This is a genomic window from Acidimicrobiales bacterium (genome assembly GCA_035547835.1).
Taxonomy (GTDB): Bacteria; Actinomycetota; Acidimicrobiia; order Acidimicrobiales; family Iamiaceae; genus DASZTW01.
Genome location: DASZTW010000008.1, coordinates 57,672 through 115,342, shown reverse-complemented (window position 1 = coordinate 115,342; position 57,671 = coordinate 57,672). Strand labels below are relative to the sequence as shown.

Below are 57,671 nucleotides of genomic sequence, written 5' to 3'. Positions count from 1 at the left end.
TCTCCACGATCTCTTCGGCGGTGGCGGCGTCGTTGGCCCGACCTTCGCCGAGGACGTAGGCGCGCAGTGCGCCGTGCGGCATGAGCGAGGCCACGTCGAGCACTCGGGCGGTGCGGTCGAGCTCGTCGAGGTACTCAGGGAACGACTCCCAGTTCCACGACATGCCCTCGGCCAGCGCGGCGCCCGGGATGTCCTCCACGCCTTCCATCAGCTGGATGAGCCACTCGCGGTCGGACGCACGGGCCGGCGCGAAACCAACTCCGCAGTTGCCCATGACCACGGTGGTCACGCCATGCCAACCCGAGGGCGACACTTCGGGGTCCCAGGTGGCCTGGCCGTCGTAGTGGGTGTGGATGTCGACCCAGCCGGGCGTGACGAGCAGCCCGTCGGCGTCGATCTCCCGGCGGCCCGGTTCGTCGACCTTGCCGACGGCCGCGATGCGGTCGCCGTCGATCGCGACGTCGGCGGTGCGGGCCGGTTGGCCGGAGCCGTCGACGACCTTGCCGCCTCGGATCACGAGATCGTGCATGGGACTCTCCAAGGTGTCGCGGGTCGAGGACCCTCGTGTGGTGCGAGAACGCGGTGGTGGCGGGTCACGCCACTGCCGCCAACAGCTCGGCCCGGTCCGGGCCGGTGGGGAACCCGGCGCCCAGCGCGGCCGGGTCGGCCATCAAGGCCTGGACACGGCTCATGAACTCCGGGTCGAGGAACAACTGGTCGGGGGTGGCCAGCATGTTCATCACCTTCCACACGCCTTGGCCGATCACCGGATCGGTGGCGCCCCCGAGGATCACGGCACGCATCGCGAGGGCGAGCTGCCCGCTGTCGTCACCGTCGCCGGCGATGTCGGCGTCGCCCTCGCCGCCTTGGCGTCGACGGGCCGCGGCCCGGCCGAACGAGTCGGTCGCGCCCGACACGTGGTACCAGGGCTCGACGTCGCGCCGGCTGGCCGCCTCATACGCCGCGACCCGCGCCGCTGCGTCGTCGGGGTGGGCGGCGAACGCGTCGGCGAGCAGGCAGGCCTGCACCAGCGCGAGCGAGCACCCGCGGCCGTAGAACGGGTTCGTGCACGTGTGTGCGTCGCCGACCGCGTGCAGACCCGTCACCAGCGGCGCACCGCCGGCGTCGACGAACGTGCGGATGCGGTTGACCAGACCGCCCATCGGGTTCACCGGTCCGATCGGTGCGTCGACGCCGTCGGCCATGACGTGGTCGGGACCCGGCAGCATCGCCACGGCGCGGTCGAAGCGATCACCGTCGAGCAGCGCGGCCCGCACCTCGCGGTCGTTCGACGGGATCGCCAGCGTGGCGGAGATCGTGCCGGCGTCACCGGGGATCACGAGGTACTTCACGAACCCGAGGTCGCCGGCCAGCTTGGCCTCACCATCGGGGACCCATCCCTCGCGGTGCCGGTACCAGCGGGTGAGGTAGATGATCCCCGTGTCCTCTTCGGCCTCGGTGATCGTGACCCCGAGCGGGGCGAGGAGCGCCGGCACGTTCTGACGGCGGCCACCCGCGGCGATCACGGTGTCGGCGTCGAGCACCTCGGCAGCGTCGGCACCCTCGCCCGACAGGCGCACGCCGCGCACCACCGCAGGCGCGCCGTCCGACGCAGGGTCGCCGGCGAGCGACTCGGCCGCCACGCCCGAACGGCACTCGATACGACCGTCGGTGGCGACGGCCCGGCGCAGCGCCCACTCGAGCGTCGTCCGGCGGGCGATCAGGATCCGGGGCTCTTCGGGGTTGGCGCGGGGGTCCTCGGCCGGGCCCTCGAGGCCCACCTCGTACGCCCCCGCGTCGTGGAGGTCGTCGAGCACGTCCGCGAAGTGCTCGCGCAGCACGCCGGTGAGGCGGGCCAGGAAGCCGTGCGTGTGGCGGACCTGCGGGGCGCCGCGCCGCTCACCTTCGAACGCGGCGTCGGGGTCGGGGCGGGCGGTGAGGTCGTCACGGTCGAGCACCGTCACCTGGTGGCCGGCGCGGCTGAGCAACAGGGCAGAGCCCAGCCCACCGATGCCGCCGCCGACGATCACGACCTGTTCCGTCACCCTGGCTCCCGGATCCCTGGCGCGAAGATCTGGCAACGCGCGTTACCAAGAATGTACGCGATGGATGACGAACGCGCCAGTCGAACGTGGGAAGCCGGCTGAACGACCCGGTGGCCCGGCGGAAACCGAGACGCTCAGGCCAGGCCGAGACGCTCGGCGGCCTCGCGACGGAAGCGGACGGCGCGTGCCTCGTCGGGGCTCGCGTCGAACTTGGGGATCACCTGGTTGCCGAACAGCTCCACGGACTCCTCGACCACCTCGATCGGCCAAGTGGTGCCGGTGGGGCCCATGATGAGCTGGTCGACGCCGATGCCGTCCCACTTGGCCAACGCCTCGGCGCAGTCGTCGGGGCTGCCGACGATCGAGGTGCCCTTCTCGAACCCGGCCTCGAGCTGCTCGAGCGTGGGGTCCGGGATCTCGATGGGCCAGTCGGGCACCATCGGCGGCTTCGGGAAGGTGTCGAGGTACTTGAACACGAGGCTCTGCTGGCGACCGTTGCGCGAGTGGGTCATCAGGTCGCGGGCGCGGTCGCCGTCGTTCAGGCACAAGAAGTTGGTCGTGACCGCCACGTTGTCGTTGACGTAGTCGCCCACCGGCTTGGCGTCGGCCACCGCCTCCTTGTACGTCTCGACCAGCCCGCGCATCTTGTCGGGCGACCCGCCCGTGAAGCAGATGACACCGAGGCCGAGCTCACCGGCCTTCTGGAACGTCTCGGGGTTCCCCGCTGCGACCCACATCGGCGGATGCGGCTTGACGTACGGCTTGGGCAGCACGTTGCGCTCGGGCATCGCGAAGAAGCGGCCCTCGAACGAGTACGAGTCCTGCGCCCACATCTTGCGGAACTCGGGCATGACCTCGTCGAACATGTCGCGCGTCAGGTCGGGGTCCTGGATGCCGAAACCACCTTGTTCGGTGGTCGACGAGCCCCGGCCGGTGCCGAAGTCGAACCGCCCGCCCGACAGGTGATCGAGCATCGCCACCCGCTCGGCGATGCGAGCCGGGTGGTTGACCGGCGGCGTGACGTTGATGATCCCCGACGCGACACGGATGCGCTCGGTCTTGGCCAGGATGTGCGGCATCACGATCTCGTTGGCCGAGATGTGGCTGTACTCCGTGAGGAAGTGGTGCTCGGTGACCCACACGTACTTCCAGCCGGACCGGTCGCCCGCCACGGCGACTCGCACCTCGTTGAGCAACCGCTCGTGCTCGTGCGCGTCGTCGCGCCCGTCGAGGTAGTCGGGCACCCAGCCGCCGATGAACAGTCCGAACTCCATGGTCATACCCGGAGCATAGCAATTACGTAACGGACTGTCACCTATTAGCTGGGCGGGGGCTCAGGCCAACGGCACGAAACCGCCAACCAGGCTCTGCAGCACCACGTCCACGATCTCGGCCACCGACATGCGGGCGGTCTGGCCGAGGCTGGTCGTGATGCCGCTCACCACGCGGGTGAGCACGACGGGGTCGACGTCGCCCGCGACCTCACCCCGTTCCCGGCCTCGCTCGAGGATCGTCGCGAAGCCGTCCTCCGCGGGCTTGATGTAGCGGCGGTGCGTGTCGCGGAACAGCGCAGGATCGGCCAGCAACTCGATGGTGAGCCCGGGCACGCCCATCACGTACGCGGGCCGGCGCATGTTGTCGACGAGTTGGCCGACGAAGTCGCGCAAGTCGTCGAGCGTCGAACCCGTGTCGGGCACGACGAGGTCGTCGGCCGAGCCGAAGATCGCGTCGCGCACCAAGGCGGCCTTGGTGTCCCACACCCGGTAGATGAGCAGTCGGTTGGAGCCGGCCCGTTGCGCGACCGCGTCGATGGTGAGAGAGCTGTAGCCGACCTCAGCCACGACTTCGAGGGTGGCGTCGATGATGGCTCGCCGCTTGGCGAGATCGCGGGGCCGCCCGGGTCCCCGCTTGGCGGTGGCCTCCGACGCGGGCATGGCCGCACCCTACTGGTCGATGCGCGCCCGCCCGTCAGGGGTCGAGCGCCGCGGCGGACGCTTCACGTCCCCCCGACCCGTCGGTTGGCGAGGCCGCCGAGCCGCCGACGGACGCGTCGGCAGCGCGCTCGCCGGACCGCCCCGCGCGCTCGGCCTCGGCCATGGCGACTTGCTCCGCCGTACGGGCGCGCTGCAGCTCGAGGCTCTTGGCTTTGCCCGGTAGGAACAAGGCGATGACCAAGGTCGCGAGCAGCGCCCAGAAGCCAAAGCGGAACACGTCGTTGTAGGCGTCCTGTGCCTGCGCGGCGGTGTGTTGGCCGGTGTAGGCCAGGTGACCGCTGAGCTGGAACGTCACCACAGCCGTCAGCGCTGCCACCGCGACCGAGCCGGCGACCTGCCTCGAGAGTTGGCGGATCGCGGAGCCGGTCGCGAGCAGCGGCCCCGGCAGCGAGTTCAGGCCCGCAACCGTGTTCGGCATCATGGCGATCCCGAAGCCGACGCCGGAGACGAACAGCCACACCATCAGCCAGATCTCCGACGAGTTCGGCGTGAGCGTGCTGAGGTACCAGGTGGCGACGGTGACCGGGATCAGCCCGATCGTGACCGGCCACTTCGCACCGACGCGGTCTGCGAGGCGCCCGCCGATCGGCATGGTGATGCCCGCGCCGAGCGCGGTGGGCGTCAGCAGCAGACCCGTGTGCAGCGGCGTGAGGTGGCGGAGCGATTCGAGCTCGAGGGGGATGAAGACCAGGCGCCCGTATTGCGACAACGTCAGCAGGCAGATCACCGCGATCGTGAGGCTGAAGATCGAGATGCGGAACATGCGGAGGTCGACCAGCGGATGATCCGTCTGGGTCAGCGCCCACCACACGAACGCCGCGATCAGCACGATGCCGCCGAGCAACAGTCCGAGCGTCTGGGGCGTGTGCCAGCCCCACGACGACCCTTCCGACAGCGCCAGCAGCAACGGGACCAGGCCGCCCACGATCAGGACCGTTCCGGTCACGTCGAACGGCCGCCGTTCCTGGAACCCGGAGTTGCGCAGGATCCGCAAGGCGAGCAGGACGCCGATGGCGCCGATCGGGACGTTGACCAAGAAGAGCCAGCGCCAGCTGAACTGGGTGACGAGCCAGCCGCCGAGCGTCGGGCCGATCGCGGGTCCACCCATCGCGGCCACGCCCCAGACCCCCATCGCCATGCCGCGCCGTTCGGGCGGGAACAGCTCGTAGATGATCGCCATGCCCACCGGCACCATGGCGCCGCCGCCCAGGCCCTGCACCACGCGCGCACCGATCAACACACCGAGCGAAGGCGACAGCGCGGACGCCAGCGACGCCAGCGAGAACATGGCCATCGCCATGGCGAACACCGGTTTGCGACCGACCCGGTCCGCCAGCCATCCGGTGGCCGGCTGCACCACGCCGACCGCCACCAGATACGCGGTCACGATCCACTCGACGCCCGACTGGCTGTGGAGGCTCTTGCCGATGGGGTCGAGGGCCACCGTGACGATCGTGGTGTCGAGGATCACCATGAACGTACCGATCAGCACGGTGCCGAGCGCGATCCAGCGGTAGTGCTCCTCGTGCGCCTCGCGCGCCGCAGCTTCCGCCGCGCCCACGGCGTCAGCCGGGGTGTCCGCGGAGGAGCCGGTCTCCGCGGTAGATCGCATCACGACGTTGTAGGCCCGAGCGGAGTCGATCGCCAACTCGGCGACACCCAGCCGTGCAGAGAAGGGTCTGTGAGCGCTGCCTCTTCACCCGCAGTCCGCGTCGAGACCGACGGTGCCGTCCGGCGCCTCGTCCTGCGTCGCCACCCTGACCCCCGCGCTGGGCGGAGTCCCCACCGATTCTGTGGGATCGCCACCCAGCGGGACTCCTGACGGTGTGTCAGAGTTGGCCGATGGCCGACATGACAGCGCCTGACCCGTTCGCACCGGCCACGCTCGGGCCGGTCACGCTGCGGAACCGGATCATCAAGTCGGCGACGTTCGAAGGGCCGCTGCGCGACAACGTGGTGAGCGACCGGCTCATCCGGTTCCACACCCGCACAGCCGCGGGTGGGGTGGGCATGACCACCGTGGCGTACTGCACCGTGTCGCCCGAGGGCAGCACCGACGGACGCACACTCCTCTTGCGGCCCGAAGCCGCCGACGGCCTCCGCCGCATCGCGGATGCCGTGCACGCCGAGGGCGCCGCCATCTCCGCGCAGGTCGGCCACGGTGGCCCGGTGGCCAACTCGGCTGCCACCAAGCTCCCCAACCTCGGGCCCACCCGGTTGCTGAACCCGCTGTCGATGAGCCGCTGCCACGCGGCAACCGAAGCCGACATCGAGCGGATCACCGCGGCGTTCGCCGACGGCGCCGCGCTGCTTGCCGAGAGCGGCTTCGACGCGATCGAGGTGCACCTCGGCCACGGCTACCTGCTGAGCTCGTTCCTGTCGCCGAAGCTGAACACCCGCACCGACCAGTGGGGCGGGCCGGAGCTGCAGAACCGGGCACGGTTCGCCCGCCAGGTGATGCGCGCCATCCGTGATCGGCTCGGCGACCGCGTCGCGATCACCGCGAAGCTCAACATGGACGACGGCGTGCCCGGCGGCTTCTGGCTCGACGAGAGCGTGCAAGTGGCCCGCTGGCTGCAAGACGATGGCACCGTCGACGCGCTGGCGCTCACCGGCGGCAGCTCGTTCGCGAACCCGATGTACCTGTTCAAAGGCGACGCCCCCATCGAGGAGATGGCGGTGGCGATGCCCAAGTTCATGCGCCCGGTGTTCAAGCGCGTGGGCGGCCGCTTCCTGCACGCGTACCCCTACGAAGAGGCCTACTTCTTGCCCTCCGCGCGCCAGTTCCGCGCCGCGCTCGACCTGCCGCTCGTGCTGCTCGGGGGCATCAGCGAGCTGGCCACCGTGCACCGCGCCATGGCCGAAGGGTTCGAGTTCGTGGCCATGGGCAGGGCGCTCCTGCGCGAGCCCGAGCTGCTGGCTCGTTGGCAGGCCGGCGACGATCGCGGCTCGCTGTGCATCCACTGCAACAAGTGCATGCCCACGATCTACCGCGGCACCCACTGCGTGCTGGTGGAGCCCGGCGACCGCCTCGGCGCGGAGGCAGCTGTCAGCTCGTGATGCCGACGCGATCGGCGGCGAGGTCGACGGCGGCCTCGTAGGAAGTCACCCTCGTGGAGGTCGACGTGTCGCAGCGACCCTCGATCCTGCGCGAGTACCTGCGCCGTTGGAAGGCGGAGGTCGGCAAGTTCTTCGACGGCGTCGACGCGACGTCGACCGACGACGAGCTGGCGCGGATCGCGCCGGCGCACCCGGTGTTCCGCGTAGCTCGCTGGTTGCGCGGGAACGCCAGGGCGCTACGACGCGTGACGCAGCTCCCGGGCGTTGCGCAGGATCGCTTCGTTCGGCTTGTCGGGCAGCTCGGTGAGCGGCTCGGCCACCTCTGAGACCTTCGGCCCGAACTGCGCCGCGTGCGCCGCCAGCGCGCTGGGGTCGAAGCCGTAGAGGCGTGCCGGGTTGTCGGTGAGGACCTGGCGCACGTCGGCGGGGTCCCAGTCGTGGAACACCTGGCGCAGCGCGGGGAGCGTGTGCGGGAACGTGCCTTCGTCGTGGGGGTAGTCGCTGCCCCACATGAGGTGATCGAGCCCGATCGTGTCGCACACCGCCGCCACGTCCTTGCGGGTCGGGAAGCTGGCGCCGAACCACACGCTCTGCGCCACGTACTCGGTGGCGCTCCGGGGCAGCACCGCGTCTTCCGCGAACCGCAGCTCACCGATCGCGCCGTTGTCACGCACGCTCTTGATCACACCGTCGAGCTGGTCGAGCAAGCCCGGCAGGAACGCTGCGCCCTGTTCGGTGAGCACCACGTTGAGCTTCGGGAACCGCTCGAGCACGCCGCCGAGCAGAAGGAACAGCAGTGGCCGGCGCGAGAAGTGGCCGGCTTCGGCCAGCAGCATCAACAGCGCTGCCGGGGTGCGCCCATAGTTGGGCGTGCCGGTGCCGCCGTGGATGTTGACGGGCACGCCGAGGTCCTCGCAGACCTCCCACAGCCGGTCGTAGTCGGGGTGGTAGATCGGCTTGATCCACGTGACGTCGGGCGGCACGTTCGGCAACAAGATGCCGCCACGCAGACCGTGCTCGGCGATCCACTTCACGTCTTCGATGGCGTCGTCGATGTCGTTGATGAAGATCTGCCCGATGCCCGCGCGCCGCTCCGGGAAGCGGTTCTGGAAGTCGACCATCCAGCGGTTGTGCGCACGCACGCCGGCAAGGCGCAGCTCGTAGTCGTCGGGCTTGGCCGGGGGTGCGAACAGCACGAAGCTCGGGAAGAAGGGCGGCACGGTGTTGGGGAAGATCACCTCGCCCGACACGCCGTCTTCGTCTTGTTGGCGGTTGCGCATCTCGTCGTCCCAGTTGCGCAGGCGCCGGTCGTCGCCGAGGTCGCTGAACGGGTTGCGGTACTTCTCGCGCCAGGCGTCGAACTGCTCGAGGTACTTCTCCTCGAGGAACTCGCGGTACTGCGCGTGGCTCCCACCCGCGTGGGTGTCGGCAGAGATGACGGTGTACCGGTCGTCGGATCCGGTCATGGCAGCCTCCCGGGGCAGATGACTCGAGCGGATGAACGTGCGTCGCGCCTCGCGGCCGGTTCGCCACACGGCCCATCCGCCCAAGTCTTTAGAACGCGTTCTAAATCGTAGGAACTGCCTGACGCCAACGCAAGGCAGCGCCGGTTGATCCGCGCGAGCATGCCGCCAGCAGACTCCGCAGCGCCTGGGGACGGAGCGGTGCCCATGCACCTGGTGAAGCGATCACGGTGGGCCACAGTGGCCGTCGCGGCCTTGTTGTGCGCGGTTGCGGCCACAGCGCCGGCGGCCTTCGGCGCACCCCCTGGCACCGGCGCCAACCGCGGCGCGCTCACCTTTCCCGACGACGAGAGCGCGCACTTGGCGAGTTGGGACTACTGGTGGGGTGCCGCCAACCTCGTCACCACCTCCGGCAACCGCTACGTGCTGGCCATCGCCTACACGCAACAAGACGGGCTGGTGAGCTCCAGCTACGCGCTGTACCCCCTGCAAGGCGCCTACCGCGGGCAGGGATTCATGAGCGACGACGGCCCGGCCGACTGGGGCCACACCGCATCGGGTGACCAACTCGTCCACAACATGACGTGGGACCTGCCGGGTGCGCAGCAACGGCTCCGCCTCGACACCGTCGACGCCACCGCCGGCAACCGCCTGATCGACCGGTGGCAGCGCACCAACCTCGCTGCGCCCACCTACCGGCTCACGCTCGACCAGCCACACGCCCGGATGTTCCCGGGCGGCGAACCCATCGACATCCAGGCCGACCTGCACGCCACGATGGCCGACCCACCACTGCTCGCGGGTGGCACCGGCCGCTGGTTCTACGGCGTGCCCGAAGACTTCGGCTTGCCGTCGCGCGGCTTCCAGTACCAGCAGGTGGCGCGCGTGCTCACGGGCGGCTTCACCGTGCGGTGGGCCGACGGGCGGACGATCGCCGAGCAGGTCGACCCGGCCCGTTCCACGCTGTCGATGACGCACGAGTCGAACCCGGTGGAGGACATCCCCGTGGGCCTCGGGCTCGCGATCTCGACCCAGCTGCACGCCCGGTACCTGCAGTACTACAACCTGCAATGGCCGTGGGAGCTGGTGTACGCCGACCTCGGCAACGGCGCGCAGCTCATGTTCGACGTGCAGGCCTACCACGACACCCCGAACGGGCTGATGCGCCAGCTCGGCGTCGACCCGAACCAGCCGACGTATCGGGTGCTCGCCACGCTGCGGTTGCCGAGCGGCGTGTCGGTGCCTCTCGACCGCGAGCTGCACGTCGAGCACCTCTCGTACCGCCACCTCGACGGCGTCTCCGGCGCACTGCTGCAAGGCGTGGGGCTGCAGCGCACGCTGGAGAGCCTCGTCACCCAAGCTTGGCAATACCGGGTGAGCTACGGCGGCGGGACCCTCGCCACACCCGACGGCGGCCACGTGACCGTGCCCGCGTTCGATCTCGGCCTCGACCCGGCGTTCTCTCGCACCGAGCCACTGGCCGACCCTCACGGCAACCGCCTCGTGCAACGGGTGCCGTTCGACGTGTCGGGCTCGTACGACGACTGCCCCGTGCACGGCTTCGCGTGGTCGGAGGTGCTGGTCAACTGGTACGGCTGGGAGGGCCGCGACCCCTGGTTCACCGGCGGCGACCTGCCCGAGACCCCAGCCCACTGCGGCGATCCGGTGGCCGCTCCCCCATCCGGGCCACCCGGCGACCTCGACCCCCCGGCCACCACCAACGGAGCGCCCGACGGGGCCACCGACGGCTGCGAAGCGAGCTACGACAAGACCCGGCGATGCCGATACGTCGCGCACCACGCGGGCCTCGTGACCGGGTCGGGCGACCTGCCAGACGGCTGGACGGTCGCCATCGATCGGCCCGGGCTCGCCGACCTCATCACCATCCACAGCCACGGCGGGTTCGAGTCGTACATGTGCGGCACGATCCGCCCAGGCGACACGGTCACGGCGACGGCGGCGACACCCGGGGCCGACGTGTCGGTCGGCGACAACGGGCTCTGCTTCTGACGGCTCCTCGCGGCGCAGCACCCGCAGCGCGCGCCAACCGTCAGCCGGCGTGGACGATGCGGTAGTTCGCGATGAACAACAGCACGCCGGCGGCCACCACGAAGATGTGCCAGACCTCGTGGTAGCCGAACCACTTGGGCGACAGCACGGGACGCCGGAGGCTGAACAAGATGGCCCCGACGGTGTAGAGCGCACCGCCGGCCGCCACCAGCAAGAACAAGGTGGGCCGGTGCACCAGCGACGGGAACGCGATCAGCCCGGCCCAGCCGAGCACGATGTACACCGCGCCGCCCACCTTGCGGTAGCGGAACCCGAACGTCTTCAGGGCGACGCCGCCGAACGCGCCTGCCCACATGATCGCCAGCGCCGGCCAGCGCAGCGGGTCGCGCAACACCAGCACGGCGATCGGGGTGAATGTGCCGGCGATGAGCACGTAGATCATCGAGTGGTCGACTCGCTGCATGATGCGCCGGGCCCGCGGCGACTTCGCGAACACGTGGTACGTGGAGCTCACGAAGTACAGCAGCACCGCGGCCGACGCATAGATCCACGCCGACACCCGCGCGCGGGTGGTGGGCGCGGCGCCTACGATCCACACGAGCCCGACCAACGAGCCGATCAGCGCGAGTTGGTGCAGGCGACCGCGTAGCTTCGGGCGCGCGAACACCTCCGCCGCCGTCTCCACGGCCGACTCGACCGCCGATTCGACTGCGGCACCCACCCGCTCGACACGGGAGCCGGGATGCTGCTCGCGCGACATGCCTCCAGCCTAGGTGGCCACCCGGGTGGTTCGTCAGGCCGGGGGTTGGCGGGCAGCGCGCTCAGGCGCCGTTGGCGAGCGCCTGGTACGCGCCGAAGATGCAACCAATGGCCCGCATGTCGCCCGTGGTGCCGCCCGTCATCTTGTTCATGGTGTACGTGACCGTCATACGGGCGTCGCGATCGATCAAAGCGATCGACCCGCCCCAACCGCCCCAGAAGAAGGCGCGCTCGTTGGCGCTGAGCGGCGTCGCCTCGCTCATCAGCCCGAACCCGATGCCGTAGCGCATCGGCCAGCCGAGCACCGCGTCGATCCCGTTGGTCTGCTCCTCGAGCACGCGGTCGAGGGTCTTCGCCGACATCAGGCGCACGCCGTCGACCTCACCGTCGCACGCGAGCGCCGAGTGCACCCGGCCGACGGAACGGGCGTTGCCGGTGCCACCGGCCGCGGGGATCTCCGCGGCCCGCCACCACCGCTCGTTGGGCTCGTTGCCGGTGAGGGGGCAGCTCGCGAGCGCCCTGAGGGCCAACGGGTCGACGTCGCCGCCCGTGAGCGGGTTGCTGCCGGCGGTCAGACCCATGTCGGGCGGGTACAACTGCGCGACGCGGTCGTCGGCCTCCTCGGGCAGGCCGATGTAGAAGTCGGCACCGAGCGGGCCGGCCACTTCGTCGGCGAAGAACCGGCCGAGCGTGCGGCCGGTCACGCGGCGCACGATCCCCCACTCGAGGAATCCCTGGGTGATCCCGTGGTACCCCGACTTGGTGCCGGGCTCCCACCAGGTCTCCTGGGCAGCCAGCACGGCGCACGCCTTGTCGGGGTCGGCGAGGTCGCTCGTTTGGATCGCCGGATCCCAACCGGGCAGCCCGGCGCTGTGCGCAAGCACGTGGCGCACGAGCACGCCGTCTTTGCCGTTGGCCTTGAACTCGGGCCAGTACTCGGCGACCGGCGCGTCGAGGTCGATCTCGCCACGGTCGGCGAGCATCAACATCGTGATCGCCGCCATCGTCTTGGTGGTCGACCAGACGTTGACGAGCGTGTCGCGCTCCCACGGCTCGCCCGCGTCGTTGCGGGTGCCGGCCCACAGGTCGACCACGGGGACGCCGTCGCGGGTGACGTACACGCTCGCCCCCACTTCCAGGCCGCTGTCGAAGTTGGCAGCGAAGGCGTCGCGGACCGGCGCGAAGGCCTCGTCGCAACTGCCGTGGATCTCGGTGGCCATGTGGGCTTTCCCCCTGCCCGGGTGGAGCGGAAGTCCGGGCACGGGCAGTTCAGCACGTCGGCTGCGGGGTCTGCGACCCGGTGCCCGCCACATTCTCGCGATTTGGTTGCGGGGGACGGTGCGGCGGGGTGGCTGTGCGGCGGGGTGGCTATGCGGCGGGGATGGGGGACGTCTCGAACTGGGTGCGGTACAACTCGGCGTAGAGGCCGTCGCGGGCCAAGAGGTCGGCGTGGCGGCCACGCTCGACGATGCGGCCGCGGTCGAGCACCAGGATCTGGTCCGCGTTGCGGATCGTGGAAAGGCGGTGGGCGATCACCAGCGACGTGCGGCCTTCGAGCGCACGATCGAACGCCCGCTGCACAGCTTGCTCCGACTCGGAGTCGAGGTGCGCGGTGGCCTCGTCGAGCACCACGAGATCGGGGGCCTTCAACAGCAGGCGGGCGATCGCGATGCGCTGCTTCTCGCCGCCGGAGAGGCGGTAGCCGCGGTCGCCGACGAGGGTGTCGAGTCCGTCGGGCAACGAGTCGACGAGGTCGGCGATCTGGGCCTGTTCGATTGCGTGGCGCAGCTCGGCGTCGGTGGCGTGGGGCTTGGCGTAACGCAAGTTGTCGCCGATGGTCTCGTGGAACAGGTGCGCGTCCTGTGTGACGACGCCGACGGTGGCGCGCAGCGAGTCGAACGTGACGTCGCGCACGTCGACGCCCTGGAGGCGAACGGCGCCCGACCGCACGTCGTACAGGCGGCTCACCAGGTGACTGATCGTGGTCTTGCCGGCACCGGACGGACCGACCAGCGCCACGAGCTGGCCCGGCTCGGCCTCGAAGGACACGTCGAACAACACTTGCTGGTGCGGAGGGTTCTCGAGCACCGCCACCGCTTCGAGCGACGCCAACGACACTTCCGACGGCACGGGGTAGCTGAAGCCGACGTGGTCGAACTCGAGGCTGGTCGGACCTCGACGCAATGCTTGCGCATCGGCCCGCTCGTCGATCATCGGCGGAAGGTCGAGCACCTCGAAGACCCGTTCGAATGACACGAGCGCGGTCATGACGTCGACGTTGACGTTCGACAGCGAGGTGAGCGGCCCGTACAGCCGCGCCAAGTAGGCGGTGAGCGCGACGACCGTACCGACGTCGAGCGCGCCGTTCACTGCCGACACCCCTCCCCAGCCGTAGACGAGCGCGGTGGCCAGCGACGCGGTGAGCATCATCGACGCGAAGAACACCCGGCTGTACATCGCCGACGTGACCCCGATGTCACGCACCCGACCGGCCCGCCGCTCGAACGTGGCCGCCTCCGCCTCCGGGTCGCCGAACAACTTCACCAGTTGGGCGCCGGCCACGTTGAACCGCTCGGTCATCGTGGTGTTCATCTCGGCGTTCAGGCCGTAGGCCTCGTGGGTGATGGTGGCCAGCTTGCGGCCCACCCAGCGTGCGGGGAAGACGAACACTGGCAGCAGCAGCAATGCGACCAGCGTGATCTGCCACGACAGCACGAACATCGCCGCCAGCACGATCGCCACGCCGACGAGATTGCTCACGACGTTGGACAACGTGTCGGTGAACGCCTGCTGCGCGCCCAGCACGTCGTTGTTCAGGCGGGTGATCAGGGCGCCCGTCTGGGTGCGGGTGAAGAACGCCAACGGCATCTTCTGGATGTGGCGGAACACCTTCGATCGCATGTCGAAGATCAGGCCTTCACCCACGCGGGCCGACACCCACCGCTCGATCAGCGACAAGAAGGCCTCGGCCACGGCCAGCCCTGCCACCACCAGCGCCAGCGCGACGACGAGCCCCTTGCGACGCTCGATGATCCCCTGGTTGATGATCTCCCGGAGCAACAGGGGGTTGACGGCACCGATCACCGCGTCGACCACGATCATCACGAGGAACCCGCCCAACAGCCGGCGGTAGGGCCGGGCGAAGCCGAACATGCGACGAGCCGTGCCGGGTGCGATCTTGTGGTCGACCACCGACTGGTCGCGCCGGAACGACCGCATCATCGACCACTGCGGCCCGTGGCCAGGTGGTGGCATCGCGACTCCGTTCGGCAAGATGCAAGGGCTGGGAGTCCGTCAGCGTACCGACGGCGTCGACGAACGGCGCCGGGAGGGAACCCATGGAGATCGAGCGCACCATCGCCGTCGACGTCCCTGCCGCCAAGCTGTGGGCTGCGGTCGCCGACCCACACAGCTGGCCGGAGTGGACCGACTCGATGGAACAAGTCGAGCTCCACGGACCGCTCGCGCCGGGCACCACGGCCACCGTCAAGCAGCCGAAGTTCCGCGCCGCCAAGTGGACGATCGACGAGGTCGACGAAGGCACGGCGTTCGTGTGGTCGTCGAGCGCTGGAGGCGTGAAGTCGGTGGGCGGGCACTACGTGAAGCCGGTCGACGACAGCCACAGCGAGCTGCGCCTCACGTTCACCCAGACCGGCCTGCTCGCCGGACCGATGGGCGTGCTGTTCGGCAAGACGTTCGCCCGCTACGTCGACATGGAGCTCAACGGCCTCAAGCGCTCCGCCGAGTCGGCCTGAAGGTCCGCTGCTAACTGTACCCGGCCAGGACGCACGACGAAGGCGCAGCCAGACGCACCATTAGGAGGCGCCCGCGGCGCGCTGCTCCACCACGGCGAGGTCGCGGACGGCGTACTGGTGGTGCCACCACTCCTCGTTGACGAACGTCTCGAGCGCCTGCCAGATGCTGCGCGCCGACCTCGACCCGGGGTAGCCCGGCGCGTCGGAGTCGGGCGGCACTTCGCGGAGCTCCTCGTCGGATCTGTCTCGCAGCAGCGCCAACGCGAGGTCGGTGTTCTCGCGGCGGGCGGCGACGACTGCGTCGAGCGACGGTCGGGCGTCGATGTCGATGCCGACCGTCGACCACGGCACCGGGCCGTCCACCGACCACGTGCCCGACGCGTCGGGGAAGGCGAGCGCGAGCGCGTGGTACGGGTCGGTCTGCCCGAGGGCCGTCCGCCGCATCCACGCATCGAACCCGAACACCAGGTGCCGGAGCGTGTCGATGAACGAGAAGCCGTCGCCGACGGTCTCGCGCAGCAGCGCCGGATCGAGTGAGGCCGCGTGCTCGATCGTCGGCGTCCACATGCGGTCGAGCGCCTCGACCCCCGCGAGCATCGACGGCGCGTCGGCGATGTCGCGCAGCCGGGCCCGCTCGGGGAAACGGCGGTCGAGCTCGGCGTCGACGAGCGGCTGGATCTCGACCCCGTTGATCGTCATCCCCTGCACCCCGGTCGTGAGGTTCGGCCCCCACGCCCAGATGGTCACGTCGCTCAAGAGCGCGTCGTCGATCGACGCGCCGCTGAAGTCGACGTTGTCGAACCGGACGTGGTCGAGGCACAGCCGGGCGATGCGGCGCGGCGCGCCCTCGGCGGTCGGCACCACCCGCACCACCGAGCGGCGGGGATCACCCAGCAAGTCGACCGCGGCCGACACCTGGGCCATCCAGTTGGGCTCACCGGCGATCTCCACGACCGTGCCGTCGTCGCTCACCACGCCAGCTTGCCAGCGCCGACGACGGTCGGCCCCGTGCACCGACAGCCGGGGGCCACGGGGGCCGGGTGTGCGAACCTTGGCCCCGCATGCTGCACCCCGACCGTCTGCTGCCCGCCGACCCCGCGACCCGCCGCGTTGCCCGTGCGCTGCACGACCACACACGGGCGCTGCCGATCGTGAGCCCCCACACGCACTGCGACGCGGCGACCTTCGCCGACGACGCGCCGATCAGTGATCCAGCGGTCGAGCTGGTGACCCACGACCACTACTTGTTGCGGATGGCGTACAGCCAGGGGGTGCCGCTCGAAGAGCTCGGGGTGGCCCCGCTCGACGACACCGACCGAGCCGTCGACGGACGCCAGGTGTGGCGGACCTTCGCCAGCCACTACCACCTGTTTCGCGGCACCCCGTCGCGCCAGTGGCTCGACCACACCCTTGGCGAGGTGCTCGGTATCGACGAGCGCCTCGGTCCGACCACCGCCGACCGCATCTACGACGCGATGTGCGACCGCCTGGCCCGCGGCGCGTACCGCCCGCGGGCACTGTACGAACGGTTCGGGATCGAAGTGCTCGCCACCACCGACGGCGCGCTCGACCCGCTGGAAGCGCATGCGCGGCTGCGGAGCTCGGGTTGGGTGGGGCGCGTCGTACCGACGTTCCGGCCCGACGACGTGGTCGATCCCGACGGGCCCCGCTTCCACACCAACCTCGCGAGGCTCGGCGAGCTCACGGGATGCGACGTCAGCACATGGGCGGGCTACCTCGACGCGCTCCGGTCACGGCGAGCGGCGTTCATCGCCGCCGGAGCAACCGCTTCGGACCACGGGCACCCCACCGCTGCCACCGCGGACCTCGACCCGACCGAGGCGGACGCCTTGTTTCGCCGCGTGGCAGGCGGGCATCCGGACCCAGGCGACCATGAGCGGTTCCGGGCCCAGCTGCTGCTCGAGATGGCGGCCATGAGCATGGACGACGGTCTCGTGCTGCAGCTCCACGCCGGCTCGTGGCGCAACCACAACCCCACGCTGCTCGGGCGTTTCGGCCGTGACATCGGCGCCGACATCCCGATGGCGATGGATTACGTGGGCCAGCTCAAGCCGCTGCTCGACCGGTTCGGCAACGAACCTTCCTTGACCGTGGTCGTGTACACGCTCGACGAGACGACGTACAGCCGCGAGCTGGCGCCGCTGGCCGGTCACTACCCCGCGCTCCGGCTCGGTCCGCCCTGGTGGTTCTTCGACAGCCCCGACGGCATCCGTCGCTTCCGCGACCGGGTCAGCGAGACGGCCGGCTTCGCCAACACCGTCGGCTTCAACGACGACGCCCGGTCGCTGCTCACCATCCCCGCCCGCCACGACGTCGCCCGACGCGTCGATGCCGGCTACTTGGCCGCGTTGGTGACCGAGCACCGCTTGGAGGAGGACGAAGCGGCCGACCTCGCCGTGGACTTGGCCTACCGGCTGGCCCGCGACGCCTTCCGAGTCGCTTCGTGACGCCGACCGCGGTGGTGCTGGTGGGGCTCATGGGCGCCGGAAAGTCGACGGTCGCCCGGATCGTGGGCAGCGAGACGGGCCGGCGGGTGGTCGACTCCGACGACTCGGTGGAAGCGTCGACCGGCCAGACAGTGCGAGAGCTGTGGGAGGCGGGCGGCGAAGCGTCGTACCGCACCCTCGAGTCGGCGGCGGTGCTCGACGCCGTCCGCGCCGGCGACCCGGTGGTCGTCGCCGCGCCAGGCGGCGCGGTCCTCGACCCCGCGGTCCGCGAGGCGCTCCGCGACGCGTTCGTGGTCTGGCTGCGCGCCGACCCGGCCGTGCTCGCCACACGCGTGCGACCCGGCGACCATCGGCCGCTGCTCGGCGAGCACCCGGCACAGGTGCTCGCCAAGATGGCCGCGGACCGTTCCGGCCTGTACGGACAAGTCGCCGACGCAGTGGTCGACGTCGACCGGCTCGACTCGGCCGAGGCAGCACGGTTGGTGCTGGTTGCGATCGACGCCGCGCGCCGACAACCGGATGCGGCCGACCGAGACTGACCACACCGCTCGAAGGGACGCGCATGTTGCGACCATTGGACAACGCACGCCGGGAGGCCCGCCGGCTCGACGGGCTGTGGGACTTCGCCATCGACCCCACCGGCGCGGGCCGCCGCGACCGCTGGTGGCTGGCCCGACTGCCCGGCGCCCTCGCCATGCCTGTTCCGGCCAGCTACAACGACGTGCTCGTCGATCCGGAAGTGCACGACCTCGTCGGCGACGCCTGGTACCAGCGATCCGTGCACGTCCCCCGTGGGTGGGAGGGCCAGCGGATCCTCCTGCGGTTCGACGCGGCCACGCACCGCGCCACGGTGTGGGTCGACGAGCACGAGGTCATGGCACACGAAGGGGGCTACACGCCGTTCGAGGCCGACGTGACCGCGCACCTCACCCCCGGCCGCGAGCACCGCGTGACGGTGGTGGTCAACAACGAGGCGCCAACTCGTTCCGCACGTCGCACTATCCCTACGCCGAAGAGATCCTCGACCGCGCCGACCAGCTCGGGCTGGTGGTCATCGACGAGACGGCTGCCGTCGGCCTCAACCTCGGCATCAGCGGCGGTCTGTTCGGCAGCGGTCCTGCCCGCACGTTCAGTGACGCCACGATCAATGCCGAGACCCAGCGCGTGCACCGCCAAGCGATCGAGGAGCTCGTCGCCCGCGACAAGAACCACCCGTCGGTCGTGTTGTGGAGCGTGGCCAACGAGCCCGAGTCGCACACCGACGAGGCGAGGGCGTACTTCGCGCCACTGTTCGACGCCACCCGGACGGCCGACCCGACCCGGCCGGTCGGCTTCGTGAACGTGATGCTCGCGCCGCCCGACCGCTGCAAGGTGACCGAGCTCGCCGACATCGTGATGGTGAACCGCTACTACGGCTGGTACGTGGGGTTCGACCTCGACGAGGCCGAGCAAGGACTCGAGACCGAGCTGCGCGCCTGGGCGGCCAAGCACCACAAGCCGATCCTCGTCACCGAATACGGCGCCGACTCGATCCCCGGGCTGCACTCGGTCGACGCCGCGCCGTGGACCGAGGACTACCAAGCCGCCGTGCTCGACCGCTACCACCGGGTCTTCGACCGGGTCGACGAGGTCGTCGGCGAGCACGTGTGGAACTTCGCCGACTTCGCGACGGCACCGTCGATCATCCGCGTCGAAGGAAACAAGAAGGGCGCGTTCACCCGCGACCGCCGTCCCAAGGCCGCCGCCCGACTGCTCCAACGACGGTGGCGGGGCGAGACATCCACGTGATGCAGCGCTTGTCGACCGCCACGCTCGGATCCGCCCGCGGCGTGCAGGTTCCCGGCTACGACCGCAGCTCCCCGCCGGTCATCGTCCACCTCGGGCTGGGGGCGTTCGCACGGGCCCACCTGGGCGTGTACGCCGACGAGCTGTGGGCGACCGGATGGCCCGCAGGGATCCACGGGGTGTCCCTGCATCGTGCGGCTGCCGAGCAGGCGTTGGCGCCGCAGGACGGGTGGTACACGGTGTCGCTGCGGGAGCCAGGCGTGGCGCAAGGCTCCCGGCTCGTGGGCTCGGTCGTGGCGGTGTCGACAGGCCAGGCCGCGGCGATCGACGCGATCGCCGATCCGTCGGTGCAGCTGGTCACGCTGACGATTACCGAAAAGGGCTACGACCCCGCTGGCGACGACCCGTCGACCGCGCCCGCGGTGCTGGCGCGCGCACTCGACCAGCGACGACGCCGCGGTTTGCCGGCACCGCTCGTCGCCTCGCTCGACAACTTGCTCGACAACGGCCGCGCGCTGGCCGATCGGGCGCTCGCCGAGGCAACGCGGATCGACGGCGAGCTGGCCGAGTGGGTCCGGCGCGAGGTGGCGTTCCCTTGTTCGGTGGTCGACCGGATGGTGCCCGCCACCACCGACGCGGACCGGGCCGATGTCGCCAGCCGTCTCGGCCTCGCCGACCACGCCGCGGTGGTCGCCGAAGCCCACCGGTCGTGGGTCATCGAGGCCGTCGACGGGCTGCCGCCCCTCGCCGATGTGGGGGTCGTCGTCACCGACGACATCGAGCCGTACCAACGTCGCAAGCTGTGGCTGCTCAACGGCCCCCACTCCGCACTCGCGTACACGGGGATGGTCTCGGGCCACACCACGATCGCCGAGGCCGCCGCCGACCCCGACCTGGCGGGCTTCGTGCAGGGCTACATCGACGACGTGCTGGAAGTCGCCGGCCTCGACGCGCTCGACGGTCGGCAGTTCGCCGCAGATGCGCTGCACCGCTTCGCCAACGTCGCCCTCGGCCACACCTGCGTCCAAGTGGGAGCCGACGGATCTCGCAAGCTGGCGCAGCGCCTGGCGCCGGTGGTCGCGGTCCGACAAGCACGGGGCCTGCCGACCACCCGGTTCGCCAAGGTCGCAGCCTGCTGGCTCGCAGCGGCCGGCGGACTGACGCTCGGCGGGACTGGTGCGGGCCGCCGTCGCCTTCCACCGGTGCAAGACCCGGTCGCCGCCGAAGTCGGCGCCGCGCTGGCCCGCGGCAACGACCACGCCGCGGTCCACGTCGGCCTCGCGACGGCCACGCCGAGGTTCGCCGCGCAGGTCGCGCGTGCGCTCGACGGGCTGCGGCGCGACGGTGGGCGCGTGCTGTTCGAGGTGTCCGACCGTCCATGACCGGCTCCGGCGACCACCGCGATCCCCCACCACGACCCTCTGGGCACCGGGACAGTGCGATGCTCGGCGGGGTGGGCGAGCTCCTCGGCGAGGCCGACCTTCGCGCGTTCGTGCGTCGCCACCTCGACCGTGTCGGCCTCGACGATCGGTCGCTCTGCCTGGTGATCCCCGACGCCACCCGTTCGTGCCCGCTGCCGCTGCTCCTCGGCGCCATCGTCGACGCGGTCGCCGACCGCGTGCGGTCGTGCACCGCGGTCGTCGCGCTCGGAACCCACGCACCGCTCGACGGCGACGCGCTCCGGCGCCTGGTGGGCGGGTCCGACCTCCAGGTGGTGAACCACGCCTGGTGGGACGACGACACGTTCGCGGCCGTGGGCCAGCTCGACGCCGGCACCGTCAAACGGCTGTCGGCAGGACGTCTCGACGAAGCGGTGGACGTGCGGATCAACCGCCTCGTGATCGACCACGACGTCACGCTGATCGTCGGCCCGGTGCTGCCGCACGAGGTGGTGGGGTTCTCCGGCGGCAACAAGTACCTCTTCCCCGGTTTGTCCGGGCCGGAACTGATCGACGTCACCCACTGGTTGGGCGCACTCATCACCAGCGCCGAGATCATCGGCACACCCGGTATCACGCCGGTGCGCGCCCTGGTCCACGCGGCCGCCGAGCTCGTGCCGGGAGAACGTCACGCGCTGTCGGTCGTGGTCCACCCCGACACGGGCGGCCTGGAAGCCGTCACATTCGGCGATCCGGTCGCGTCGTGGGAGGCCGCCGCGCGGGTCGCGGCCAAGTCGCACGTCATGTACCTGCCCGAGCCTGTGCAACGGGTCCTGTCGCTCGTGCCCAGCCGCTACGACGACATGTGGACGGGCGCCAAGGGCTTCTACAAAGTCGAGCCGGTGGTGGCCGACGGTGGCGAGGTCGTGGTGTACGCCCCCCACATCACCCAGATCTCGGCGATGCACCCGGGCCTGGACGAGCTCGGCTACCACTGCCGCGACTACTTCTTGGCACATTGGGACCGCTACCGCGACCACCGCCGCGGGGAGCTCGCCCACTCCACGCACCTCTACGGCGCCGGCACGTACGACCCGGAACGAGGCGAGGTCCCACGGGTGAAGGTCACGCTCGCCACGTCGATCCCCGAAGACGTGGTGCGGCGGGCCAACCTCGGGTGGCTGGACCCCGCGGCGGTCGACATCGACCGCTGGACGGCTGACCCCGGGGCGTTGGTGGTGCCCGATGCCGGCGAGGTGCTGTACCGGCTGGGACCTGCGCCTGGCGCGACCTGACGCGATCCGGCGCGCGAGCGCGAGTCGCCTCGGCTCGTGCCGTGCGCGGAGCGGGAGGGATTCGAACCCCCGGACCCTTGCGGGCCGCTCGCTTTCAAGGCGAGTGCATTCGTCCGCTCTGCCACCGCTCCGCCGCCCATCGTAGGAGGGTCCCCGCACCTCGAGGTGCGGTGAGAAGCGGGGGCGCCCCCGTTGCCCCCAGCACACACCGGGGTGGGTTGGGCGGGCACCCCGGCCGGTCAGGCGGGTTGGAGGCCGGGCTCGGTCAGGCGCTCGCCGTGGAGGACCTCGGCGGCGGCGCGTTCGCCGGAGCGGACCGCGCCGTCCATGTAGCCGCTCCACACCGGCGAGGTCTCGGTGCCGGCCCAGTGGATGCGTCCCACCGGCACGCGGAGCGCCTTCCCATAGCTGGTCCATACCCCCGGCGCGAAGTGGGCGCCGTAACAGCCGCGCGTCCATTGCTCCGCGGTCCAGTCCTGCTCGATGTAGTCGACCGGGCGGGCGGCCTTGGGCCCGAAGTACCGCACGAAGCAGTCGAGCACCTCGTCGCGGCGCTCGGCCGGTGCCATCCGCGACAGTCGCCGCGCGTTCTCGGCCTCGATGAAGCCGAGCAAGATGCCCGGGTCGCCGTCGGGCGTGCAGTTGTCGAACGTGGCGCGCACCGCGCCGACGTCGCCCGCGGCTTGCCCGCTGAACCCGTCACGCCGCCAGAACGGTTCGTCGTAGATCGCGAGCGCCTTGATGACCGACCCCATCGGCGCCTTCTGGGTGAGCTGGTCGCGCAAGCTGGGCAGGGGCGGGTCGTAGTCGATCCGGCCGGCCAACATCGGCGGCACGGCCACGATCACACGGCGGGCGGTGACGACGGCGTCGCGACCGAACACGTGCACGCGGTCGCCGTCGTGCTCGATGCGCAGGACCGGCGAGCTGAGGCGGACCGCGTCGGCGCCCAGCTTGGACGTCAGCGTGGCCGCCATGCGCAGGCTGAGCTCCTGCGACCCGCCGATGAATCGGTCCTGCTGGGCGCCGCCGACCACGTCGGTGAGGTAGCGGAAGCCGCCTGCCGACCGCACGTAGAACAGGAAGTGGAGCAGCGACACCTCGTTGGGCTCGCACGCCATCACGCTCTGGGCGAACAGCTCGACCGTCATGCGACCCATGTGGGTGTGGACATGACGGCCGGCCCACGACGCCAGCGTCTGGGAGTCGAGCCGGCGGGCACCGCGGGCATCCCACGGCGCGTCGAGCGGGACGCGCTTGGAGAGGCGAGCAAGCGAGGCCATCGCCGTGGCGACGTCGAGCAGCCCGATCGGGTTGATGTGGGGGGTCATGCCCGCGTAGGCGACGCGGCGCCCGCCGATGTGGAGGATCCGGCGACCCTCGTCGTACGTGGGGTGGGTGTCGACGCCGAGCGAGCGGGCGAGCGCGAGCACGTGATCTTGGGTGGGCCCCACCCACTGGCCGCCGATCTCGACCACTTTCCCGTCGCCGAGGTCGTGGTTCCACGTGCGGCCGCCGACACGGTCACGAGCTTCGAGGACCCGGACGGTGAGGCCGGCGTCGACCAGGTCCATCGCCGCCGTCAGCCCGGCGAGCCCGGCGCCGACGATCGCGACGTCGACCTCTTCGCCCACAGGCCCAATGCTCACCATCGCCTCCAGATCGCGCAGCGGGTCGGACCAAACCTGACGCCGCCGTCAGGAATTGTGCCCCAACTCGGCCGTGTCCTTCCACCCATCGCCTGCAGGTTCCTTGCCGGCCGATGCGGACCGGCACGTTCCCGGCGCCGGCTGCCCGCCGCGGGAATGCAATCGCCGCCCCGGCGGTTAGGCTTACTTGCACACGCAACTACTTGGAGGTGGCCATGCCCGCCGTAACCGCCGACACGCTCACCCTCGCGAAGATCGCACGCCCGACGGCCGACGTGCGGCAGCGGCCCGTCGCCTCGGTCACCACCGCCCCCAACGGCTTCGAGGGCGAAGGCTTCCCGGTGCGGCGCGCGTTCGCTGGCGTCTCGCTCACCGACCTCGACCCGTTCATCCACATGGACCAGATGGGCGAGGTCGACTACGCCCCCGGCGAGCCCAAAGGCACCCCCTGGCACCCGCATCGTGGCTTCGAGACCGTCACGTACATGATCGACGGCACGTTCCTCCACCAGGACTCCCACGGCGGCGGCGGTGTGATCACCGATGGCGCGACGCAGTGGATGACCGCCGGGAGCGGCTTGCTCCACATCGAGACCCCGCCGGAAGAGCTGGTCGTCAGCGGCGGGCTGTTCCACGGCATCCAGCTGTGGGTCAACCTCCCGTCGAAGGACAAGATGATCACGCCCCGCTACCAAGGCCTCGAGGCTGGCGACGTCCAGTTGCTCTCGTCGGACGACGGCGGCGCCCTCGTGCGCCTGATCGCCGGCGACATCGCCGGCCACAAGGGCCCGGGGTCGACGCACACCCCGATCGTCGTCGCCCACGCCACCCTCGCCCCCGGGGCGCAGATGGTGCTGCCGTGGCGAGCGGACTACAACGCGCTGGCCTACGTCCTCGACGGCGCCGGCACTGCAGGCACGGAGGGCGCGCCCATCGTGGTCGGCCAGCTCGCCCGCTTCGAGGGCGGCGAGGCCATCACGCTCACGGCCGCGCCCGACCGCCAGCTCGACGTCCTGCTGCTCGGCGGCCGCCCGATCGGGGAGCCCGTCGCGGCGTACGGGCCGTTCGTCATGAACACCCGCGCCGAGCTCCAGCAGGCGTTCGAGGACTTCGACGCCGGCCGCCTCGGCACCGTCCCCGCCGACGGCATCCAGCCGTTCCGCGCCTGACCCCGACCCTGCTGTGAGCACTTGACCACCCAGGAGGTCGTCAAGTGCTCACAGCAGGGAACGGTGGAAGGGTTTCGGCGGTTACTGCGTCGTGATGCCGGCTTGGGCCTCGGCATCGGGATCGACGTGGGGCTCGCCGTCGACGTCGATCACCACGCGGTGGATGGTCCCGGTGAACCGGAACGGGGCGGTGTGCTCGGGACAGACCGGCAAGCCCTCGCTGTAGCCGCACGTGAGCCCGGCGCCGGTCAGCGAGAACCGCAGCGGCGTGAAGTCGGGGATCTCGCCAGTGCCGACCACCTCGCCGTCGACGAGCAGCTCGCCGGTGCCGCGGTGGTCGCCCGTGCGGGTGAACCGGAACGCCAGGCGGTGCTCGCCGGGCGGGATCACCTCCTCGCTGGTGATGCGGTGCCACTCGTAGCTCGACCGGTTGTGCGCGTAGCGCAAGCGGTCGTCTTCGACGTACAGCACCCAGCCTCCGAGCCCGGACCCCTGCGACGCCAACACCCCCTCGAGCCCGCCACCCCCCTCTGGCCCCCCACCTGCCCCCGCAGCCTCCGCCGCCGCGGCCCCTCGGCCCTGTGCAACCCCTCCAACCCCCGAGCTGTGAGCACTTGACCACCCCCCAGGTGGTTGCGTGCTCACAGCAGCGGGGTTTTCGGGGACCACCACCTCGGCGGTCACGACGTGCGACCGGTTCCGGACGTTGGCGGCCAACGCCTCGGGGACCGGTGGACGGTCGGGGCGGTACACATAGCGGTTGCGCGGCGGGATCGACGGGTGGCGACCCTCGAACAGCTCGCCGAACGGCGCGCAGTCGAGCGGCAGGACCTGGTTGCGCTCCGCTTCCTCCCACCACCACTCGACCATCGCCCCCAGGCGCTCGGGCTCGACCGACGCCAGGTCGTGGCACTCCGACGGGTCGACGGCCACGTGGTACAGCTCCCACTGGTCGTCCTCGAGCGGGGTGCGCTCATCGGCGATCGGGTGCCACGTGACGGCTTTCCACCCGTCGTCGTACAACGCCCGGCAGCCGAACATCTCGTAGTACTGGCGGGTGTGGCGGTCCGGCGCCGCGGCGTCGCCGAACGTGGCCTCGAAGCTCACCCCGTCGAGGTGCCGTTGCACGACGCCCCGCAGTTCGGTCGGCGACTCCACGCCCGCCGCTTCGAGCACGGTCGGAAAGAGGTCGATCGCATGGACGTACTGGCGGCGCAGGCCGTCGCCCCGCTCGTCGGCGCCGATCCCCGCCGGCCAGTGCACCAGCAGCGGGTCGGCCACGCCGCCTTCGTGGACCTCGCGCTTCCACCGGCGAAACGGCGTGTTCCCGGCGACCGTCCACCCCCACGGGTAGTTGTTGTGGCACCACGGCCCACCGATCTGCTCCAACCGGATCAGCCCTTCTTCGAGCGTCGACGGTGCCAAGTTCCAGTTGCGGATGTCGTTGGTCGATCCGCCCGGTCCGCCTTCGGAGCTGGCGCCGTTGTCGGAAAGCACCACGAGCAACGTGTTGTCGAGCTCACCCCGTTCGGCCAGGAAGCTCACGAAGCGGCCCAGCTCGTGGTCGGTGTGCGCCAGGAAGCCGGCGAACGCCTCCATGTAGCGGGCGTAGAGCCGCTGCTGGTCGGCCGACAACGACGACCACGCGGGCACCCAATCGGGCCGAGGCGACAACTCGGTGCCGGCGGGGACGATCCCGGCGGCGAGCTGGCGGGCGAACGTGGCGTCGCGCCATGCATCCCACCCGCCGTCGAAACGACCGCGCTCGGCCTCGACCCACGACGGCGGTGGCTGGTGCGGCGAGTGGCAGGCGCCCGGGCACAAGTAGAGGAAGAACGGCTTGTCGGCGTCGACCGCCCGCAGGTCGTCGACCAGACCCATGGCCTGGCCGACCAGGTCGGTGGTGAGGTGGTAGCCGTCCTCCCAGCGCCCCGGCGGCGCGACCACGTGGTTGTCGCACAGCAGCGCGGGGGCGAACTGGTGCGTCTCGCCCTCGAAGAACCCGTAGAACCGTTCGAAGCCACGGCCGAGCGGCCACCGCTCCCGGGTTGCCCCGACATGGCACTCCTCGACGGGCGTCAAGTGCCACTTGCCCACGGCCCAGGCCGCATAGCCGGCGTCGACCAGCACCTCGGACAACATCCCGTTGGCGTGCGGGATGCGGGCGTCATAACCAGGGAACCCGGTGGCCAGCTCGATGATGCGGCCCATGCCGTTGGCGTGGTGGTTGCGGCCGGTGAGCAGGCAGGCCCGGGTGGGCGAGCACAGCGATGTGGTGTGGAAGTTCGTGTATCGCAGGCCGCGCTCGGCGAGTGCGTCGAGGTTCGGGGTGCGCAAGTCGGAGCCGAAGCATCCGAGCTGCGCGAAGCCGACGTCGTCGAGCACCATCAGGACCACGTTCGGCGCACCTCGCCGGGCCCGTCTGGGCGAGCTCCACGACGGCACCGCGTCGCGGGCGTACCTGGCGATCACCCCATCGAACGACGCTGCGTCACCCACCTGCTCTCACCCCCTCGACGGAGCGGTCACCGACCGCCGAAGAAGCCGCGGTGGACCATGCGGGCGACGGTGTCGAGCAGATCATCGGTGTCGAGCGGGATGCCGCGAGCGACGACCAGATACGCGTAGCGCTCGACCATCGCCAACATCGCGGCGGCGGCCAGCCCGGTGGACGGGTCGTCGCGGCCGGCGGCCGGGCTGGAGGCCTCCGCCAGGCGGGCCTGCAACGAGCGTCGGATGCTGGTGAACGCCTCGGTTCCTCGCGCGGCGAGACGGCGGTCGACGTGGCGTCGCTCCATGAACACGCGGATGACCGCGCCCCACCGTTCGTACGTCTCGAAGAACCGTGCCACCCATGCCCGCACTTCCCGGAAGCCGGCCTCGCCAGGCTCGACGGGCCCCAGCCCGACGGCGAGCTCCACCACTTCCTCGACGCATTCCTCCGCCAGCGCGCGGAGCAGGTCGTCCTTGTCGGTGAAGTACAGGTAGAACGTGCCGTGCGAGACGGCGGCCTCCTGCACGATGTCGTCGATACGAGCGGCCTGGTGACCTTGACGGGCCACGACATCGCGACCGGCGTCGAGGAGGCGGGCCATGGTCTGGCGGCCCCGGGTCCGCAACACCCGCTCGCTGGCGGGGGTGCCGAGCGCACGCGACATCGCGAGGTCGGCGACTTCTTCGTCCTCGCCGGCTTCGTCGCCGAGCTTCGCTCCTGGCACTGGGACTCCCTGTACCTGACAACGGCGTCAGGTAAGCAACGGTAACATCCGCCCGATGGACCGACCACGGGCACTCGTGACCGCACCGTTTCGAGGCCCTGGCCTCGAAACGCTCGCCAAGGTGGCCGAGCCGATCCTCGATCCGTGGATCGACCACCAGCCGCTGCGGCTGTACGGCGCGGCCGATCTCGCCGCGCGGATCGAGGGCGAAGGCGCGACCGTCGTGATCTGCGAGGCCGACGAGTGCAAGGGCCCGGTGCTCGATCTGCCCCTGGTGGCCATCGGCTCGACGCGGGGCGACCCCACCAACGTCGACGTGGCCGGCGCCACGGCCAAGGGCATCCCGGTGCTGCACGCGCCCGGCCGCAACGCCGACGGGGTGGCCGAGCTCACGGTCGCCCTGCTGTTCGCCGTGAACCGGCACCTGCTCCCCGCCGACCGCGACGTCCGCACGAACCAGGTGTTCGCCGGCGGCTCCATCCCCTACCAGCGGTTCCGGGCCTGGCAGCTCGCCGGCCGCACGGCCGGGATCGTCGGCCTTGGTGCCGTCGGTCGCGCCACAGCCTGGCGACTCGAGGGACTCGGGATGCGGGTCATCACGGCCGACCCGTTTGCCCCCGACGCCACCCACGACCTGGACTCCCTGCTCGCGGAAGCCGATGTGGTGTCGATGCACGCGGCCGTCACCCCCGAGAGCGCCGGGATGATCGGCGCCGCACAAGTGGCCAAGATGCGTGACGGCGCGGTCTACCTCAACACCGCACGTGCCGGCCTGCACGACCTCGACGCGCTGGTCGACGGGCTGCGCAGCGGCAAGCTCGGCGGCGCGGGCCTCGACCACTTCCAAGGCGAGGCGCTGCCGGAGGGCCATCCGTTGCTCACGATGGACAACGTGGTGCTCACCCCGCACATCGGTGGCGCCACCTACGACACGGAGGCGAACCACTCGGCGATCATCGCCGACGACCTCGTTCGGCTCCTCTCCGGCGAGCGCCCCCTCCACATCGCGAACCCCGAGGTGCTGTCATGACCATGAAGGCCCAAGCCACGCGCCAGGCCGTGCTCGAGACCGCACAGGCCTTGTTGCGCAAGGGCCTCGTCGAGGGGACGTCGGGCAACGTGTCGGGACGCGACCCCGACGGCTCGGTCGTGCTCACCCCGTCGTCGGTGCCGTACGACACGATGACGCTCGACGACCTCGTGGTGTGCAGCCTGGACGGCGACGTGCTCGACGGCGTGCGCGGGCCCACCAGCGAGAAGGCGCTGCACCTCGAAGTGCTGCGCCGCTACCCCGAGATCGGCGGCGTGATCCACCTCCACCCGATCTACGCCACGATGTTCGCCCTGATCCACGAGCCGATCCCCGCGGTGATCGAGGAAGTCGTGGTGTACATCGGCGGCGACGTGCCGATCGCCGAGTACCGCACGACCGGCACCGACGACCTGGGCGCGGAGGCCGCCCGCCACCTCGGCGACCGCAGCGCGGTGCTGCTCGCCAACCACGGCATGGTGGTGGTCGGCAAGGACCCGGCCGAAGCACTGCACCACGCCGGGGTGGTCGAGCGAACTGCCCAGATCGTGTGGGGTGCCCGCCAAGTCGGCGAGATCGTGCCGATCCCCCAGAAGGTGAACGACGACTTCGCAGGGGTGTACCGCCTGCTTCGTGGGATCTGATCGCCGTGCCCGAACGATCCGGTCGCAGGCCCGGATCCCGACCCGCCGCTGCATCGACCGACGGGGCGATCCAGCCTCCCGGTCGCCGCCCCGTCGGGGGGCCAGGGGCTCCGGCCCAGGGGCGCGAGCTGCGCACCCGGGGCAAGCGCACCGTCCGCCGGTTGCTCGATGCCGCCGTGAAGGTGTTCGCGGCGAAGGGCTATCACGCCGCCCGGGTCGACGACATCGTGCGCCGCGCTCGCCTGTCGCACGGCACCTTCTACTTGTACTTCGCCAACAAGGAAGACATCTTCGGCGTGCTGACCGCCGACGTCGCCGAGCAGATGTCGGCCCTGGTCCACTCGCTGGACCCGTTCGAACCAGGCCCCGACGGCGTCGACGCGCTGCGCAAGTGGTTGGCCGAGTTCGCCGAGTTGTACTCCCACTATGGGCCGGTGATCCGGGCATGGACCGAGGCCGAAGCCGACGGTTCGGAGTTCGGGCAGCTCGGCAACCAGATGCTCGGTGAGCTGGCGGTGGCGTTCGCGCGACACGTCGACGCCAGCCCGGCGAAGAAGCTCGACCCCGACGTCGCCAGCTTGGCGCTGCTGGCGATGATCGAGCGGTTCAACTACTACGGCGTGTCGGGCCAGCTCCGGCTCGACCCCGAGCGGACGATCGACGCCCTGGCGATCGCCGTCCACGACAGCTTGTTCGGCAGATCCGCTCGATCCAGCCGTCGAGAAACCTGACACGCGTGTTAGGTTTCCGCCACGGCATTGGGGATGTCGTCTCATCGGGGGAGGAACAGATGCGTCTGCGTCCATGGCGAACTGCCGGCACGATCCTGCTCGCCGGGCTGCTCGTCGGCCTGCCGGCCGCATGCAGCAACTCGAAGTCGAACACGTCGACGTCGACCAAACCCGGCCAGACGTGCCAGAGCCCCAATGAACGACAAGGTGTCAGCGCCACGGAGATCCGCATCGGCGGCATGGCGTCCAAGACCAACCCGCTGGGCTTCGACTACAGCCAAGCGTGGTCGGGCGCCGAGGCCTACTTCGACATGGTCAACTCGAAAGGCGGCGTGTTCGGGCGCAAGCTGAACCTCGTCGACAAGGAAGACGACCAGGCCCTCAACAACACGCAAGCCACCCAACGCCTCATCACCCAAGCCAACGTGTTCGCAGTGGCACCGGTGGCCTCGCTGCTGTTCACGGGCGGCAACTTGCTCGCCCAGAACTGCATCCCCACCTTCGGCTGGAACATCAACCCGCAGTGGTCGTCGGGCCCGAGCCTGTTCGGTGACAAGGGCTCGAACTTGAACTTCAAAGCGCCCAGCACCGGCGCGGCCTGGCTCACCAAGAAGCTCGGCAAGAAGAAGGTCGCGATCCTCGCGTACAACATCGACGAGTCAAAGCAGTGCGCGACCGGTATCACGAACACGTACAAGCACTTCCCGGTGGCCAAGGTGGCCTTCACGGACTCCGCAGTCCCGTACCCCGTCACCGATCTCAGCGGCGACGTCTCGGCCATGAAGCGCGCAGGGGTCGACATCGTGGCCGCTTGCGTCGACGTCAACGGGATGGGCGCCATCGCGCGCGAGATGCGCAAGCAGAACTTCAACGCCACGATGTACCTGCCCGACGGCTACTACGACCAGATCAAGACCGACCCCAACTTCAACGGCTCCTACGTGCTCACGTTCTTCACGCCCCTCGAGACGAAGAACCCGCCCCCCGGGCTGCGCGACTTCCTCACGTGGATGAAGAAGCGCAACGCGCCGGTCAGCGAAATCTCACTGTCGGGCTGGATCTCCGCGGACATGTTGGTCACCGGCATCAAGGCCGCCGGCAAGGACTTCACCCGCTCGAAGGTGGTCGCCGCGCTGAACGGGATGACCGACTACTCGGCAAACGGGATCCTCCCACCCATCGACTGGACCATCGCCCACACCGACAAGTGGAACCCCGGGTGCGCGGCGTACTCCGTCGTGCGGAACGGGAAGTTCGTCCCCCAGTTCGCCAAGGACGGCAAGCCGTTCCTCTGCTTCCCCTCCAACCTCCCGGCCGGCCAACCACCGGAGCCGTCCTACAAGTCGTGACCGCCGGTCGCCTCGGCGTCTCGACCACACTGCTGTCGACTAGATGACCGAATTCCTGACCCACATCATCCAAGGCGTGCCGATCGGGTGCGTGTACGCGCTCATGGCTGTCGGCCTGGTGCTCACGTACAAGACCTCAGGCGTCTTCAACTTGGCGTACGGCGCGCAGGCGTTCGTGTCGGGCGTCGTGTTCTACAAGCTGCGGGTCACGTCGCACTGGTCGGTGGTGCCGGCCGCGATCGTGGCCATCGTGGTCATCGGTCCGCTGCTGAGCTTGCTCATCGGGCGCGGGTTGTTCCACTACCTGCGCAGCTCGACGGCACTCGCACGGCTGGTCACCACGTTGGGGCTGCTGATCGCCATCCCCGCGTTCGTGCAGGTGTTCGTGGGGCAGACGCCGCTCCAACACCCACCCGGCCTCGCACCCGGTGGCCACGGCGGCGCGTTCCCGTGGACCAACGTGCCCGTGTACCACTTCAGCCAGTTCTACTGGGACCAGAATCAGGTGATCACCATCATCGCCACCGTGGTGGTGGCGGCCGGGCTCACCGCCATGTTCCGGTGGACGGGCGTCGGCCTCGGGATGCGGGCCGTCGCCGAGAGCCACCGCATGACCGAGCTGAGCGGCGTGAACGCAGATCGGGTCTCGGGGGTGTCGTGGCTGCTTTCGGGGCTCCTCGCCGGCCTGACCGGCGTGTTGATGGCACCCCTGTTCGAGCAAGTGATCGCCGACTTCTACTTCGCCCTGCTGGTGGCCGCGATCGCAGCCTGCGTCTTTGCCCGCTTGTCGAGCGTGCCGCTGGCGTTCGCCGGCGGTATCGGGCTCGGCGCGATCCAAGAGCTCTTCTCGGGCTACCTGCCGCACAGCAGCGTGCTGTTCACGGGTCTGCGCCCGTCGCTCCCGTTCGTCGTGCTGGTGGTGCTGCTGATCGCGCTGCCCGGCCTCGCTCGCCGCCGTGAGCTGGCCGACCCCCTGGCCGGCGTCGATCCACCGCCACCCCCACCCGCGGCCGTCGACCGGCCGGCGTGGGCCACAGTCGGCACCCGCATGGCGGGCTCGGGCGCGCTGATCGCTCTGGTCGTGCTCACGTTGTTCGTGCTGAACGAGGTGTGGGTGGGTCGGATGACCGAAGGGGTGATCTACAGCATCATCTTCTTGTCGATCACCGTGGTCACCGGCATGGCCGGCCAGATCTCGTTGTGCCAGGCGACCTTCGCCGCGACCGGCGCGTTCACCGTCGGCCAACTCGTCCACAACCAGAACATGTCGGTGCTGTTGGCACTGGTGCTCGGCATGTTGCTGTCGGCAGCGGTGGGCGCGATCGTGGCGATCCCCGCGCTGCGCCTCGCGGGCATCTACGTCGCGCTGGCCACGCTGGCGTTCGCCTTGTTGTTCGACAACGTCCTCGCACCCTTGTCGTGGGTCGGCCACGGGTCCACGCCGCTGACGGTCGCACGCCCGGTCATCGGCCCGTTCGACTTCGGCTACCCGTTGCACGACCGCTCCTACTTCGTGCTGTGCCTGTTGTTCCTCGGCATCGCCGGTGGCGCAGTCCTGCTGATCAGCAAGGGCACCACTGGTCGATACCTCAACGCCATCCGCGGCAGCGAACGCGCCGCCTCGTCGATCGGCATCAACCCGGTCCGCGCCAAGATCACCGCGTTCGCCGTGTCCGGCGCCCTGGCCGGCCTCGGCGGTGGGCTGCTGGCCAGCTACCGCACCGCGGCGAACCCAACCGACTTCGTCTATCTGCTCGGCCTGTTCTGGGTGCTCATCGTGGTCACGATCGGGTCCCAGTCGGTGTTCGGTGCCATCGCCGCGGGCTTCTCGTTCGCGCTCGTGCCCGAGATCATCAACTCGCTCGGCATCTCGAACCAGTTGCTGTGGAGCGAGGTGCTGTTCGGCCTCGGCATCATCACGTACGTGAAGTACCCCGAGGGGATCATCGAGGCCCAGACACGCGGCGCCATCCGGGGCGTGGCCCGGCTCCTCGGCATGGGCGACCACGATCGTGGCGAGGTGCGCGGTGCGCTCGCGTCGACCGAGGAAGCATCGTGACGGACACCCATCTGCTCGACGCCGTCGACGTGAGCCGGCGCTTCGGCGGCGTGTCCGCACTGAACGGCGTGACGCTGCACGCCGACGAAGCCGAGATCGTCGGGCTCATCGGGCCCAACGGCGCCGGCAAGTCCACGTTCTTCGACTGCATCTACGGCACGATCCGCCCCAACTCGGGGCGGATCACGTTCGCGGGGCGCGACTTGTCGTTGCAGCCTGAGTACCGCCGGTCCCGCCTCGGCCTCGGTCGCACCTTCCAACGCATCGAGCTGTTTCCGGGCATGACCGCTTGCGACCACTTGCTCGTGGCGGGGCGGAGTCAGCAGCGCGACGGCGGCGTGCTGCGTGACCTCGCCGGCCGCGGCCGGATCACGCAAGCGGAGCGAGACGAAGCGCTCGGCGTGCTCGAGATGCTCGGGATCGCCGACGAAGCCGAGCGTCCCATCGAGGCCCTGAGCCTCGGGCACGGCCGTCTGGTCGAGCTGGGTCGGGCGCTCATGACCAAGCCCCGCTTGTTGCTGCTCGACGAGCCGTCGTCGGGCCTCGACCGCGCCGAGACCACGGCCATGGTCGACGTGCTGCGGCTCGTGCGCGAACGGCACCACACCGCGATCGTGCTGGTCGAGCACGACGTCGAGATGGTCGCGGAAGTAACCGAGCGGGTGTACGTCCTCGACATCGGCCGCCTGATCGCCGAAGGCCCGACCAACGATGTGCTCGACGACCCCATCGTCCGCCAGGCCTACCTCGGAGTTCCCGCATGACCGCCTTGTTGGAGCTCGACGAAGTCGAGGCCGGCTATGGCCCGTTCCGCGCGATCTTCGGGGTGTCGCTGGAGATCCAACCCGGCGAAGCGGTCGCCATGCTCGGCGCAAACGGGGCGGGCAAGACCACCATCGCCCGGGTGTGCTCGGGCCTGATCCGCCCCACAGCCGGGTCGTTCCGCTACTCGGGTCGCGAGGCCTCGCAACTCGGCGCGTACCGCCTGGCCAAGGCCGGCGTGGCCCACGCCCCCGAGGGCCGCTCGGTTTTCGCCACGCTCACGGTCGAAGAGAACCTGGCGCTGTCGTTCCGCCAGGAGATGGGCCGCGACTTCCGTGCCGGCATCGACCAGGCCTGCGAGATGTTCCCGCGGCTCGGCGAGCGGCGCCGCCAGCTCGCGGGAACGTTGTCGGGCGGCGAGCAGCGGATGCTGGCATTGGCCCGCGCGCTGGTGATCAAACCACGTCTGCTGGTGGCCGACGAGTTGTCGCTCGGGTTGGCACCCGTCACGGTCGAAGAGGTGTACCGCACGCTGGCTCGCATCAAAGAAGAGGGCACGGCGATCCTGGTGATCGAGCAGCACGTGCACCACGCGCTCGCCTTGGCCGACCAAGCGGTCGTCTTGCGTCACGGGGAGGTCAGCCACCGCGGCACCTCGACCGAAGTGGGAGCCCTCAGCGAGCAGCTGCTCCCGAGCGGCAACGGCGGTGGCGGCGCGCCGGCGACCCCTGGCGACGAGCTCGATGCCGCGGACGGCCCGCTCGGTCCGAGCGAAGCGGTCAGCGATGCGCCCGCCGCGACCACCGGGTCGGCCGGGTCGCCCCCCGCCGACGCAGCCGAGCCACCACTGCGACGCCGACGACCGCTGATCGCGGACCGCCGGGCACAGCCCGGAACCGAGCTGGCGTGAGCCCCGGCCCGCCGCCCCCGTCGCCTGCCGGACCGACCATGGACGCCGCGGTGTACCGGGCGCCGGGCGAGATCACGATCGAGGCGCGACCGGTCCCCGCCGCGGGTCCCGGCGAGCTGGTCATCGCAGTCGAGCACTGCGGGGTGTGCGGCACCGACTTGCACCTCATGTTGGAAGGGTGGGGTCGGCCAGGGTCGATCGAAGGCCACGAGTTCGCCGGCACGGTCGTCGAGGTGGGACCCGACGTCGCGGGTTGGTCCGTTGGCCAGCGCGTGGTGGGCGGGCCCGCGGCCCGTTGCGGACGCTGCCGCCACTGCCTGGCCGGTCGGCCATCGCTGTGCGCCGAGCGCGACACCCCCGGCACCCAGGTCTGGCAAGGGGCGTTCGCCGCGCTCAAGGCGATTCCGGCGGCGGAAGCCATCCGAGTGCCCGACCACCTCTCGCTTCGCGCCGCGGCGCTGGCCGAGCCGCTCGCCGTGGCCCTCCACGCGCTCACGCTCGCGCCGGTCGAGCCGGGCCAACGCGTGCTGGTGCTCGGCGGCGGTCCGATCGGTGCGCTGGCCGTCGCCGTGCTGCGCGACCGTGGCGTCGACCACGTCGTGGTGTGCGAGCCCAACCAACGTCGACGCGACTTGGCCGTGCGGGTGGGAGCCACCGCCACCTGCCTGCCGGACGAGCTCGAGGTTCCCAGCATCGCCGAGCCCGGCAAAGTGGTCGATCAGGCGGTCGACGTGGTGCTCGAGTGCTCCGGCAAGGTGCAGGCCATGGAAGCCGGGCTGGCCCAGTTGGAGCGCACCGGAACGTTGGTGCTCGTCGGTTCCGGCATCGAACCGCCTCGCTTCGACCCGAACCGCATCGTGCTCAACGAGCTCGTGGTCACCGGGGCGTTCTGCTACGACGCCGGCGGCTTCCACGACGCCGTCGACCTGCTGGCCTCGGGGCGCCTGCCGGTCGACGACTTGATCGAACCCGCCGACGTCGGCCTGCACGGCTTGCTCGGTGCGCTTCGCGGGCTGGCCGCGGGCGACATCGCCGGCAAGGTGCTGGTCGACCCGAGACTCGGAGCCACCCATGCCTGACGCACCACCCCGGCTGAACCACGTCGCGCTCTCGCTGCCCCCGGCGGCACTCGAGCCCGAAGGCCGTGCCGAGATCGTCGAGTTCTACGGCGACGTGTTCGGATGGCGTGAATACCCGCAGCTCACCCGAGACGGCCAGCTGCTCGTGCTGGGTCTCGCCACGTACGACCAGTTCGTGTACCTGCTGTCGGACGATGACCCACTGCGGGCGCCGCGCACCGACCACTTCGGCCTGTCGGTGGCCACCCGCGCGGAGTTCGACGCGCTGCTCACGAAAGTGAAGCAGAAGCAGGCCGGCGACCCCCGCATCGATCTCGACGACCACACCGTCGACGACCAGGAAGTCGTGAAGATCCACAGCTTCTACGTCCACCACCTGTTGCCGCTGACGGTGGAAGTGCAGTGGTGGGAGTTCCCCTCGGCGCCGTGAGAAGGCGCCGGGCGGCGCTCAGGACTCCGCGAATCGGCGCAGCAGACCGCGGGCGATCACCAGGCGCTGGATCTCGTTGGTGCCCTCGCCGATGATCATCAGCGGCGCGTCGCGGTAGTAGCGCTCGACCGGGAAGTCCTTGGTGTAGCCGTAACCGCCGTGGATCCGCATGGCTTCGGTGGCCAGTTCGAACGCGGTCTCCGACGCGAACAGCTTGGCCATGCCGGCTTCGACGTCGGCGCGCTCGCCGGCTTCGAACTTGGCGGCGGCGGAGTACGTGAGCAGGCGGGCTGCTTCGAGCTTGGTTCCCATCTCTGCCAACTTGAACTGGATCGCCTGGTGCTGGTTGATCGGCACGCCGAACGTCTCGCGCTCCGCCGCGTAGCTCATCGCCGCGTCGAACGCGGCCCGGGCCACCCCGACACCACGGGCGGCGATGTTGATGCGGCCCAACTCGAGCGACGACAGGATCTGGCGCAGCCCGTGACCGAGCGACTCGGCGCCGCCCAAGATGTTCGCCGCGGGCAGCCGGTGACCGTCGTACGCGACTTCGACCGTCTCGAGGCCTTTGTAGCCGAGCTTGTCGATGGCCCGGCTGACGGAGATCCCCTCGAACGACGGGCCGGGCTCCTTTTCGACGATGAAGCACGTGATGCCCTCGGGGGCCCGAGCCGCCAGCGCCACGAGGTTGGCCCGCTCGCCGTTGGTCACCCACATCTTCGTGCCGTCGATGACGTAGTCGTCGCCGTCGGGCGTGGCCCGGCACTTGATGTTCTTCGTGTCCGAGCCGGCGTCGGGCTCCGACAACGAGAAGGCCGATCGCCACTCACCTGTCGCCATCTTGGGCAGCCACCGCTCTCGCTGCTCGGGTGTCCCGAACCGGCGGATCAAGGTGGCCGCGATCATGTGCGTGTTGAGCACACCCGACAGCGACATCCAGCCGTAAGCCAACTCCTCGATCACCCGGGCGTACGTGGTGACGTCGAGGTCGAGGCCGCCGTACTCCTCGGGGATCATCGAGCCGAAGAGGCCGAATGCCTTCATCTGTTCGACCATGGCCTCGGGGAACTCGTCGGCGTGCTCGAAGCGCGACGCGTTGGGAATCACCTCGGCCGACACCCATCGCCGCAGCGTGGAGATCAGGTCGTCGGCGGTGGCGGCATCGATCGGCATGGGTCCAGATTCTCCTCGGCGCGCGAGCTGACGAAGACGTCGGCGAGCGTAGCCCTGGGCGCCGCTCACTCGATGCGCTCGAGCACCGCCTCGAACAGCACGTGGTACGACCAGCGCAGCCGCGGGCCGTCACGCCAGCGGCGAACCGTCACCCCGGGCAGCCCCTCCGGTCGCAGCACCAGCGCGCCGCCCTCGAACGTGGCGGCCACATGGATCTCGGTGGAGAAGTCGGCGGCCATCACGTCGTTCACTCCGTGCTCGACCACGCCATCGACCACCATGTCGTGCACGACCCCGCCACCGGTGACCACCAGCCGGTTCCCGGCCTGCTCGATCCGCTCGACGTGATGCCAGATGGGATGGTCGGCGGCGAGCGCGCCACCGTCGGGCGCGGAGGCGTCGACCACTTTCCACGTGCCGCGCAGATCCGGCGCTCCGTCGACGAGCGGTTCGTCGCTTGCGCCCAGCACCGGCGGGGGCATGGTGTCGCCGTAGCCACCCGGTGGCGTGTGCGCCACGGGGATCTCGGCCAGGCCCGTCACCCGGTCACCTCGGTCATCGCGAACAGCCACTGGCTCTCCAACCCTGATTCGCGGTAGCGCCCGATGGTGGCGGCCACTTCGGGGTCGCCGGCAAGGCGCACGTAGTCGACCCGCGACGGATACCGCATGATGCCGACGAACTGGAAGTGCTCGCCGCCTTCGCCGATCACTTGCGAGTCGATGTTGGCCGCCAGCACGAACGTGCCGCCGCGGGCCTCCACGAACTCCTTCATCGCGACCGAGTACTTCCACACCGCTTCGCGCCCAGAGAGGCCCTCGAGCTCACCGGTCGCCTGCTCCTTGAAGCTCAACATGTTGAGCATCACGACCGGTTCGTCGGGCGGGCCCGACAAGAACGCCTCGACTTGTTCCTTGGTCGGCTGCGTCGCCACGTGCTCCCCCTCGATCGGCCGCTGACCGGGTCACCGTAACTTTTGGGAGTCTGTGTTTCAATAGATGCCAGCTGAGTCGCGGGCGTTCACGGCGCGAGCAGCGCCCGCACACCAGCGACCCATGCCCGCTGGACCTGGCGCCCGGTACGACCCATGCCCGTACGGAGTTGGTCCCAGGACTCGAACGACGTGAGCGTGGTCAGCGAGCCGACGAGGTCGACGCGAGCTGCTGGTGCACGCGCCGCGAGCTCGGGGGCGAAGTGGAGGCGGGTCTGGTCCGCTTGGAAGTGCCGGACGTCGTCGAGCGCGGCCGCCAGCTCCGGGTGCTCCAAGGAACGAGCACGGGCCAGCCGCCCCACGGGGGCCACGGCGTCGTGGAGGCGGACCCGCGCCGCGACGTAACGAGTGACGCGCTGGTCGAGCGGGCCCCCGCCGATCGACGGGATCTGGAACAAGTCGTCGTAGCGGTCCATGAAGCGCCGGATCGTGTGCGCCCGCAACTCATCGAGGTCGGCGAAGTACCGGAACAGCGACGACGGCGACACCCCCGCCCGCTCGGCGACCTCCTGTGCCGTAGGTGGTGCGTGGCCGCTCTGGATCAGGTCGACCATGGCGTCGATGACGGCGAGTCGGCCCCGCTCCCGTCGAGCGCGACGCCCATCGAGCTCACCCAGCCGCGCAGTCATGGCGGCAGGATAGGCCCTGCCAGGGCGCGGCCCCGGCGATCGTGGCAAACTATTGGGAGTCTCACTCCCAACACACACGAAGGGCGGACGGGGGTCACGCGATGACGAGAGCAGCACAGTTCCACGGCCGGATCGGCCGCACCGTGGCCGATTCGGAGCCGTGGTTCGACGATCCGCCGCACCCCGGCGACGACGCGCCCAACGTGGTGATCATCCTGCTCGACGACACCGGGTTCGCCCAGCTCGGCTGCTACGGCTCCGACATCGAAACGCCCCACATCGACGCCCTCGCGGCTGCCGGGCTGCAGTTCACGAACTTCCACGTGACCCCGCTGTGCTCCCCCACCCGCGCCGCGCTGCTCACCGGCCGGGCCAACCACGCGGTGGGCATGCGCACGGTGTCGAACTTCCGCACCGGCTACCCGAGCCAGCTCGGGCATGTCACCAACCACGCGGCCACCGTCGCCGAAGTGTTGCACGACGAGGGGTACGCAACGTTCGCCGTCGGCAAGTGGCACCTCGCGCCGATGGAGCAGTGCTCGGCCGCAGGGCCGTTCGATCAGTGGCCGCTCGCCCGGGGGTTCGACCGCTTCTACGGCTTCCTCGAAGGCGAGACCGACCAGTTCCACCCCGAGCTGATCGCCGACAACCACCCCGTCGACCCACCCGGCCGGCCCGCCGACGGCTACCACCTCTCAGAGGACCTGGTCGATCGGGCGCTGGCCATGCTCGCTGACTCCAAGGGCGTCCGTCCCGACCGGCCGTTCCTCTGCTATCTCGCGTTCGGCGCGACCCACGCGCCCCACCAGGCGCCACCCGAGTACCTCGCCAAGTACCGCGGCCGCTACGACGAGGGGTGGGACGTCATCCGCCAGCGCTGGTTCGCGCGCCAGCTCGAGCTCGGCGTGATCCCACCGGGTACTGAGCTGTCGGACCGCAACCCCGGCGTCGAAGCCTGGGAGGACCTGTCGGTCAACGAGCAGCGCCTCGCCACCCGCCTCCAAGAGGCGTTCGCGGCGTTCCTCGACCACACCGACGATCAAGTCGGCCGCTTCGTCGACGGCCTGCGGCGCATGGGCGAGCTCGACAACACGCTGTTGTTCTTCATGGCCGACAACGGCGCGTCGCAAGAAGGCGGCCCGACCGGCGTGCTGCACGAGATGAAGTGGTTCAACGGCATCGTCGAGCATCCCGACGAGGCCGTGGCCCGCCTCGACGACATCGGCGGGCCCAACAGCCACACCAACTACCCGTGGGGATGGGCACAGTGCGGCAACGCGCCGTACCGCTGGTACAAGCAGAACACGCACGAGGGCGGGGTCCACGTGCCGCTCATCGTCCACTGGCCCGACGGCCTCGGCGCCAGCCACGCCGGCACCAGGCGCGACCAGTTCGTGTTCGTGTCCGACATCGTCCCGACGGTGTACGACCTGCTCGGTGTCACTGCGCCCGCCACGTTCAACGGCCTCGACCAACTGCCGGTGACCGGGGCTTCGTTCGCGCCGGTGCTCACCGACCCCGACCACCCCTCCACCAACGAGCTGCAGTACTTCGAGCAGAACGGCAGCCGGGCACTCATCGCGGGTGAATGGAAGGCGGTCTGCAAACACTGGCCCGGCGCCGACTACGACACCGAGCAATGGGAGCTCTACCACCTCGCCACCGACCGGGCCGAGGGCCACGATCTGGCGGCCAGCGAGCCTGACAAGCTCGCCGAGCTGATCGATCTGTGGTGGCAGGAAGCCGAGCGGCACGGCGTCCTGCCGCTCGATGACCGCGGGGTGGAGCTCTTCGGCGCTCGGTTCCGGGATCGGTCGCCACACCCGGCGTCGCGGCGTTACGTGTACCGGCCGCCGATGTCGCCGATGGCCGCGCAGGCCAGCGCCGCGATCGGCGGGCGCAGTTTCGACCTCACCGCGTCGGTGACCACCAAGGCGGGTGACGAAGGCGTGCTGTACGCCGTGGGCGCGCAGACATCCGGGTTGTCGATCTTCGTGCAGGGCCGGCGTCTGGTCCTCGACTACAACGCGTTCGGCGACCACACCGTGTTGGAGTCGTCGGTTGACGTGCCCGTGGGTGATGCGGACATCGGCGTCCGGCTGCGCCGGGGCGACGGGCTGGCCGGCACCGCCACCTTGGTGATCGACGGCGAGGAAGTGGCCCACGCCGAGCTGGCGCTGTTCTTGCGCATGATCTCGTCGTCGGCGTCGAGCGTGGGATCCGACCACGGCTCGGCCGTGTCGCCCCGTTACACCGGCCCGTTCCCGTTCACGGGCGAACTGCACCAGATCGTGATCCAAGCCAGTCCCGAGCGCTTCGCCGACATCGACGAAGCCACCGCACGAGCAGAAGCGAGCCGCCAATGACCACCGACGCCCCGAGCTACGGCGTGATCGACCGCGAGTACGGTCGCCGTCTCGCCACCACCGACCCGGCCGACGACGGTCCGGTGTGGATGGTCAACTTGATGAAGTACCGCGACGTCGCGAGCTACCCCGACGGTCATACCGACGCGAGCGGCTCCACCAGCGGGCGCGAGGCCGACGACCGGTACGCGCCGCTCGACGTGTTGGCCGACATCGGCGCGGAAGTCGTGTTCTTCGGCGACGTCGAGGACCAGTTGCTCGGCGACGAGACCGTGTGGGACCGCGTCGGCGTCGTGCGCTACCCCACCCGTCGCGCGTTCATCGAGATGCAATCGCGCGACGACTACAAGGCCAAGCACGTCCACAAGGAAGCGGGCATGGAGCGCACGTTCGTGATCGGCTGCCAACCGTTCGACTTGCCGGCCGACCTCCCCGACAAAGCCGAGGCCCCCTCGTGGGACGACGTGCCGCATCCCCCGACCCCCGACGACGGGCCGGTCATGGTGGTGCACGTGATCAAGTACGCCGAAGCCACCAGCCGCGCCGAGATGCACCACTACGAGATGGCCGCGGCGCGCTCCGCCGTGCCGGCCGGCGTGCAGATCGGCGGTTGGTTCGAAGCCGAGGGCACGATCGTGGGCGACGGCCGGACCTGGGATCAGGTGCGCTTCAACCGCTTCCCGTCGAAAGCCGCGTTCATGGACGTGGTGCTCGACCCGAAGCGGCTCGAGGCCCAACGAGCCCACCGGGCACCCGCCATGTCCGACACGTACACCATGATCGTGCGCCCGCGGATCGACCACTTGGACCGCTGACCCCGCCCCCCCTCCTCCTCCCGTTCTGGGCTGAAAATGACGCGTCCCCACGCGTAAATATCAGCCCAGAACGGGTGGGGGGGGTGAGGGTGGGGGTGGGGGGGTGTCAGGGGTCGCGGGGGAGGCCGAGCAGGCGCTCGGCGATCACGTTGCGCTGGATCTCGCTGGTGCCGCCCGCGATCGTGAGGCAGCGGTTGGCGAGAAACCCACCGACCCACGCCGCCGCGTCGCCCTCCGCGCTCGCCGACTCCGGGCCGCCGAGCAGCATGCCCACCTCCTGCACGCGCTGGTCGTGCTCGACGCCGAGCAGCTTGCGCACGCTGGCCTCAGGACCGTGCCCGTGGCCGGCGAGTGCCCGCAACGTCATCCGCATGCCGAGGGTGGCCAGCGCGTGGGCCTCGACCACCAGCTCGCCGACCTGCTCGGCGGCCTCGGGCTCGCTGCCGAATCGCGCGACGAGCGACTCGACGCCCGGCCCGAACGACGAACCGCTGCCCATCGCGACGCGCTCGTTCTCCAGCGTCGTGCGGGCCGTCCGCCAACCATCGTTCACCGCGCCGACGACGGCATCGTCGGGGACGAAGACGCCGTCGAGGAAGACCTCGTTGAACATCTCGATGCCGGTGAGCTCACGCAACGGCCGGATGTCGACGCCACCGGCCCGCACATCGACCACGAACGTGGTGAGGCCGGCGTGCTTGGGCACGTCGGGATCCGTGCGGGCGACGCACAGCCCGAAGTCCGCCACGTGGGCGAACGTGGTCCACACCTTCTGACCGTCGATCCGCCAGCCGCCGTCGACTTTGGTGGCCCTGGTGGTGACCGAGGCCAGGTCGGACCCGGCACCGGGCTCGCTGAACAGCTGGCACCAGCTGATCTCGCCGAGCAGCGTGGGCCGCACCCAACGCTCCTGCTGCTCGGTGGTGCCGTGGGCCAACAACGTGGGCAGCACCCAACCCGCGATCCCGATGTTGGGGCGGCGGACGTGCGCGGCCCGCAGCTCCTCGTCGATCACCAGCTGCTCGAGCGGGGTCGCGCTGCGGCCCCACGGCTCGGCCCAGTGCGGCGCGAGGTAGCGGTGCTCCACCAGGGCTGCGCGCCACTCCTCCTTGGGGCGTTCGGCGATCGCGGCCACGAACTCGCGCACTTCCGCCCGGGCGGCCTCGGCCGCAGCCGGGTCGGCGATGTCGTCGGGGTCGAGGCGAAGGCTGCGACGCGCGCCGGCGGCGGCCAGCGCGGCGGCACGTCGGTCCCACTGCGACGGCGGCCCGGCGAGCAGGCGGTCGGCCGCAGCCCGCTTCAAGAAGATGTGGGCGTCGTGCTCCCAGGTGAACCCGATGCCGCCGAGGATCTGCACGGCGTCTTTGGCGCAGCGGAAGAACGCCTCGGGACCCAGCGCGGCCGCCGCCACCATCGCGATCTGCTCGCTGCCAGTACCGGTGCCGCCGCCGGAGGAGCCGTCCGCAGCCGCAGCTGCAGCCGCGTCCGATCCGCCCGAGCCACGCTGGCCGCCCGGCCCTCCATCTGCCGCCGCCAGCTCGTCGGCAGCGCGAAGCCCGTCCCACACGGCAGCCCGCGCCAGCTCCACGCGGCACAACATGTCGGCACAGCGGTGCTTGACACCTTGGAACTGCCCGATCGGCCGGCCGAACTGCACTCGCTCGCGGGCCCATGCCGCGGCGGTGTCGGTGCACCAGGCGGCACCGCCGAGCGACTCGGCCGCCAGCAACAAGGCGCCGACGGTCTCGACCCAACCGGGAAACGGCTCGGGTCCGAGCAACGCGTCGGGGTCCGAGCCGGCGCCAGACGGGAACACCGCGTCGATCCGCCCGACCCGCCGCGTGCGGTCGACCGAGGCGAGTGGCGCGGCGCTTGCGTCGACCACCGCCCACTGCGTGGTCGGCGGTTCCGCGCGCTCCGGCGGCACGACGGGTACCACGATCACGTCGGCAAGCTGGGCCCCCAACACCGGGCTGCCCGGCGGGCCGAACGCCACCGCACCGACCTTGTCACCGGTGGCCAACGCCTGCAGCAGATCGGCGTGACGCTTGGTGCCCATGCGGGTCAGCACGGCGGCCGCCAGCACGCTGGGCAGGAACGGACCGGGCGCGCAGGCTCGCCCCAACTCCTCGAGCACCACACCCAACTCGGCCAGCCCGAAGCCCGACCCGCCGGCCGATTCAGGCACGTGGAGACCGAGCCAGCCGAGATCGGCGAGCTCAGCCCAGTACGACGGCAACCCTGGCGCGTCCGCATCGAGGCACGCCCGGGCCTCGGTCAGGACCTCCCGCTCGCGAACCCATCGCGCCGCAGCGTCGTGCAGCGCAAGGTGCGCGTCGTTCACCCGGCGCGTTCGACCGTGATGGCCGAGGTCGGGCAGCCGTCGGCCGCGTTCAGGATCGCTTCCTCGGCGTCGCCGTCGGGATCGACCACGATGGCCTTGCCGTCGTCGTCGAGGTCGAACGTCGCCGGCGCCCAGAACGCGCAGTTGCCCGAGCCGATGCAGGCGTCGTGGTCGATCCGAATGTCGAAGCGCATCGGAGGTGATGTTGCCTCAGGCGGGGGTGAACTGCACCGGCAGCGAGGTCGGCGACCGGAACCGCTCCCCATGGATGTGCGGGTCGTCGGTGGCGTCGGGGTCGAGGCGCAAGTCGGGGAAGCGGTCCATGAGCGCGGCCACCGCCACCCGCATCTCCATGCGCGCCAAGTGCATTCCGAGGCACATGTGCGGGCCGAGCCCGAACGCGATGTGAGGCTGCTTCGGGCGCGTGATGTCGAACTCGTCGGCGTCGTCCCAGCGGGTCTCGTCGTGGTTGGCCGAGCCCACGTGGGTCACCACCGGCATGCCCTCACGCACCTCGACGCCGCCGACCTCGCAGTCGCGGGTGCTGACCCGGCTGGTGATCAGCAGCGGCGACTCCCAACGGATCGACTCCTCGACCGCCTGAGGGAACATGGACCGGTCGTTGCGCAGCAGCTCGAGCTGGTCGGTGTGGGTGAGCAGGCCGTACAGGAAGTTGCCCGTGGCCCGATACGTGGTCTCGGCGCCTGCGGGCAACAGCAAGCGGAGGAACGAGAAGATCTCCTCGTCGCCGAGACGGCTGCCGTCGAGCTCGGTGGTGACCAGGTCGCTGATGACGTCGTCGCTCGGGTGGGCGCGGCGCTGCTCCACGATGCCGGCGAGGTACTCCCGGAAGGCATCGGACGCGGCGATGCCCTGCTCCGGCGCGGCCGCGACGTTGATGATGTCGATGGCCCACTGATGGAACTGCTCGTTGTCGGAGCGTGGGATGCCGAGGATCTCCGCGATCACCTGCACCGGGAACCGGAACGTGAACTCGCGGACCAGCTCGGCGTGGCCGCGGCGGGCGAAGCGGTCGATCAGCTCGTTGACGACTTCGGTCACCAACTCGCCTTCCCAGCGCGCGAGCGCCTTTTGGCGGAACGCATGGCTCACGAGTCGACGGTGGCGACCGTGCTCGGGCTCGTCCATGCCGACGAGCACATAGGGGCCCATGACGATGCCCATGAGGTCGCGGATCCAGCCCGAGGAGAACGTCTCGTTGTCGCGCAGCACCTGGGAGACCAAGTCGTACGTGTACACCGCGAACGTCTCGACTTCTTCGCCGAGCGGGTTCGGGAGCAGCGAGACCTCCGCCGGCGCCCGACGGCGCTGCTCGGCCAGCCGGGGATAGGGGTCGCGGGTGTCGCCCGCCACCGTGTCGGTGAACTGCCCCATGCTGTCGAACGGATCGACAGTCGACACCGTCTCGTCAACTCGTGATGCCACTGCTACTTCTCCCCCGCGGAGAAACCTGACGCGGGAGTCAGGTTACTGCTCACTGACGTTGCTGTCAGGTTCGGCATCGCCCGCGCGGATGCCTGCCGGGTGGGCCGCGTGGTGCCGGCATCGTGCTCGGCCGGCGCGACCGGGCGCCCCGGGGCCCCAGCGGTCGCCTCGGCCGCGCGTCAGGTAGCCGAGGCGGTCAGCTCGCGAAAGCGCGCGTAGCGCGCTTGCATGGCATCGACCCAGGCTTGGCGCGGCGCGACCTCGCGGCCCGGGCGCGCCCAACGCTCCGCCGCCTCGGCCTTCGCTTCCAGGCCGGCCACGACACGGGCCAGGAACGCCGCGCCGTACGCCGCACCTTCGGGTACCGCCACGGTGTGCACGGGAAGGTCGGTGGCGTCGGCGATGGCCTGCATCCACTCCTCGTCCTGGCTGCCCCCGCCGGTGGCCACGATGCGCGACGGCCGGCGACCTTCGCCGAGCAGTCCGGACGCGAGCTCGAGATGGTGGCGGACCACGAACCCCGAAGCCTCGTAGGCCGCGCGGCGCAGCTCGGCCGGGCCCTGGGTGAGGTCGAGGTCGTGGATCGACGCGCGGCGCTCCGGGTCGTGCAACGGCGTGCGCTCCCCGCGGATGTACGGCAGGCACACGGGGACGTGGGCCGGATCGGCGGCCGGCTCCTCGGCTGCACCGCCGAGCCGCCTCGCCCACTCCAGGAACAAACCGCCGGCGTTGGACGGACCGCCGACCATCGCTTCACCCCCGGCCATCGACGGGATGGTCCACAGCCCCGGCACGTCGGCCCACGTGGGGACCGCCAGCCACGTGATCAGTGTCGTGCCGCAGATGACGAGCGCATCGCCTTCGGCGAGCCGACCGGCGCAGAGCTGTTCGGTGTAGGCGTCGACCGTGCCGGGACCGAGCAGCGCCCCGTCGGTCTCGCCGATCGAGGTGCCGGGCTGCACGACGGTCGGCAGCTGGTCGACCCGGATGCCGTGGGCCTCGCACACCGCCGGGTCCCACCCCTGCGGCCCGAACAACGGGCCGGCGAGGAGTCCGATGACCGAGTCGACGGCGGCCACGCCGCTCAGCGCGTGGTTCGCCATCGCCTGGGCGGGCCACAGCCCCGCCGCCTCGGGCGCCTGGCGCAGGCACCACTCCGCGAACCCCACGAGTTCGCCGCTGCTGGCAGGGTCGCCGGACCCACCAGCGCAACCGCGGGCGTCGCCGTACAGCAAGCCGGGGGTGAGGGCATGGCCCGACTCGTCGACCGCGCACAGCGACGGCACCATGGCTGCCACCTGGACCGCCCGCACCTCGTGCGCACGCGCCACCGTCTCGAAGGCTTCGCGCACGCCGGTACGCCACGCCAAGTCGGCGTCGTGCTCGAGCCGATCACTGCTGGGGGTCCGAATGCCGTGGTGCACCCGCGCCCGGGCGACGACGCGCCCATCGGCATCGGCGGCGACCGCCTTCACGGAAGTCGTCCCGATGTCGACCCCTACGGTGACTTCGGTCATCGATCGCCCCCCGGAGCCCGACCTGCTTCGATCACTGACACGGACGTCAGGTTTCCTCGCGGTGAGCGTACCCCCCAAGCGACGCACCCGCCCGCGTCGCGCACACCACCCCAACCGCTCACACCACCGTCCTGTGCGCGCCCAGCCACCCACCAGGTGGCCAAGTACTCACAACCCGGGTGGTCGGGGACCTCCTGCTGTGCGCGCCCAGCCACCCACCAGGTGGCCAAGTGCTCACAACCCGGGTGGTCGGGGACCTCCTGCTGTGCGCGCCCAGCCACCCACCAGGTGGCCAAGTGCTCACAACTCGGGTGGTCGGGGACCTCCTGCTGTGCGCGCCCAGCCACCCACCAGGTGGCCAAGTGCTCACAACTCGGGTGGTCGGACTACCTTCCGGGGGGTATGGCACGGACTGAGCGGCATCGCCGCGTCGCCGTGGCCGCAACCGCACTCCTCATCGTCGTCACGGCGGGCACCGCGCTCCTCACCCGATCCACCGACCACACGCGCGCGCACCCTGGTCGCGGTGCAGCCGGCGGTGCCCAACGTCCCGCGGCAGCAGGTGGCGGGGCCGCGCTGGCCGGCGACGTGCCGGTGTTCCGGGTCGGCACGGCCGTGGTCAACGTCGATCCGCCCGCCGACGACCCGCAGTACCTCGGCGGGTTCGGCACGATGGCACATCCCACCGCCAAGGTGCACGATCCGCTCGAGGTACGTGCATTCGTGGTCCGGCGCGGCGCCACGACGTTGGCGTTGGCGTCGGCGGACTCGCAGGGTTGGTTCCTCGAGTCCGACCAGGGTCCGTACGGCATCGACGACGTCCGCAAGGAGGTGGCCGGCTGGCTCCGGGCGCACGGCTCGCCGCACGCCGAGCCCGCCGACATCGTCGTGTCGGCCACCCACTCGCACGCGGCGCCGACCGTCATGGGCATCTGGGGTCCGCCGAACCCGCGCTATCAACGGCAGCTGCGCGACGCGGCGGTCCGCGCCATCGAGCAGGCCGCGCTCCACACCCGCCCGGCTGAGCTGTGGTCCGCCGACGCCGACATCGCCGACGTGATCGGCCACACCGTCCGCCAGACCGACCTGTACGACGGGTGGACGATCGACAGCGACCTGCCGATCCTGTGGGCGCGCGACCCCTCGACCGGCAAGACCGTCGGTCTGTACGCGAACGTGCCGGTGCACGCCGACGTCGTGAGCGGCGCCGACATGGACGCGATGAGCGCCGACCACATCGGCGGTGCCCGCGACCGGCTCGACAAGCTGCTCGGCGGCACGTCAGTGCTGGCGATGGGCACGCTCGGCCGACAGGAGTCGATCGTCCAGACGAACGGCCTGACCGACTCCAACCTCGTGGCCGACTACGTCGCGAACCGGATCCGCTGGGCGCTGGCGAGCGCGCAGCCGATCACGAGCCCCAACCTGGCAGCCACATCCGTGCCGGTGACCGTGCCGGCAACCGGCGCGCCGCTGCTGGCCCTGCTCGCCGCCGAGCACGTCACGCCCGGCCAGAAGCTCCCCGTCGTCGACAGCTACGGCGTCGGGCGATCGAGCACCCCGCCGTACCAGACGGGCACCGTGCTCGGCACGCAAGTCGCAGGGCTGCGCATCGGCGACCTGCTGTACCTGACCGAGCCGGGCGAAGCGTTCCCCGAGGTGTCGGCTGCGCTGCGCCAACAAGTGCCCGGCGCGCGGGTGCGGATCATCGGGATGGGCCTGGACCAACTCGGCTACTACTACCCGGCCGTCGACACGGCGGTGACGGCGCCGGCGTTCGTGTTCGGCGGCAGCGACCACTTCGAGTACAACGCCTCGGTCGTCCTCGCGGGCCTCACGCAACAAGCCGGGGTGCAAGCCGCGGAACGAGTGGGGTTCCCGGCTCGCTACGTGCCCGCCACCTCGGGTGTGATCGACGCCGGTGCCGCCGACGGCCCCGGCGTGCAGTTCTTCGCGGTGCCACCGCAAGGGCCGGGACGCACCGTCGTGCTCGATCCCTCGTGGAACCGCGGCCGCGACGACACGCCGCTCGACCAAGAACCGCACGGGCCGATCCTGTGGGACTTCGGTGATGGATCGGTCGCCCGGTCGTCGGCCGCGGTCGACCACACGTACGCGCAGGCCGGCACGTACCGCGTGCGGGCGTCGGTGGCCGATCTGCAAGGGCGTGCGCGCAGCTACGAGGTGACGGTCCAAGTCGGGGTCGCCACTCCGCCGCTGCCGGCCATCGACGGCAACGGGTCTGCGGGCCCACCCCTGCCCGCGGGCTCGTCGGGCGCGGCGTCCCGCTCGTCCGCCCGAGCGAGTCTGCCCACCGGCGCCTCCACGCCGGGTGCCGCGGGTGCCGCGTCGGCCGCGTCGGTCTACGACGTCGGCGCCGCGAGCCGTTCGATCAACCCGACCCCCGAACAGCTCGCGTCGGGACGCTTCTTCCTCGGCGGCTACGGCCTCGGCGGTGGCGGCGGGTTGGGCAAGCTGCTCGGCAGCGGCCGCCGCGCAACCGGCGTCCTCGACGGCGTGTCGGCGCGGGCACTGGTGGTGGGCGATGGCGCTCACGCCATCGTGCTGGCGCAGATCGAGACCCAAGGTTGGTTCGCGGCGTATGCCGCCGGGCCGTGGGGCGCCGACGCGATCGCGCGCGACGCGTCGGCGGCCATCGCGGCGATCAACCACGACGGGGTCGACGCGGTGGTCCCCGACGCGGTGCTGGTCGACTCCGACCACACGCACGCGGGCCCCGACACCGTCGGTGCGTGGGGCGGGGTACCCGACAGCTACCTGCAGCTCGTGCACGACCGAACGGTCGAGGCGATCGTCGACGCGTGGCGGCACCGCCAAGCGGCCCACCTCTCGTTCGGCACGGCGAAAGGTGGCGTCGCCGAGCAGCACGACCCAGGCGCGCTGATCCACAACCAGCTCGGCGACGACCCCGCCAACGCCTCGGTCGACGACGAGTTGCGGGTGATCCAGGCACGGTCCGTCCGCACCGGCAACGTGATCGTGACGTACCTCAACTTCTCGGCACACCCGACCGTGCTCGGCTCGGACAACACTTTGGTGTCGGCCGACTACCCCGGGGTCGTGTCGCGCAAGATGGCGGCCCGCTACGGCGGGTTCGGGTTCGATCAGGTCGGCACCTTGGGCCGCACGCAGCCCGAGCGTGGCGACTGCCCGAACCGGACGTTGAAGGGGGCCGCGCAGAGCCTCTGCGCCCTCGACTCCTACGCCGACCGGGTCATGGCGAAAGTCGACGTGGCCGTCCGGAGATCCACGCCGCTGCTCGGTCCCGCCGTGGTCGACCTCCAGCGCGCGGTGATCCACGACGTGGCCACCAACCCCACCGTCCTCGGGCTGATGGATGGCGGCTCGGCGATCGACGCGCAGATCCTCCGTGCCGGGCCGCCCTGGGCGGACGGGCCACTCGTCCAGACCGTCACGTACTCGGGCCGGATCGGGCCGTTGCTCATCTCGGGCGAACCGGGCGAGGCCTACCCGCAGATCGCCCTCGGCGTCCGATCGGCCGTGCCGGGGATGCGGGGCTACTTGTCGATCGGCACCGCCGGCGACTTCCTCGGCTACCTCGTCGCGCCCGCCAACGCGTACCCCGGCGTGTTGAGGGCCGCGGCGAGCGGCAACGACAACTTCCTGTTCAACGCGTCGTTCACGATCGGCTCTCGGGTCGAGTGCTCCCTGATCGCCGGCGCGGGCCGGGTCCTCGACCTCGGCGACAACTCGTGGAAGCGCGACCCGTCGTGTCTCCCCTACCAGGCCGACCTCGTCCATTGACGCCCACGGACGCCACCCACGTCCCGCCCGTCCACCCACCCGACCTGCTGCGAGCACTGAGGACCTGCGCGGATAGGCGTGCGCAGCGTCTCGCCGGCCGGATGACGCCCGCGGCGGCGTCCTCGTCCTCGGCTTCGCTGGTGGGGGCCGTCGTCCTGCGTCCTGGCCGCGGACGCCCCCGACTCGACGATCCGCCACGCGACCTACCCGCGCAGGTCCTCAGCCACTTCCACGGTGGTCAACTGCTCACAGCAGCGGATCGGGGGCTCCGCTGGGCCCGAAACCTGACACGGGCGTCATGGTATGGTGCCGGACCGGGAGGCAGCCGATGAAGCTCGAACCGGGGATGCGAGCGCTGGTCACGGGGGCGTCGTCCGGCATCGGCGCGCTACTCGCGGAGCGGCTGGCCGAACGGGGGGTCACCGTCGGCATCGTCGCCCGGCGGGCCGACCGGTTGGCCGAGGTGCTCGACCGTTGCAAGGTCCACGCACCCGACTCGCGGATGTGGTCCGTCGACTTGGGCGACTTGGCCGCGGCCGAGACACTCGCCGACACGGCGTGGGACGAGCTCGGTCCGCTCGACGTCGTGGTGCACAACGCCGGCATCCCCAAACGCCGACACGTCACCGATCTCGTGCCGGCGGAGATCGACGAGGTGCTGCGCGTCAACTTCCACTCGCCGGTGCAGATGACCCTCCGGCTGCTGCCCCGCATGCTCGAGCGCGGGAAGGGCTCGCTGGTGTTCGTGTCGAGCCTCGCCGGCCGGGTCGGCGTCCCCCGCGAGGCGGCGTATGCGTCGAGCAAGTTCGCCTTGTGCGGCTGGGCCGAGGCGATGCAGGTCGACCTCTTTGACACCCCGCTCGAGATCCGCCTGTTGCTGCCCGGCGCGATCGACACCGAGATCTGGGACCAGCCCGGCAACGACGACCCGATCTACGAGGGGCCGAAGGAGCCCGCCGGCCCGGTGGCCGACGGGGTGGTCGCGGCCATCGAGAGCGAGAAGTTCGAGCACTACCTGCCCGACATGAAAGCCGTGGTCGAGTTCAAGACGGCCGACATCGACGGCTACCTCGCAGGCGCCGCCGACATGGCCCGCCAAGCAATGGCCGGCGAGGGTTTCGCGTGGGCCGACGCAATGGGCGGCGACACGCCGGACGGGACGGCCACGTGAAAGCGCTCGTGTTCGGGGTCGACCACGAACCGGTCGACCCACCCCCGGCCGACGCGCCGCAACTGCTGCACCACCTCGCCACCACGCCGATGGCGCTGCAAGACGTGGCCGACCCGCCGCTCATCGGCCCGGACTGGATGGTCCTCGACACCACGCTGTGCGGCATCTGCGGGTCCGACAGCAAGCAAGTGCTGATGGACTTCGACGACGCGGTCGACAACCCGATGACCGCGTTCATCTCGTTCCCCCAAGTGCTCGGCCACGAGGTGCTCGCCACCGTCAGCGACACCGGCCCCGACGTCGAGCTCGAGCCCGGCACCCGGGTGGTCCTGAACCCGTGGTTGTCGTGCGGGCCACGGGGCATCGACCCGCCTTGCCCAGCCTGCCAGGCAGGCGAGCTCAGCTTGTGCCACCACTTCCACGACGGTCGGCTGCAGCCCGGCATCCACACCGGCAACTCCGCCGACGCCACCGGCGGGTTCGCCGAGCGGCTGCCCGCCCACCGCACCATGGTCTTCCCGGTGCCCGATGAGGTGGCCGACGAAGCCGCTGTGCTGGCCGACCCGTTCTCGGTGTCGCTCCACGCGATCGCCCGCACGCCTCCACCCGACGGCGGGCGGGTCCTCGTCTACGGCGCCGGCGCGCTCGGCACCACAGCCACCGCCATCCTCCGCGCGCTGCACCCCACGGTCGAAGTCGGGGTCGCCGCGCTGTGGCCCGCGCAGGCGGAGCTCGCGGCCGCGCTGGGGGCGAAGGTCTTCGCCCCGAAGCCGGCCGCCGACCTGGTCGAGGCAGTGGCCGACTGGTCGGGCGGCGTGCTGCGCAAGCCCTGGGACGGCCTGCCGGTGGCGTGGCCGGGCGGGGTCGACGTCGTGTACGACACCGTCGGCGCGCCCGCCACGGTCGAGGTCGCGCTCCGGGTGCTCGCCGCCCGAGGTGCGCTGGTGCAACTCGGGGTGAGCTCGCCCGGCCGCTTCGAGTGGACGCCGTGGTACTTCAAGGAGCTGCGGTTGATCGGCTCCAATGCCTTCGGCATCGAGGAAGTCGAAGGCCGCCGCGCCCACGCCATCGAGCACTACCTCGACCTCGTCCGCACCGGCCGCGTCGACCTCACGCCGATGCTCACGCACCAGTTCCGGCTCGAGCAGTGGCGCGACGCGTTCACCACCATCGTCGACCAGGGCACCACAGGCGCCATCAAGGTGGCGTTCGACTTCCGCTGAGACGCGAGCGCAGGGGGCAGCTCTCGGCAACCACACGGCGCGGTGACGACGTCACCGCATCTCACATCCAGGGGGACCGAATGGGCACTGATCGACCGGCTCGGCCCGGATCCGCAACTTCGGCCGCCGTCGCCGCGGCCGGTCCCGGGGGCCGCGCCAGCGGTGGACCCACCGTCTCGCGGCGCTCGGTCCTGGTCGGCGGCAGCTTGCTCACCCTCGCGGTCGCCGCCGGGGTCGACCTCACCAGTTGCACGAAGTCGTCGTCGCCGTACAAGGCGTTCACCGACCACGAGCGGGCGGTGGTCGAAGAGGCCACCGCCCGCCTCATCCCCGGCCCCACCGACGACCCCACCGAGGCCGGCCATCCCGGCGCCCGCGAAGCCGGCGTCGTCGACTACATCAACGGCCTGCTCGGCGCGCTGCGGTACGACAAGCCCCTCGTGTACGGAGGCGGTCCGTTCAGCAACCGTTCCGGGAACAGCCACGACGACATGGCCGACTTTCTCCCGCTCAACGACGCGTTGCGCTCGCACTGGAAGGCCCGCGTCGACGGGCTGACCACGTGCTACCGAGCGGGCATCCCCGCGCTCGACCGGCTCGCCGGGGGTGACTTCACCAAGGCCACCAAGGCACAGCAGGACGCAGCGCTGGCCAAGAACCCCAAGATTGCCCACCTGCCACAAGGCGCCACCGGGTTCACCGACGTGCTGTTCCAACACGCGATCGAGGGTTGCTACGCAGTGCCGGAGTACGGCGGCAACCACGACCTGGTCGGCTGGAAGGAGATCAAGTTCGCCGGCGATCGCCAACCCAAGGGCTACACCGACGCGCAGGTGTCCCAGCCGGACCCGCCCGACCCATTGCAGCCGGCGGGCATCGTCGACAAGGCCGTGAAGCTGATCACGGCGACCGCGCCGGGCTCGCCGAGCTCGCCCACCCTCATCCGGCCGGGGGGCTGACATGGCCAGCGGACGCAAAGCACTCGTGGTCGGCAGCGGCGCCGGCGGTTCGACCGCCGCGATGGTGCTGGCCGAGGCCGGCTACGACGTCGTCATCTTCGAGAAGGGCGACAACTGGTTCGACGACCTGACCAGGGCCACCCCCGGCACCAAGTGGTCAAGCGACGAGCTGAAGGGCGAGCGCTCCTTCGGCAAGCCCGATCCCGACGCCGAGCCACGCACCTACCGCTGGCACGCCGCCGACACCAAGCCCCGCTACACCGGCGCCGTGCAGGACCTGCCTCAGACGGTGGGCGGCGGCACCGTGCACTGGGACGCCAAGACGCCGCGATTTTGGGACATCGACTTCCGCAAGCACTCGCTGCTCGGCCCGGTCGGCGGCGCCGATGTCGAGGACTGGCCGTTCTCCTACGAGGAGATCTCGCCCTTCTACGACGAAGTCGAGGCGCTCATCGGCGTGGCGGGCGACATCACCCAGATGGCGGCCGAGCCGTCGCTCGAGCACGCGCCCCGCACGAAGGCGCTGCCGATGCCGGCGGGCGCGCCGCAGCACTCGTCGCTGTTGATGGTGAAAGGCTGCCAGGCGCTGGACCCGCCGCTGCACCCGTTCTTGGCCCCGATGGCCATCAACAGCGTCGAGCACGACGGCCGACCAGCGTGCAACAACTGCGGGCAGTGCAGCGGCTTCGGCTGCCCGATCCATGCGCGCGTCGGCGCGCTCGCACCGTTGCGGCGTGCGTTGAAAGCCGGCGCCGAGCTGCGGCCCCGGTCGTGGGTGGTGAAGGTCAACACGTCCGGCAGCAAGGCCACCGGCGTCACCTGGATCGACGACAAGGGCCACCGACACACCGAGTCAGGTGACGTGGTGGTGCTGGCCTGCCTGGCCATCGAGACCGTCCGGCTCGCCCTGCTGTCGGAGCTGCCCGACCCGAACCACACCGTTGGCACCCGCTTCATGCAGCACTGGTTCACCGACGGCACCGGCATCTTCCTCGACGAGCGACCCCACGCAGGCCGGGGTCGCTCGACCACCCACGTGGCCGACGACTTCGCCGACCCCGACTTCCCCGGCGCACGCGACGCCGCCAAGGCAGCCGGCCTGCCGTACTTCCGTGGCGGCACGATGGAGCTCGGCGGCACGCAGAATCCCATCGCCGAAGCCAACACGTACCGCTACCTGCTCACTGTGCTCCAGCCCGACAAGCCGTTCGGAACCGAGTTCAAGCAGCTCATGCGCGCCAGCATCCTGCGCGACCGCATGTGCGGGATCCAGCTCATCGGCGAGGACCTGCCGTACGCCACGAACACCGTCGATCTCGACCCGAACGTGAAGGACTACCGGGGGCTGCCCGTTGCCCGCATCACGTACTCGCCGGGTCCGCACGAGCTCGAAGCGCAGAAGTTCTACCTGCCGTACGTGGCCGAGATCCTGCGGCGGGCCGGCGCGGCGCACGTGACCGCGGTGCCCGACGCCGCGTCGGACGGCACGATGGTGGCCGGCAACGACGTGCCGACCACCGAGCACATCATGGGCGGCATGCGGATGGGTGCCGACCCGGCCACGAGCGTCACCGACGGCGAAGGTCGCTTCCACCACCTCGACAACCTGTTCGTCGCCGACGGCAGCACGTTCCCCTCCTCGGGTGGCCACAACCCGACCCTCACGATCATGGCCACCGCGCTGCGCAACACCCGCCGCTGGAAATAGCCGGCACGGGACGCGCCCGATCGACTCCGTGTGGACGTGCGCCGGTTGGCTCAACCCGCCCAGAGACGGAGGGCCCAGCGGGCGATCAACCCCTCGTCGGTCGGCTGGCGCAGGCTGGCGAGGGCGGCATCGGTGGTGGCTGCGCCGATGCGGAGTTGGCGGGCGAGCAGCAGCGCCTCGGTGTACTCCGGCACGAACTCGGGGTGTGCCTGCACCCCGAACGCCGAGCCGACGGCGAACATCGCATTCGGGCAGTGGTCGGTCTTGCCGACCAGCGTGGCGCCGGGCGGCAAGTCGACGACTTGGTCCTGGTGCATGAAGTGCAGGTCGAGCGTCGGCGACCCCGGACGCATCCACGGCTGGGGCGCCACGACATCGATGCGCCGCACCCCGGCACCCCAACCGCTGTCCGCACGCTCGACCCGGCCGCCGACCGCCTGCGCCAGGAGTTGGTGCCCGAAGCAGACCCCGACGTACGGGCGGCCGGCGGCGACCACGTC

47 protein-coding genes and 1 tRNA gene (2 of these 48 cut by a window edge) are annotated in these 57,671 nt (G+C 70.6%); 25 read left to right on the top strand and 23 right to left on the bottom strand.

Annotated elements, in window-relative coordinates; all coding sequences use genetic code 11:
• The 5 genes from VHA73_09250 to VHA73_09230 all read right to left on the bottom strand — a co-directional run.
• Positions 1–529, bottom strand: partial view of an amidohydrolase family protein gene (locus tag VHA73_09250; protein HVX18206.1) — the 5' portion only. 1,190 nt of this gene lie to the left of the window's left edge; the window shows 529 of its 1,719 coding nt (coding positions 1–529); its start codon is at positions 527–529; its stop codon lies beyond the left edge, outside the window.
• Positions 530–593: 64 nt separating this feature from the next.
• Complete coding sequence (locus tag VHA73_09245; GenBank protein HVX18205.1) at positions 594–2,045, bottom strand: FAD-dependent oxidoreductase; 1,452 nt, start codon at positions 2,043–2,045, stop codon at positions 594–596.
• A 134-nt stretch (positions 2,046–2,179) separates the two neighbouring features.
• Positions 2,180–3,325 carry an LLM class flavin-dependent oxidoreductase gene (locus tag VHA73_09240; GenBank protein ID HVX18204.1) on the bottom strand — a complete coding sequence of 382 codons (1,146 nt, stop codon included), beginning with the start codon at positions 3,323–3,325 and terminating at the stop codon, positions 2,180–2,182.
• Between the two features lie 54 nt (positions 3,326–3,379).
• A complete protein-coding gene (locus VHA73_09235) occupies positions 3,380–3,979 on the bottom strand; it encodes a TetR/AcrR family transcriptional regulator (protein HVX18203.1) in 600 nt (199 codons plus the stop codon).
• Between the two features lie 34 nt (positions 3,980–4,013).
• Positions 4,014–5,651 (bottom strand): DHA2 family efflux MFS transporter permease subunit, encoded by a 1,638-nt coding sequence (locus VHA73_09230; GenBank protein HVX18202.1) that lies wholly within the window; start codon positions 5,649–5,651, stop codon positions 4,014–4,016.
• A 230-nt stretch (positions 5,652–5,881) separates the two neighbouring features.
• Here VHA73_09230 and VHA73_09225 point away from each other — a divergent pair, with 230 nt between their 5' ends.
• Positions 5,882–7,099 carry an NADH:flavin oxidoreductase gene (locus tag VHA73_09225; protein HVX18201.1) on the top strand — a complete coding sequence of 406 codons (1,218 nt, stop codon included), beginning with the start codon at positions 5,882–5,884 and terminating at the stop codon, positions 7,097–7,099.
• Positions 7,100–7,335: 236 nt separating this feature from the next.
• Here VHA73_09225 and VHA73_09220 read toward each other — a convergent pair whose 3' ends face one another.
• Complete coding sequence (locus VHA73_09220; protein ID HVX18200.1) at positions 7,336–8,565, bottom strand: amidohydrolase family protein; 1,230 nt, start codon at positions 8,563–8,565, stop codon at positions 7,336–7,338.
• 204 nt (positions 8,566–8,769) lie between these two features.
• On the opposite strand from VHA73_09220, the gene VHA73_09215 reads away from it, so the two are divergent.
• Positions 8,770–10,572: a hypothetical protein gene (locus VHA73_09215; GenBank protein ID HVX18199.1), complete on the top strand. Its 1,803-nt coding sequence runs from the start codon at positions 8,770–8,772 to the stop codon at positions 10,570–10,572.
• A gap of 40 nt (positions 10,573–10,612) precedes the next feature.
• Here VHA73_09215 and VHA73_09210 read toward each other — a convergent pair whose 3' ends face one another.
• From VHA73_09210 to VHA73_09200, 3 genes are all read right to left on the bottom strand, one after another.
• The gene (locus VHA73_09210; protein HVX18198.1) at positions 10,613–11,332 is read right to left on the bottom strand and encodes a hemolysin III family protein; all 720 of its coding nucleotides are present in this window, start codon (positions 11,330–11,332) and stop codon (positions 10,613–10,615) included.
• Positions 11,333–11,393: 61 nt separating this feature from the next.
• Positions 11,394–12,551 (bottom strand): serine hydrolase domain-containing protein, encoded by a 1,158-nt coding sequence (locus tag VHA73_09205; protein HVX18197.1) that lies wholly within the window; start codon positions 12,549–12,551, stop codon positions 11,394–11,396.
• Positions 12,552–12,699: 148 nt separating this feature from the next.
• The gene (locus VHA73_09200; protein HVX18196.1) at positions 12,700–14,586 is read right to left on the bottom strand and encodes an ABC transporter ATP-binding protein; all 1,887 of its coding nucleotides are present in this window, start codon (positions 14,584–14,586) and stop codon (positions 12,700–12,702) included.
• An 83-nt stretch (positions 14,587–14,669) separates the two neighbouring features.
• On the opposite strand from VHA73_09200, the gene VHA73_09195 reads away from it, so the two are divergent.
• Entirely contained in the window at positions 14,670–15,086 is a 417-nt protein-coding gene (locus VHA73_09195) for an SRPBCC family protein (protein ID HVX18195.1), read from the top strand.
• Positions 15,087–15,146: 60 nt separating this feature from the next.
• Here the strand turns inward: VHA73_09195 and VHA73_09190 are convergent, their stop codons facing one another.
• The gene (locus VHA73_09190) at positions 15,147–16,058 is read right to left on the bottom strand and encodes a DinB family protein (GenBank protein HVX18194.1); all 912 of its coding nucleotides are present in this window, start codon (positions 16,056–16,058) and stop codon (positions 15,147–15,149) included.
• Between the two features lie 89 nt (positions 16,059–16,147).
• Here VHA73_09190 and uxaC point away from each other — a divergent pair, with 89 nt between their 5' ends.
• The 5 genes from uxaC (at position 16,148) to VHA73_09165 (ending at position 22,013) form a co-directional block, all read left to right on the top strand.
• Complete coding sequence (gene uxaC / locus VHA73_09185) at positions 16,148–17,554, top strand: glucuronate isomerase (GenBank protein HVX18193.1); 1,407 nt, start codon at positions 16,148–16,150, stop codon at positions 17,552–17,554.
• Positions 17,551–18,093 carry a shikimate kinase gene (locus VHA73_09180; GenBank protein HVX18192.1) on the top strand — a complete coding sequence of 181 codons (543 nt, stop codon included), beginning with the start codon at positions 17,551–17,553 and terminating at the stop codon, positions 18,091–18,093. The genes uxaC and VHA73_09180 overlap by 4 nt, the downstream gene beginning before the upstream one ends.
• Entirely contained in the window at positions 18,074–19,342 is a 1,269-nt protein-coding gene (locus VHA73_09175; GenBank protein HVX18191.1) for a glycoside hydrolase family 2 TIM barrel-domain containing protein, read from the top strand. Before VHA73_09180 ends, VHA73_09175 begins: the two co-directional genes overlap by 20 nt.
• The gene (locus VHA73_09170; protein HVX18190.1) at positions 19,342–20,721 is read left to right on the top strand and encodes a mannitol dehydrogenase family protein; all 1,380 of its coding nucleotides are present in this window, start codon (positions 19,342–19,344) and stop codon (positions 20,719–20,721) included. The genes VHA73_09175 and VHA73_09170 overlap by 1 nt, the downstream gene beginning before the upstream one ends.
• A gap of 71 nt (positions 20,722–20,792) precedes the next feature.
• Positions 20,793–22,013 (top strand): lactate racemase domain-containing protein, encoded by a 1,221-nt coding sequence (locus VHA73_09165; protein HVX18189.1) that lies wholly within the window; start codon positions 20,793–20,795, stop codon positions 22,011–22,013.
• A 46-nt stretch (positions 22,014–22,059) separates the two neighbouring features.
• Here the strand turns inward: VHA73_09165 and VHA73_09160 are convergent.
• Together VHA73_09160 and VHA73_09155 are read right to left on the bottom strand one after the other, a co-directional pair.
• Positions 22,060–22,144: transfer RNA gene (locus tag VHA73_09160), tRNA-Ser, on the bottom strand.
• 108 nt (positions 22,145–22,252) lie between these two features.
• Complete coding sequence (locus VHA73_09155; protein HVX18188.1) at positions 22,253–23,647, bottom strand: flavin monoamine oxidase family protein; 1,395 nt, start codon at positions 23,645–23,647, stop codon at positions 22,253–22,255.
• A gap of 230 nt (positions 23,648–23,877) precedes the next feature.
• Between VHA73_09155 and VHA73_09150 the strand changes: the two genes are divergently transcribed.
• Complete coding sequence (locus tag VHA73_09150) at positions 23,878–24,831, top strand: pirin family protein (protein HVX18187.1); 954 nt, start codon at positions 23,878–23,880, stop codon at positions 24,829–24,831.
• Positions 24,832–24,912: 81 nt separating this feature from the next.
• Here the strand turns inward: VHA73_09150 and VHA73_09145 are convergent, their stop codons facing one another.
• Together VHA73_09145 and VHA73_09140 are read right to left on the bottom strand one after the other, a co-directional pair.
• Entirely contained in the window at positions 24,913–27,330 is a 2,418-nt protein-coding gene (locus VHA73_09145) for an arylsulfatase (protein HVX18186.1), read from the bottom strand.
• Positions 27,331–27,356: 26 nt separating this feature from the next.
• Positions 27,357–28,049: a helix-turn-helix domain-containing protein gene (locus VHA73_09140; protein HVX18185.1), complete on the bottom strand. Its 693-nt coding sequence runs from the start codon at positions 28,047–28,049 to the stop codon at positions 27,357–27,359.
• Positions 28,050–28,104: 55 nt separating this feature from the next.
• Between VHA73_09140 and VHA73_09135 the strand changes: the two genes are divergently transcribed.
• The 9 genes from VHA73_09135 to VHA73_09095 all read left to right on the top strand — a co-directional run bounded on the left by VHA73_09135 (position 28,105) and on the right by VHA73_09095 (position 37,043).
• Positions 28,105–29,079 carry an NAD(P)-dependent oxidoreductase gene (locus VHA73_09135; GenBank protein ID HVX18184.1) on the top strand — a complete coding sequence of 325 codons (975 nt, stop codon included), beginning with the start codon at positions 28,105–28,107 and terminating at the stop codon, positions 29,077–29,079.
• Complete coding sequence (locus tag VHA73_09130; protein ID HVX18183.1) at positions 29,076–29,723, top strand: class II aldolase/adducin family protein; 648 nt, start codon at positions 29,076–29,078, stop codon at positions 29,721–29,723. Before VHA73_09135 ends, VHA73_09130 begins: the two co-directional genes overlap by 4 nt.
• Positions 29,724–29,884: 161 nt before the next feature.
• Positions 29,885–30,454 (top strand): helix-turn-helix domain-containing protein, encoded by a 570-nt coding sequence (locus VHA73_09125; GenBank protein ID HVX18182.1) that lies wholly within the window; start codon positions 29,885–29,887, stop codon positions 30,452–30,454.
• A 59-nt stretch (positions 30,455–30,513) separates the two neighbouring features.
• Positions 30,514–31,803 carry an ABC transporter substrate-binding protein gene (locus VHA73_09120; protein HVX18181.1) on the top strand — a complete coding sequence of 430 codons (1,290 nt, stop codon included), beginning with the start codon at positions 30,514–30,516 and terminating at the stop codon, positions 31,801–31,803.
• A gap of 43 nt (positions 31,804–31,846) precedes the next feature.
• Positions 31,847–33,862 (top strand): ABC transporter permease, encoded by a 2,016-nt coding sequence (locus VHA73_09115; GenBank protein HVX18180.1) that lies wholly within the window; start codon positions 31,847–31,849, stop codon positions 33,860–33,862.
• Positions 33,859–34,626: an ABC transporter ATP-binding protein gene (locus VHA73_09110; GenBank protein HVX18179.1), complete on the top strand. Its 768-nt coding sequence runs from the start codon at positions 33,859–33,861 to the stop codon at positions 34,624–34,626. The genes VHA73_09115 and VHA73_09110 overlap by 4 nt, the downstream gene beginning before the upstream one ends.
• A complete protein-coding gene (locus tag VHA73_09105) occupies positions 34,623–35,534 on the top strand; it encodes an ABC transporter ATP-binding protein (GenBank protein HVX18178.1) in 912 nt (303 codons plus the stop codon). Before VHA73_09110 ends, VHA73_09105 begins: the two co-directional genes overlap by 4 nt.
• Positions 35,535–35,572: 38 nt before the next feature.
• Positions 35,573–36,613, top strand: a complete 1,041-nt coding sequence (locus VHA73_09100; protein HVX18177.1) for an alcohol dehydrogenase catalytic domain-containing protein — start codon at positions 35,573–35,575, stop codon at positions 36,611–36,613.
• On the top strand, positions 36,606–37,043 hold the full coding sequence (locus tag VHA73_09095; GenBank protein HVX18176.1) for a hypothetical protein: 438 nt from the start codon (positions 36,606–36,608) through the stop codon (positions 37,041–37,043). Before VHA73_09100 ends, VHA73_09095 begins: the two co-directional genes overlap by 8 nt.
• A gap of 18 nt (positions 37,044–37,061) precedes the next feature.
• On the opposite strand, the gene VHA73_09090 is transcribed toward VHA73_09095, so the two are convergent.
• From VHA73_09090 to VHA73_09075, 4 genes are all read right to left on the bottom strand, one after another.
• Entirely contained in the window at positions 37,062–38,216 is a 1,155-nt protein-coding gene (locus tag VHA73_09090) for an acyl-CoA dehydrogenase family protein (protein HVX18175.1), read from the bottom strand.
• A 65-nt stretch (positions 38,217–38,281) separates the two neighbouring features.
• Positions 38,282–38,758: a hypothetical protein gene (locus VHA73_09085; GenBank protein ID HVX18174.1), complete on the bottom strand. Its 477-nt coding sequence runs from the start codon at positions 38,756–38,758 to the stop codon at positions 38,282–38,284.
• The gene (locus tag VHA73_09080; protein HVX18173.1) at positions 38,755–39,150 is read right to left on the bottom strand and encodes a hypothetical protein; all 396 of its coding nucleotides are present in this window, start codon (positions 39,148–39,150) and stop codon (positions 38,755–38,757) included. Before VHA73_09080 ends, VHA73_09085 begins: the two co-directional genes overlap by 4 nt.
• An 86-nt stretch (positions 39,151–39,236) precedes the next feature.
• Positions 39,237–39,836, bottom strand: a complete 600-nt coding sequence (locus tag VHA73_09075) for a TetR/AcrR family transcriptional regulator (protein HVX18172.1) — start codon at positions 39,834–39,836, stop codon at positions 39,237–39,239.
• A gap of 101 nt (positions 39,837–39,937) precedes the next feature.
• Between VHA73_09075 and VHA73_09070 the strand changes: the two genes are divergently transcribed.
• Both VHA73_09070 and VHA73_09065 read left to right on the top strand, forming a co-directional pair.
• Positions 39,938–42,202: an arylsulfatase gene (locus VHA73_09070; GenBank protein HVX18171.1), complete on the top strand. Its 2,265-nt coding sequence runs from the start codon at positions 39,938–39,940 to the stop codon at positions 42,200–42,202.
• Positions 42,199–43,017 carry a hypothetical protein gene (locus VHA73_09065; GenBank protein HVX18170.1) on the top strand — a complete coding sequence of 273 codons (819 nt, stop codon included), beginning with the start codon at positions 42,199–42,201 and terminating at the stop codon, positions 43,015–43,017. The genes VHA73_09070 and VHA73_09065 overlap by 4 nt, the downstream gene beginning before the upstream one ends.
• 106 nt (positions 43,018–43,123) lie before the next feature.
• Here the strand turns inward: VHA73_09065 and VHA73_09060 are convergent, their stop codons facing one another.
• From VHA73_09060 to VHA73_09045, 4 genes are all read right to left on the bottom strand, one after another.
• On the bottom strand, positions 43,124–45,361 hold the full coding sequence (locus tag VHA73_09060) for an acyl-CoA dehydrogenase (protein HVX18169.1): 2,238 nt from the start codon (positions 45,359–45,361) through the stop codon (positions 43,124–43,126).
• On the bottom strand, positions 45,358–45,555 hold the full coding sequence (locus VHA73_09055; protein HVX18168.1) for a ferredoxin: 198 nt from the start codon (positions 45,553–45,555) through the stop codon (positions 45,358–45,360). Before VHA73_09055 ends, VHA73_09060 begins: the two co-directional genes overlap by 4 nt.
• A 16-nt stretch (positions 45,556–45,571) precedes the next feature.
• Positions 45,572–46,807, bottom strand: coding sequence for a cytochrome P450 (locus VHA73_09050; GenBank protein ID HVX18167.1), 1,236 nt, complete (start codon positions 46,805–46,807; stop codon positions 45,572–45,574).
• A 179-nt stretch (positions 46,808–46,986) separates the two neighbouring features.
• The gene (locus VHA73_09045; protein ID HVX18166.1) at positions 46,987–48,324 is read right to left on the bottom strand and encodes an FGGY-family carbohydrate kinase; all 1,338 of its coding nucleotides are present in this window, start codon (positions 48,322–48,324) and stop codon (positions 46,987–46,989) included.
• Positions 48,325–48,726: 402 nt separating this feature from the next.
• On the opposite strand from VHA73_09045, the gene VHA73_09040 reads away from it, so the two are divergent.
• From VHA73_09040 to VHA73_09020, 5 genes are all read left to right on the top strand, one after another.
• On the top strand, positions 48,727–52,110 hold the full coding sequence (locus VHA73_09040) for a PKD domain-containing protein (protein ID HVX18165.1): 3,384 nt from the start codon (positions 48,727–48,729) through the stop codon (positions 52,108–52,110).
• A gap of 328 nt (positions 52,111–52,438) precedes the next feature.
• Entirely contained in the window at positions 52,439–53,281 is an 843-nt protein-coding gene (locus VHA73_09035; GenBank protein ID HVX18164.1) for an SDR family oxidoreductase, read from the top strand.
• Positions 53,278–54,504: a zinc-binding dehydrogenase gene (locus VHA73_09030; GenBank protein ID HVX18163.1), complete on the top strand. Its 1,227-nt coding sequence runs from the start codon at positions 53,278–53,280 to the stop codon at positions 54,502–54,504. The genes VHA73_09035 and VHA73_09030 overlap by 4 nt, the downstream gene beginning before the upstream one ends.
• 80 nt (positions 54,505–54,584) lie before the next feature.
• A complete protein-coding gene (locus tag VHA73_09025; GenBank protein ID HVX18162.1) occupies positions 54,585–55,463 on the top strand; it encodes a gluconate 2-dehydrogenase subunit 3 family protein in 879 nt (292 codons plus the stop codon).
• A 1-nt stretch (position 55,464) separates the two neighbouring features.
• Positions 55,465–57,171, top strand: a complete 1,707-nt coding sequence (locus VHA73_09020; GenBank protein ID HVX18161.1) for a GMC family oxidoreductase — start codon at positions 55,465–55,467, stop codon at positions 57,169–57,171.
• Positions 57,172–57,221: 50 nt separating this feature from the next.
• On the opposite strand, the gene VHA73_09015 is transcribed toward VHA73_09020, so the two are convergent.
• On the bottom strand, positions 57,222–57,671 hold the 3' portion of the coding sequence (locus VHA73_09015) for a hypothetical protein (protein ID HVX18160.1). Its footprint extends 264 nt past the window's final position; only the last 450 of its 714 coding nucleotides appear in the window; its start codon lies off the right edge, out of view — the gene reads right to left on this strand; the stop codon is at positions 57,222–57,224.

What these genes read in the sequence shown, in the direction of transcription:
- VHA73_09240 (HVX18204.1), bottom strand. Translation starts at nt 3,325, where the DNA reads ATGACCATGGAGTTCGGACTGTTCATCGGCGGCTGGGTGCCCGACTAC.
- VHA73_09235 (HVX18203.1), bottom strand. Translation starts at nt 3,979, where the DNA reads ATGCCCGCGTCGGAGGCCACCGCCAAGCGGGGACCCGGGCGGCCCCGC.
- VHA73_09230 (HVX18202.1), bottom strand. Translation starts at nt 5,651, where the DNA reads ATGCGATCTACCGCGGAGACCGGCTCCTCCGCGGACACCCCGGCTGAC.
- VHA73_09225 (HVX18201.1), top strand. Translation starts at nt 5,882, where the DNA reads ATGGCCGACATGACAGCGCCTGACCCGTTCGCACCGGCCACGCTCGGG.
- VHA73_09220 (HVX18200.1), bottom strand. Translation starts at nt 8,565, where the DNA reads ATGACCGGATCCGACGACCGGTACACCGTCATCTCTGCCGACACCCAC.
- VHA73_09215 (HVX18199.1), top strand. Translation starts at nt 8,770, where the DNA reads ATGCACCTGGTGAAGCGATCACGGTGGGCCACAGTGGCCGTCGCGGCC.
- VHA73_09210 (HVX18198.1), bottom strand. Translation starts at nt 11,332, where the DNA reads ATGTCGCGCGAGCAGCATCCCGGCTCCCGTGTCGAGCGGGTGGGTGCC.
- VHA73_09205 (HVX18197.1), bottom strand. Translation starts at nt 12,551, where the DNA reads ATGGCCACCGAGATCCACGGCAGTTGCGACGAGGCCTTCGCGCCGGTC.
- VHA73_09200 (HVX18196.1), bottom strand. Translation starts at nt 14,586, where the DNA reads ATGCCACCACCTGGCCACGGGCCGCAGTGGTCGATGATGCGGTCGTTC.
- VHA73_09195 (HVX18195.1), top strand. Translation starts at nt 14,670, where the DNA reads ATGGAGATCGAGCGCACCATCGCCGTCGACGTCCCTGCCGCCAAGCTG.
- uxaC (HVX18193.1), top strand. Translation starts at nt 16,148, where the DNA reads ATGCTGCACCCCGACCGTCTGCTGCCCGCCGACCCCGCGACCCGCCGC.
- VHA73_09175 (HVX18191.1), top strand. Translation starts at nt 18,074, where the DNA reads ATGCGGCCGACCGAGACTGACCACACCGCTCGAAGGGACGCGCATGTT.
- VHA73_09170 (HVX18190.1), top strand. Translation starts at nt 19,342, where the DNA reads ATGCAGCGCTTGTCGACCGCCACGCTCGGATCCGCCCGCGGCGTGCAG.
- VHA73_09150 (HVX18187.1), top strand. Translation starts at nt 23,878, where the DNA reads ATGCCCGCCGTAACCGCCGACACGCTCACCCTCGCGAAGATCGCACGC.
- VHA73_09135 (HVX18184.1), top strand. Translation starts at nt 28,105, where the DNA reads ATGGACCGACCACGGGCACTCGTGACCGCACCGTTTCGAGGCCCTGGC.
- VHA73_09130 (HVX18183.1), top strand. Translation starts at nt 29,076, where the DNA reads ATGACCATGAAGGCCCAAGCCACGCGCCAGGCCGTGCTCGAGACCGCA.
- VHA73_09120 (HVX18181.1), top strand. Translation starts at nt 30,514, where the DNA reads ATGCGTCTGCGTCCATGGCGAACTGCCGGCACGATCCTGCTCGCCGGG.
- VHA73_09115 (HVX18180.1), top strand. Translation starts at nt 31,847, where the DNA reads ATGACCGAATTCCTGACCCACATCATCCAAGGCGTGCCGATCGGGTGC.
- VHA73_09105 (HVX18178.1), top strand. Translation starts at nt 34,623, where the DNA reads ATGACCGCCTTGTTGGAGCTCGACGAAGTCGAGGCCGGCTATGGCCCG.
- VHA73_09100 (HVX18177.1), top strand. Translation starts at nt 35,573, where the DNA reads ATGGACGCCGCGGTGTACCGGGCGCCGGGCGAGATCACGATCGAGGCG.
- VHA73_09095 (HVX18176.1), top strand. Translation starts at nt 36,606, where the DNA reads ATGCCTGACGCACCACCCCGGCTGAACCACGTCGCGCTCTCGCTGCCC.
- VHA73_09090 (HVX18175.1), bottom strand. Translation starts at nt 38,216, where the DNA reads ATGCCGATCGATGCCGCCACCGCCGACGACCTGATCTCCACGCTGCGG.
- VHA73_09075 (HVX18172.1), bottom strand. Translation starts at nt 39,836, where the DNA reads ATGACTGCGCGGCTGGGTGAGCTCGATGGGCGTCGCGCTCGACGGGAG.
- VHA73_09070 (HVX18171.1), top strand. Translation starts at nt 39,938, where the DNA reads ATGACGAGAGCAGCACAGTTCCACGGCCGGATCGGCCGCACCGTGGCC.
- VHA73_09065 (HVX18170.1), top strand. Translation starts at nt 42,199, where the DNA reads ATGACCACCGACGCCCCGAGCTACGGCGTGATCGACCGCGAGTACGGT.
- VHA73_09055 (HVX18168.1), bottom strand. Translation starts at nt 45,555, where the DNA reads ATGCGCTTCGACATTCGGATCGACCACGACGCCTGCATCGGCTCGGGC.
- VHA73_09045 (HVX18166.1), bottom strand. Translation starts at nt 48,324, where the DNA reads ATGACCGAAGTCACCGTAGGGGTCGACATCGGGACGACTTCCGTGAAG.
- VHA73_09040 (HVX18165.1), top strand. Translation starts at nt 48,727, where the DNA reads ATGGCACGGACTGAGCGGCATCGCCGCGTCGCCGTGGCCGCAACCGCA.
- VHA73_09035 (HVX18164.1), top strand. Translation starts at nt 52,439, where the DNA reads ATGAAGCTCGAACCGGGGATGCGAGCGCTGGTCACGGGGGCGTCGTCC.
- VHA73_09025 (HVX18162.1), top strand. Translation starts at nt 54,585, where the DNA reads ATGGGCACTGATCGACCGGCTCGGCCCGGATCCGCAACTTCGGCCGCC.
- VHA73_09020 (HVX18161.1), top strand. Translation starts at nt 55,465, where the DNA reads ATGGCCAGCGGACGCAAAGCACTCGTGGTCGGCAGCGGCGCCGGCGGT.